Here is a 57,671-nt window from a genome sequence, read left to right as displayed (position 1 = left end):
AAAAAGAGGGCGCTTATCATATATAACATCTGCCAACCAATCATTGGTGGGAAAATGGGATCAATAATCCAAAATGCCCCCCTTTCAGACTCACAAATATATAATAAACCCCGTAAGGAAGGATAAATGGAAATAAATTTCTGCAGCAGCTGTGGCGGCACCATGGAGCAGGCTATCCCCGAAGATGATGAACACGTGAGGGCCATTTGTACACGATGCGGATTCATCCACTACCTTAATCCTAAGATGGTCGTGGGATGCATTCCCCAGTGGGGTGAGCAGGTACTCATGTGCAGACGTAATATTGAACCGGGAAAGGGCAAATGGACCCTGCCCGCCGGTTATCTCGAAAATGGTGAAACCGTGGAGGAAGGTGCTGCCAGGGAAACCCTGGAAGAAACCCGGGCACGGGTGAACATCACCGGTCCATGTCGACTATTCAATATTCCCCATGTCAACCAAATGTATCTGATGTTCAGGGCAGAGCTCCTCTCAAAGGAATTTGGTCCCACATCGGAAAGCACCCATGTGGCCCTGTTTTCAAAGGAAAACATTCCCTGGGATAACATTGCCTTTTCAGTCATCCGCAAAACCCTTGAAGACTTTTTTGAAGACAGAAGCCAACCGCCCGGATCATTTAAAATAAAAACAATTCTTCCAGTTTGAGGATGGAATGACAGGCCGGGTAGGTTCTAAAATCGGCCAACCTGGCCATGGATAGCCCCTTGACATCACGGATACTTTTTGTTTAATATTATAGGTTTGGCAGACGTAATATGCAAAAATTATTATTTTTACAAACGTCATGTCCTGATGGACACAATAAATAATGAACAAGCCATTGGTATTAATGGCACAGCACCCAGCAACTGCTTTTTCAGATAAAAAAATAAAGGATGATACCATGCTCAAGATTGGTGAAAAAGGCGCTGTACCCCAGCGAGACAAAAAAACCTACGCCATTGCCCCCCACCTGCCCTGTGGGGTAGTCACCCCCGAACAACTCAGAACCATTGCAGACGTTGCCGACAAATACAAGGCAGCGGCAGTCAAAGTAACCAGTGCTTCACGCATTGCCATTGTGGGGCTACAGGAATCAGACATTGACAATGCCTGGAATGATCTGTCGTTGAACCTTGGCCACGCCGTTGGCCTGTGTGTAAGAAGCATCAAAGCCTGCCCCGGCACCACCTTTTGCAAACTGGGACAGCAGGACAGCCTTGGCATGGGCATGAAACTCGATGAAATTTACCATGGCATGGAACTGCCCAGCAAAACAAAAATGGGCGTCAGCGGCTGCACCAATCAATGTGCCGAAAACTGCATCAAAGATATTTCACTCATGGGAAAAAAATCCGGCTGGACCCTCATGGTGGGGGGAAACGGGGCTTCCCGTCCCCGGCTTGCCGAGGTGTTTGCCGAAGGGCTGGACAGCCAGACGGCACTGAACCTCATTGAAAAAGTGGTGGCCTATTACAAGGAAAACGGTAAAAAAGGGGAACGAATCGGCAAAATGATTGACCGACTGGGCCTGGATGCCATGAAAACAGCCCTTCTGGCCGAATAATCTTTTTCACCCCAGTAGCCTGCATCTCAGACGCTGTTTCTCTGCATTCATTGTGAGGTCCCCCAGTGCCATCCACCGCCCGGGACCGACAGCAATCCGTTCCTTATGTTAAATAAAAATTAAAATCCAATCTTCCAGCCCCCGGGCATCTAACCCCGGGGGCCCTTTGACGGTTTTCAGTTCCATGGTACAGGAATCTCTAAGATGAAAAAAACTGCTGTCATCTCCCTATTTTTTTTATGGGCTCTTTTTCTGCCCGCATGCCAGCCGGAAAAACCAGCCCCTCCGCCCAAAACCATGCTCATTTTCTGTGGTATCACCATGATCAAGCCCATGATGGACATTGCCGAAATCATTGAGTCCCGGGAGAACATCAAGATCATCATCACCAAGGGAGGTTCCGGCAACCTGCTCAAATCCATTGTTTTCAACAGCAAGGGAGATCTCTATCTGCCAGGATCAGAACGCTATTACCAGACCATAGAAAAAGAGCATCCCGGACTGATTCTGGACCAGGTTTTGGTGGGGCAGAACCGGGCCGCCATCATGGTTCAAAAAGGGAATCCCAAACAGATCTCTTCAGACCTTGAAAACTTTACCCGACTGGAATATGCTGTGGTCATTGGCAATGCTGGCAGTGGCAGCATTGGCAGGGAAACCCGGAAAATTTTTACCCAGAAGGGAATTTACGATCAGGTCCTGGCCAATACCATGCATCTGACCACCGATTCCAAGGATCTGGCCCGGGCACTGAGGGAAAAAAAAGCCGATCTGGTCATAAACTGGTATGCCGTGGCCACCTGGGATGAAAACAGACCATTCATGGATACCATTGGTATTGATCCCCGTTATGCAGCACCCAAATCATTAATTCTGGGTCTTTTAAAATTCTCTGAAAACCAGGAAATTGCCCGCAAATTCATGGCACTGGCCGCATCGGAACAGGGTCGGGCTATTTTCAAAAAATATGGATTAAATTTTTAAGCGAAAAATACCGTTTTTTGATCAGGGCCATGCTGGCGTTCAGGGTCTTTCAGACACTCTTAGGATCCATGGCATCTGCCTTTGTCCAACCGTTTTTCAACACCGGATATGCTGATATGCAACGCTATGCCCCCCGTGTTAAAACTTTTTTTTCAGAACCCATTGCCCGACTGCTCATCTATTTTGTGGTCATTTTGGTCCTGGGCTCCACTGCCCAGATTCTGGTGGAAAATATTCTTTTAAACAAACTGGAACACCAGAATCAGATTGTTGAAAACCAGCGAGCCAAGCAGCACATCGGGGCATTGATTCAGCAAAAATTGATATTTCTGGAGCTGAACTTCAGACAGATCCTGCTCTCAGACAACAGCCATTCCCGCAGAAATCTTTCCAGCCAGTCAGCCACCTACATTACCTCATTGAAAAAATTACTTATACTCCTCCAGAAGGGGGGACAGTTCATTGAAACCATCCAGGTAAACCTGAACCGGACAGACCGGTTCCAGGAGGTCATTTCTTACACAAGGGAAGCACCGGAAGCAATTTCTGTTGAAGTCATTAATATCTCACCTAAACTCAACGAACTTGAAACCATTTTATCCACCATTTCATCCCTTTTGAATCACCCAAATCCGGTCCAGGGAGGGAGCACCGCCCTTGACCATCGCGTCAAAACCACTGCCCAGGAGGCAGAAACCCTGTTTCAGCGCTGTCGGGAAGATGCCAATAAAATACTGCATGACACCAACCGCACCCTGGCACAGCTCATAAAGGAAAGGAATATTCAAAAAAACGAATTCCAGAAGATCAGGAACCTGTTTTTCGTGATGATTCAGCTGTTTGTGGTGGCCATGATGGTTATGATCCTGTTCAAAATCACCCGGATTCTGCGCCAGCGGAAAATTGCCGAAGCCAAAAACAGACAATTGCTGTCCGCCATCAAGTTAAGCCCCCTTACCTTTATCATCACCGACAAAAACGCCACCATTGAGTATGTCAACCAGGCCTTTGAAAAGATTTCGGGGTATTCCGCCGCCGAGGCCATCGGTCAGTCCACCCGGATCATGAAATCAGGGCGGTATGACAACGCTTTTTATGAAAACATGTGGAACACCCTGCTTTATGGTAAAATATGGAACAATGAAATACAGAACCGCAGAAAAAACGGAGAACTGTTCTGGGAGAGTGCCACCATCATTCCCCTGGAGGATGAAGACGGAAGCATCAACCGGTTTCTGGCCATTAAAGAGGATATGACGGAAAAAACAAACCTTCTCAAATCCTATGAAGAGGCCAATGAAGTGTTCCAGGAAATATTTTCCAACCTGCCAGTGGGAGTAGTCATCGTTGACACCGAAAAACACATTCTCCAGGTCAATGCCGAGGCGGAACGCATACTGGGATATGCCCCCAACGAGGCGGAACGCCTGCTGAAAAACCGGGTATGCCACGACAACTACTGCACGGTGGTTTCCGGGGAATGCCCCATCTTTGAGGGACAGAAACCCAGGGTGATCCTGGAAGAAAAATATGCCATTAAAAAAGACGGCACCACCATACCTATTTTAAAAAGTGTGATTCCCATAAAGCTGAAAGGAGAGCGGGTGCTTCTGGAGGCGTTCATGGATCTTTCTGCCAGAAAACAGGCGGAACTCGCCATGATTGAGGCCAAGACCGCCGCAGAAAATGCCAATAAGGCCAAATCGGAATTTCTTGCCACCATGAGCCACGAAATTAGAACCCCCATGAACGCCATCATGGGATTCACCGATCTGCTGTTGACCGAAGAAACCCAGCAGAACAAAAAAGAGAAACTCCAAATCGTTTCCGAATCGGCCCACAATCTGCTGCAGCTTATAAACGACATCCTGGATTTTTCCAAAATAGAAGCCGGTAAAATAGAACTGGAACACCTGCCGTTGTCTATCAAGGCGCTCTTGAGCCAGGTACACAGCCTGTTTGTATTCAAGGCAAAGGAAAAATCCCTGGATCTTATTTTAAATGTGGAAGAAAACATGCCCGAATATGCCATGGGCGATGAACTCAGAATTCATCAGCTCATGATCAATCTTCTGGGAAACGCCATCAAGTTCACCCACAAGGGGTCCATACACATCCACGCCGCATATAAAGACAGCCATTTCATCCTGAAGGTGGAAGATACAGGTGTGGGCATTCCCAAAGACAGTATCAACCACATTTTTGAATCCTTTCGCCAGGCAGACAGCTCAACGATGAGACAATATGGCGGCACCGGTCTGGGGCTTGCCATCTCCTCCTCCCTGGTGAAATTAATGGACGGGTACATTGAGGTCACCAGTGAAGCAGATAAAGGATCATGTTTTGCCATTCATCTACCCCTGGAAGTGGTGAACCCGGTGGAGCTGGTCTCTTCCGAGCCTGTTGAACAGGTTACAAACAGTTTTATGCCCCAAAAAACAATCCGGATACTGGTGGTGGAGGACAATGCCTTTAATTTAAAAATCGTAACTGCCATGCTCAAACGCATGGGTATTGCCCATGACAGTGCTGAAAACGGTGAAATTGCCATGGAACGGCTAAAAACACAAGCCTATGACCTGGTGCTTCTGGACATGCACATGCCGGTCATGGACGGCATGGAAACCATTGCCGCCATTCGCAGTACCCCGGAGTTGAAAGACCTCATGGTCATTGCACTCACCGCCAATGCCATTGTGGGAGACAGGGAAAAATATATCCGTGCAGGGTGCAATGACTATCTGTCCAAACCCCTGAAACGGGAAATTCTCCAGGAAAAAATCTGCTCTGTCTTCCCCGAGGCCTTTTAAATACATCCCCGTGCTGATCGCAAGGGCGCCACGTCCGGCAGGGGGGCCAAGAGTGGGTACCCGGGTTCCCCTGGTGCTTAAAGCTTTTAAAGCTTCCCCGACACCCCGGCATCGTCAAAGGAGGCCATCTCGCACATGATCTTACAGGCAGCCTCGGCGGTGTCCATGGTCAGGGCCGCACCGGTTCCTTCACCAAGACGCATTTTAAAATCAATGACGGAGACAATATCCATATATTCCAGGGCCGATTTCTGGGCAGCCTCAACGGATTTATGACCGGAAATCAGGTAGCCACGAATATCCGGATTAATAACAAAGGCCACAAGCCCGGCGGCGGTGGAAATCACCCCGTCAAGGACCACAGCGCATCCCACGGATGCCGCAGCAAGCACGGCACCGGCAATTCCTGCAATTTCATATCCACCCACCTTTTCCAGCATTTCAAATCCGTTTCGGGGATCCGGCTTCTGGAACAAAAGGGCCTTTTCAATGACTTGGGTTTTATGACTCAATCCTTTGTTGTCCACACCGGTGCCCCGGCCGGTTGCCTGGGCCGGCGTAATGCCGCAGATGGTTGAAATAAGGGCCGATGCCGATGTGGTATTGCCGATGCCCATCTCCCCCAGGCCCACAATGTCCACGGGGGCGACCCTGTGACTGTCCAGGAACACCCCCATGCCGTAAGCCAGGGCCGTGAACATCTCCCGGCGGGTCATGGCCGGTTCCAGGACAAAATTGCGGGTCCCCCTTCGCACCTTTTTTATGATAAGATCGGGGTGGGGATCAAAATCACCGTCCACCCCCATGTCCACAATTTTCATGTCAATGTGATGATGGCGGCACAATACATTGATGGCAGCCCCGCCCTGGAGAAAATTTTTAACCATCTGCCCGGTCACCTCCCGGGGATAGGCGGATACCCCCTCTTCGGTGATGCCATGATCTGCTGCAAACACAAACAATGACTTGCGGCGAATGAGCGGATGGAGGGTCTTCTGGATCAGGCTCATCTGCACGGATAGCTGCTCCAGAGTACCCAAGGCACCCAGGGGTTTTGTCTTATTATCCATTTTTGCCTGGGCTGCGGCCAGAAAGGTCTGATCCACGGGCACGACACCTTCAATAACCTCCCGGCAGAAAGCTTCCCGCCCATGGATATCCCCGGCATCAGCAAGTGTTTTTTCCGTGGCCCTGCTGGCCCCTTCTCCATGGGTGACAGCACCCCACCCCACCCCGGAACATGTGGGGTCCGGAACTTGCGCCTTCAGCCCGTCATGGCTTTTTATGGTGTGATCGCCAGCAGCTTCAACCCCCATCCAGGCATCCTTGCTATGACAACCGGGGGTCGGGGTCAGGCAAGTGCCGGTAAAATCCATAATATATTTGAGATCCTCACCGGATATCACGTTTTCCATGACCCTGGGAATACATTCAGGGGACACACATCCTTCCACCAGCAGGGCCAGGCAGGACTGATATTTTTCCATGAAGGGCAGCCCGTCCACCATATTCTGCCGGGTCAGACCATAGGCCCCTGCCACCACAAGCTCTTTATAATGAAGGGCATTGATCAAATTGGTTTCAAGATGTTCATTCTTGGTAATACCGCTGAAAAAGCACATTCGCCCGGCCTTACCGGCCTTGACAATACCCAGGGCAAAGGCCATGAAATCGGCACAGGCATTGACCACCACATCAAACTCACTTTCCACGGTGTCCTTGAGGCAGGCGATACCGGTGGCAGACAGAAAAGGAGCGATCTTCAATCTTTTTTCTTCACTTTTTTCAATGACAAGGACCTGGGCTCCCACATCCATGAATGCCAGTGCAGCAACAAGCCCCATGGTGCCGCCCCCATAGATGATCACCCGTTCCCCGGCCACAGGCTTAACTTTATCCAGAAGGTTAAATACACACCCCACAGGTTCGGCAAAGCAGGCAATGGGATCTGAAATGCCATGGGGCAGGGGGACCAGACTTGACGGGGGCACCCTTATCTGTTCGGCAAAACCGCCATCGGTGTGAAATCCCATAATCTTCATGTCCTCACACAAATTTTCACGACCGGACACACAATAACGGCAATGGCCACAGCTCGTTCCCGGCCACACGGCAAAACGATTTCCCGCATCATCCTCAAGCACCATCTCATGGCCAGGTACCCGGGGAAGATGAAGGTCCCGGTGGCCCTGGCTCCACATTTTTGCATCGGTTCTGCACACAGCGCAGCACCGGACCTTGAAAACAGGCAGATCCGTTGAGATGTCATCTTCAAAAAGATCCATATATTCAAGACGTCTGAGTCCCCTGAGAATCAGTTTTCTCATATGTTTTTCTTCTGTCCTTATTTTATTATTTTTATATAAAACTCCGCCTAAATATCTGAAATCATAAGAGTTTCTTTTTTTGTTGTGGCTGATGTTTACAGCCATGTGGGTTTTATATGAAACTCCGTCCAAGATGCTGCAATGATGAGAGTTTCAACTTTCGTTGTGGCAGGTGTTTACTGCCATGTATGTTTATATGAAAAGGTCGCTTTCAAGTCTACCTCAGCTGAGCCCCTCCCCCGATGGGCAATAGGAACCGGACAATCGAGCTGTCTACAGTTCCGGTCCGGGACCATTGCCCGTCGGGGGAGGGGCGGCATAATGCCATTTACCATTTTCAATACTCGTTGTGTCCGCCAGAACATGCGGGTTATATGAAAATGCCGACAGCAGAGCCCCCGGCGGCATAATACCATTTGGCTCCGCGTCTACGACCCATTATTCGTTGTGACCGGCTGCCCAGTCATCTGCTTTTTATAAAGGTTCTTCCCTGAGGATCAGCCGGGAAATGGTGCCATGCCATCCCTGTTTTTTTTCCATGGTTGCCACATGGGCCTTGACAGTTTCAAGTTTTTCCATGGGAAAAACAGACGCTTTATCAAGTTTGCAGGTAATATAGACATCGTCTTTTACCCGAATATAGTCTATTTCGGTTTTAATGATCAACAACTGGGTTTCCATGCAATATCCCTGATTTAAAACACCATGCTGGGGCATAATGATATCCTTACAGAAGGGCTTCGAGCTTTTTCAGGCCCTGTTCCGGTTCATTGTTCTGGGATGCCACCCAGTTCTGCAAAGCCTCATAGGCTCCATTGCCATCCAATGCTCCGGCAGCAATCTCCAGGCCAGCCTCAATGGTATTGGCCTTGCCGGCCACGTAAAAAATCAATGCGGCATTCAAAATTGCGGCATCGTACCTTGCCCCCTTTTCCCGCCCCCGGATCAGGTTTACAAATCGGGCAGGTTCATTGTTGATATTTCCCTCGGGTGCCAGTTCTGCGGGATCATAGGTGTCCAGGGAAAACGCCCCGGGTGTCAAGGCATATTGGGAAATTCCCCCGGTTTCGGAAAGCTCTGCACACCAGGTGGTACCGCACACAGAGGCTTCATCCATGCCCCTGGCAGAGCCGTCAATGCCGCCGTAAATCACCATGGCCCGTTTAAATCCTATGGCCTGCATCACCTCAATCACCGGCAGAATCATCTCCTTTGCGTACACCCCCCGCACCGCGCGGTCCGGCATGGCCGGGTTTGCAAGGGAAGCGGCGATGTTCAGGGTGGAACCAAAGTAAATCTGGGAAAGAATTCTGCCAAGGGCCATGGGATGTATCTGGGAACTCATGCCATTAAAGAGACCTAACCCCGCTGTTTCAATACTGCGTGCCACCACATCCACATTGCACTCCACATCCACCCCCAGGGCTTCTGCCATATCCACGGTGCCGCACCGGGAGGTAATGGCCCGGGCACCATGACGTGCCATTCTAACACCGCCGGACGCAGCAATAATGGATGCAGCCGTGCTGATGTTAAAGGTCTTGAAGGTGTCCATGCCGGTACCGCTGTTTTCCACAACCGGTTGGCTTCCATTGAGTTCCACCTTGTTGGTATCCAGATCATAGATGGCCTGCCAGGAACCCGCAACCTCATCGGCGGTTTCTCCTTTGGCTGTAAGGGCTGCCAGAAAAGCGCCCTGCTGCATGGCAGTCACTTCATTATTCAACATATGATGAAAGGCATTTTTTGCCTCGTCTCTGTCAAGGGCTTCTCGACTGATAAGGCGCGTAATAAGCGCACCGAAATTTCTGTTTAATTCCAGGTCCTGCATATGAACTCCTGTGGAAGTCTAATCCTGTATAGTCTGTGCGTTGTGTTAAAAAAGCTGGGATAAAAGGTCCTACACTTATTTAGATTTTTGCCCTTTAGTCAAGCATTTTTTACAGACTTCCCCCGGATATTCTATTAAACCCCAAGCAGCCAAAAGCCCAAATAGCACCATCGGCGTCCAACAACATAAAGACGGACCCCGTTGATCCACCAAGCGTGACGACTAAAAGTCGTTTTATGATCATACCCGATGGCAATTTTCAAATCAAATATTATACAGGGGGCGCAGTGACGGGGCCTTCCACCGGCTCAATCAGCAGGCCTGGCCAGTGGAGCATGGCGGTGGTCCGGCGTTTCCGTTCTATATCCTTTAACACAAATCCGGCAACATCCTCGGTCACATGAATTAGTTTCGCCAGTTCATCTGCATAAATATCGTGATTATAAGCCCACAGGGCAAGATCCATTTTTTCAAAGGGAAGTCCATAATAAAACTCATCTTGCCCCTGGGACAGACTGAAAGTGTCTGTGGTGGGAGTGGTACTGCAAATCTCTTGAGGAAGCTCCAAATACCGGGCCAGCTCATACACCTGGGTTTTGTAAAGATGGGCAATGGGCTTAATATCTGAGGATCCATCTCCATTTTTAACAAAAAATCCCTGATCATACTCCATGCGGTTAGGCGTGCCCACCACCGCATAATTCAAACGATCGGCATGAAAATACTCAAGCGTTTTGCGGATGCGTTGTTTGAAATTGGTTGCCGCAACAATCTGAAGATATTGTTTCAACTCCATACGTTTTTTAGAGATGGTTCCATCGGGTGCCCTGACAATGAGATGAAAATAATTGATACCCCCATCCCCTCCCCCTGCAATGGTAATCTTACTTTTCCATCCATCACCATAATCGGGGAAAATCTCGCGAACAGCATCATCTCTCCACATATAACATCCAATGGCTTCAAGTGTCGCACTGATATTGATTTCAAGAGAATCAATCCCCAAGTGCTTGAGAAGCATGTTTCCCAGACGAGAGCTTTCCCCTGAGGAATCTCGCTCGGGAAGCAGCAGGCCCAGAACTTTTTCCGGACCAACCGCCATTGCGCTCAATGCTGCGGATACGGAACTGTCAATACCGCCGGAAACGGCCACCACAAGTCCACGGCGTTTCAGATTCTTTCGCAAATGCAAACGAATTCCATCTACTATTTTTTGTACCTCTTTACTCTTGTCAAATTGAAGCAACTCGTGCAGAACCTCAGTCTGTGTCATGTGCCTAATCCTCCAGCAAGTAGTGTATAAAAACTTTTAACATTGAATTGACCATAATACTTATGAATTAATAGATTTCTTATCCAAAAGCAACATGTTTCATTTAAAACGATAAGTATCAAAAAATTTGACTTGATCTTCTCTCAGGTTGATGCTACTTTTTTTAATTCAATGCATTTTTTTACGCCTCCCATGAACATGAACGCCAAGCAGTGGTCTATATGTGTGGACATGAAACAATGGGGCATGTAGCGATTCATTATTTCCAACCATGATAAATTAAGGAGACTGTTCGTGAAAAAGATTTTCAGTTCTTTATGTCTTGTGGCCATCATGTTTGCACTTGTACCCATGGTATCTGCGCAGAGCATTAAAATTGGTTTCAACATTCCCCTGACCGGAGAAATTCCCAAGGTCGGCGAAGAATCCAAGTATGCCGGAGAGATGCTTTTAAATGAAATCAATGCCCAGGGCGGCCTTGAAGTGGGCAGCGAAAAATACATGTTGGAATTTGTTTATGAAGACAACGAATCCAAGGCTGAATCTGCCGTAACCGCTGCATTAAAACTCATAGAAAGAGACAAGGTCCTTGCCATTGTGGGACCCAACTCCAGCAAACAGGCCGTACCGGCAGGTCAAGTATGCAATGACAACCGTACTCCCATGATCTCTCCCTGGTCCACCAACCCCGACACCACCAAAGATCGTCCCTGGGTATTCCGGGCCGCCTTTCTTGACCCCTTCCAGGGTCCCGTGGCCACGGATTTTGCAATCAAGACCTTTAAAGCCCAAAAAGCGGCGGTTCTGTATGCCTTGGCCAATGATTACAGCAAAAACCTTGCTGAAATCTTCCAGGCCGATTTTAATAAAAAAAAGGGCGAAGGAGCCGTTGTAGCCTTTGAAAGTTATGGAGACAAAGACCAGGATTTCAGTGCCCAGCTCACCAAGATCCTTTCGGCAAAACCCGATTTTATCTTTCTGCCCAACAACTACAACGAAGTGGCTCTCATCATCAAACAGGCCCATGACCTTGGCTGGACAGGACCTTTCATGGGTGCCGATGCCTGGGGGAACTCAGAGCTGATGAACCTTTGCGGAGACGACTGCAAAGGTCACTACTTCTCCACCCATTACGCCGCAGCCGGTGCCACCGGTGCCACAAAAGATTTTATAGACAAATACACCGCCCTTTATGGATATCAGCCCGCAGATGTGGCTGCCCTGACCTGGGATGCCATTCATGTGGTGCTGGCAGGTATTCAGAATGCCGGTAAAATCACCGGCAACCTCAGAAAAGACCGACAGAATCTCCGGGACGGCATTGCCGCCATCAAGGAGGTAAAAGGGATCACCGGTAATATGAAGTTTGACGCCCAAGGAGATCCCATTAAATGTGCCGTGGTGGTTAAAATCAGTGACGCCGGTGAATTTGAATTCACCGAATCCGTTTGCCCATAACCCCATCCATGATGGAACATTCAAACAATTTTCCCAGGTGAACGTTTAATGCCTGCACCTTAACGCTGCAGGCGTTTTCCGGCCGGACATGTAAAACATCTGGTACTGCCCGGCAGTGCCCTTATGCCAATACCCGTCCCAGTCAAACTTAACCGAACGACTTTAAAAAAGTGCCATCGCGTTACATCAAACGGGGACCGTCGCCCCCGGAAAATTGCGTCCATAACCCGTGTGCCGGCTGATATCATCTTAGAATGCCATCAACCGGCACATGCTGTATATTGAGGATATTCTCGTGTTTGACAGTATTTTTCAAAACCTATTTAATGCATTGCAATGGGGCAGTTTTTATTCCCTCATCGCCCTTGGCTACACCCTTGTCTACGGGGTATTGCGCCTAATCAACTTTGCCCATGGGGATATATTCATGGTAGGGGCCTACATTGCGTTTTTCCTTTCGGTTTTCTTTTTTAAAGGAGATCTTGCCCTTTCCGGGGGTACCACCCTTGCCCTTGTCATCCCACTTACCATGGTTCTGACGTCCATCTGCGGGGTGACCCTGGAGCGCATCGCCTACCGCCCCCTGAGACGAAAGGGGGCCAACCGGCTTTATGTTGTCATCACTGCCCTGATGTGCGGATTGATCCTTGAAAACGGCAACCTGGCCTTCCTTGGTGCCAGCCGCAAAAGCTTTCCCGAACTCATCGATAAGGTAATCTATAAATTTGGTCCGGTGAGCATGACCAACCTGAAAATCGGGGTGGTCCTGTCATCCATCATTGTTTTTTTTATTCTCAATGCCTTTATCACCAAAACCAAAATTGGCATGGCCATGCGGGCCATCTCCTACGACAAATTTGCAATTCCCCTCATGGGAATTCCCATAGATACCATCATCGTGGTGACCTTTGTTCTGGGCTCATCCCTGGCCGGTCTTGCCGGTATTCTCTTTGCCATGTCCTATCCGGTGCTGGACCCGTTCATGGGGGCGCTCATCGGATGGAAAGCCTTTATTGCAGCGGTGGTGGGGGGAATAGGTGACATCAAAGGTGCCTTTGTGGGTGGGTTCCTCCTTGGCATTGTGGAAATTTTGGCCGTGGCGGTGTTTCCATCCACTTTCCGGGATCTCATTGCTTTTTCCATACTGCTCATGATCCTGGTGGTCAAACCCACTGGTCTTTTCGGCATTGCAAAATCAACCAAAATATAGGGTTTTCACATGAAAAAGTTGTCCATACCTCTCCTGCTGCTCCTCCTTGCCGTGGGAACTGTGCTGGCGGCACATTTTGAGCTGCTGGATCTTTACATACAGACGGTGATCATGTTCATCGGGGTCAATATTATACTCTCCTCAAGCTTTAACATCATCAACGGCTACATGGGGGAATTTGCCTGCGGTCATGCCGGATTCATGGCCGTGGGTGCCTATGTCACATCTGTTTTAAACATCATGTTGTTCACCAAAAGTAAAACCTTTGGTGCACCTCTTCTATCACCGGATCTTACACTGTATTTTTTTCCGGTGACCCTCATACTGGGGGGGATTGCTGCTGCCTTCACCGGACTCATCGTGGCTGTGCCCTCGTTTAAAACAAGGGATGATTACCTGGCCATCATCACCCTTGCCGCCAATTTCATCATCGTGAGTCTCTTTATCAACATGGATGTCATCGGCGGTGCCAGGGGACTCATGGGCATGAAACAGATCGTGTTTGCCATGGAGGATGTTGCCTTTATTCCCTGGATGCTCATCTGGGTATTTACGTTCACCTATCTCACCGTTTTCATCATCCGTCGATTTGTCACTTCCACCTATGGCAAGGGCATCATCGCCATCCATCAGGATGAGATTGCCGCTGAGATCATGAGCGTCAACACCAACAAGATGAAGCTTGTGGCCTTTATGCTCTCCTCGGGTCTTGCTGGCATTGCCGGGGGCCTTTTTGCCCATATTCTGGGATACATCAACCCCAACTCCTTTGGTATTTTAAAATCCACGGAATGTCTGGTCATGGTGTACATGGGGGGGATGGGATCTCTGAGCGGATCCATCATCGCCGCCATCCTCTTTACCCTGCTCATTGAAGGCCTGCGCTTCATAATCCCAGCGGCCGATACCCTTATTCACTATCTGCCCCTTATTCCGGATACCTTTCATTTGAGCCAGGTATTAAAATGGGTAATTATTCCCCTGATTCTGGTTATTCTCATGCAGTTCAGACCCGAAGGGATCATGGGTAATCGTGAATTATCCGACTTTTTCCCAAAACTCAAACGATTCTATGTCTTTAAATAAAGAGCATGCATCCAGAAAGTAAATATTCGGTCAGCACCCCATCTTCACCTATTTTGGTCTGTTCACATAGCATTAGTATGCTACGCAGCCCCCAATAGGCGAATATGGGGCACTGCCCAAACATTTACAGTACCAAGCCGAATATTTACTCCAAAAAAGACATCACAACGGAGAAATGATTTATGTCTTTGCTTAAAATAGATGGTCTGACCCAGAAGTTCGGAGGGTTAACCGCTGTATCCGATTTTTCAACAAACTTTGAGGGAAATGAACTCATGGGGCTCATCGGCCCAAATGGTGCCGGTAAAACCACAGTTTTCAATATTGTATCCGGTTTTTACACCCCCACCCAGGGTGATCTCAGTTTTAAAGGCAACACCATCAATGGCTTAAAGCCCCACGTGGTGACGGGCATGGGCATTGCCAGGACTTTTCAGAACATCCGCCTGTGGCATGACATGTCTCTGCTTGACAATATTCTCATATCCCAACACCACAATCTGGGCTACACCCTGTTTGATTCCTTTGTACGCAACCGACGTTACATGGAAAATGAACAGCGCATGAGAACAATTGCCATGGACCTTCTTGAACAGCTAAATCTGGTTCAATTCAAGGACGAAAGGCCGGGAAACCTGCCCTATGGCATCCAACGCAAAATTGAAATTGCCAGGGCACTGTCCGTGAAACCGGACCTGCTGCTGCTCGATGAGCCCGCCGCCGGTCTCAACTCATCGGACGTCCAGGATCTTATTAAACTCATTGCCTGGATTCACAAGGAATTTGATATTGCCATCTGGATGATCGAACATCAGATGGCCGTTGTCATGTCCCTTTGCTCATGGATACAGGTCATTGATTTCGGCCAAACCATTGCCCAGGGAACGCCGGAAGAAATACAGAATAACCCAGCGGTAATCAAAGCATATCTGGGGGATGATAATATCTGATGTTACTTGAAATCAAAGATCTATATGTTAAATACGGCAATATCGAAGCCCTGCACGGCATCTCCTTCACCGTTGACAGAGGCGAAATTGTGACCCTCATCGGCTCCAATGGTGCCGGTAAAACCACCACCCTGCATGCCATCACCCGGGTACCGCCCCCCGAGGGCTCCAAGGTATCCGGCGGGGAGATTTTATATAACGGACAAAGCATCCTCAATATCCCAGCCCACACCATTGTGTCCGATTATCACATTGCCCTTGCCCCCGAAGGCCGCCATATTTTCGGCAATCTCACCGTGGAGGAAAATTTAAAACTTGCCACCTACTCCCGAAAGGATGACGCCTCCAGAAAAAAAGACTATGACCGGGTCTACGATCTGTTTCCCAAAATGGCGGAACGGCGCTACCAGCGGAGTGAAACCTTAAGCGGCGGCGAGCAGCAGATGCTTTCCGTGAGCCGGGCCATCATGACAGCCTGTGATTTCATTCTGCTGGATGAACCCTCCATGGGATTGTCTCCGCTTCTCATGTATGATATGTTCAGGGTTTTAAAGACCCTCAATGAAGAGGGAATGACCATCCTTCTCATTGAACAGAACGCCAACCTGGCTTTAAAGTTTGCCCACCGGGGATATGTCCTTGACACCGGAGAAATTGTGGCAAGTGGGTCTGCAACGGATCTGTTGGACAACCCCGATGTAAAAAAAGCATACCTGGGCGGATAATATTCATGAAATTCAGACCATGCATAGATCTTAAAAACGGCAAAGTGGTGCAAATTGTTGGAGGAACCCTTGACGACAATCAGGGCAATGCCCCGGTCACCAATTTTGAGACACACAAAACCCCGGTGGCATTTGCCGCCAGATACAAGAAAGACCAGTTGTTCGGAGGGCATGTCATCTCTTTGGGGCCGGGCAATGAGGCGGCGGCCCTGTCGGCACTGAAAGCCTTTCCCGGCGGCCTCCAGGTGGGGGGTGGCATCACTTCGGAAAATGCCCGGACCTATCTTGATGCCGGAGCCAGCCATGTCATTGTCACCTCCCATGTGTTTTCCAAGGGTGCCATTGACATGGATAAGCTGAAAAACCTGGTGAAAGCCGTGGGGGGAAAGCGATTGGTGCTGGACTTGAGCTGCCGTAAAAAAGGCAAAGACTTTTTCATCGTCACTGACCGCTGGCAGACCTTCACCCAGGTGGCCGTCACCGAAGAAACCCTTGTTTTTCTGTCAGCATATTGCGATGAATTTCTGATCCACGGAGTGGATGTGGAGGGCAAAATGGCGGGCATCCAGACAGAACTTGTTGAGATACTGGGAAACCATTCGCCCATTCCAGCCACCTATGCGGGGGGGGCCAGCAGTTTTTCCGATCTTGATCTTGTTAAAAAACTGGGAAAAAATCGGGTGGACCTCACCATCGGCAGTGCCCTGGATATTTTCGGCGGCACCATTTCCTATGATGCCGTGGTGGCATGGCACCATGCCTGCAAGGCAGTTACATAACAAAGAATGGGGCTTGGTCATAATATGGGCCATCCGTCACAATTGATAGGCCAACGGGGTCAGGTTATGTTGTGAGCAAGCCCAAAGAATGAAAATGGCAATATGCCGCCCGGACCGGAACTGTAGACAGCTCGATTGTCCGGTTCCTATTGCCCATCGGGGGAGGGGCTCTGCTGAGGTAGACTTGAAGGCTACCTTTTCATATAACATACATGGCAGTAAACACCTGCCACAACGAAAGTTGAAACTCTAATCATTGCAGCACCTTGGACGGAGTTTTATATAAAAAAAATGGAAAACAAAGAGGCCATGGAAGAACTGAGCAAGACAAAACAGAAAAAAAATGCCGAGGCCCTTCAGGAAATCGGGGTACGGCTTGTGGACCTGCCGGAAAAAGAACTCAAGACTCTGGACATCCCGGACATACTGAAAGATGCCGTGCTTGAGGCACAGTCCATGACCCGGCATGGAGCCAGAAGACGACAGCTTCAGTACATAGGCTCTCTCATGCGTGACCTTGACCCGGAACCCATCCAGGCCGCCGTGGAGCATATTTCCCTGAACCGGGCCCAGGCTGCACATAAATTCCAACAGATGGAAGCCTGGCGGGACCACCTGATATCCCCGGATACGGCTGATGACACCCGGACTCTGGATGTTTTTATGGACACGTTTCCCCACACCGACCGCCAGCGACTGGGTCAGCTCATTCGCAATGCCGTCAATGCAAAGGACGCAAAAAAGAAAACCAGGGCAGCCCGGGGACTGTTTCAGTACATCCGTGAAATCATGGAAACTCCCACCGGGGAACCCACCCTCTGATGTTTCTGCCCACCACAAAAAAAGAATGCCTGGAACGGGGATGGCAGAGCCTTGACGTCATCCTTATTACCGGCGACAGTTACATTGATTCGCCCTTCATCGGGGCTGCCGTCATTGGCAAAACCCTGGAAAAACAAGGATTTCGTGTGGGGATCATTGCCCAACCGGACATGGAATCCCCCGGGGATATCACACGCCTGGGGGAACCGCGCCTTTTCTGGGGCATCACCGCCGGGGCCGTGGATTCCATGGTATCCAACTACACGGCCACCCGGAAGCGTAGGAAAAGTGACGACTACACCCCGGGGGGCATCAACAACCGTCGCCCCGACCGGGCCGTCATTGCCTATACCAACCTCGTAAAGCAATATTTCAAAGATACCTCTCCCATTGCGCTGGGAGGCATTGAAGCCAGTCTTCGAAGAGTGGCCCACTATGATTTCTGGAGTAACAAGATCAGACGTTCCATTCTCTTTGATGCCAAGGCAGATTACCTCATCTACGGCATGGGGGAAAAGACAGTTGTGGCCCTGGCAAGCCTTCTGTCCCAGCATGCAGCCTCCCCCTGCCCTGCCAGACTCCAAAAGGAAATATTATCCGTCCGGGGGCTTTGCCATATTTCAAAAACTCCGGTTAGCGGTTACACAGAACTGCCCCCCTTTGAAACGGTGAAAAAAGACAATACCGCTTTGGTTCAAAGCTTCCACGACTTTTACACCAACAATGATGCCGTCACGGCCAAGGGCCTGATCCAGAAACAGGATGCCCGCTACCTGATCCAGAATCCCCCGGCCCCGGTGCCGGACACAGCGGAAATGGACCGCATCCACGACCTTGAATACGAAAGAGATCTGCACCCCTATTACGCAAAAATGGGCCAGGTAAAGGCCCTTGATACCATCCGCTTTTCCATTGCCACCCACCGGGGGTGTTATGGCGAATGTAATTTTTGCGCCATTGCCGTCCACGAGGGCAGAACGGTTCGGTGGCGAAGCCAGGAGTCCATTGTGCGGGAAGTGAAAACGATGACAAACCACCCGGCATTTAAGGGGATCATCTCCGATGTGGGGGGACCCACGGCCAATATGTACGGCTTTGAGTGCAGCAAGAAAATAGAAAAAGGTCCCTGTCGGGACAAACGCTGCCTCTTCCCTTCTACCTGCAAAACCCTGATGCCCGACCACTCCCCCCAGATGGCCCTTTTAAAACGCATATCTGCTGTCAAGGGAGTAAAAAAGGTGTTTGTTGCTTCGGGCATCCGGTATGATCTTATCTTGGCAGACAAAAAGCATGGGCAGCAATACCTGGATCAGATTGTCCAGGACCATGTGTCCGGCCAGATGAAAATCGCCCCTGAACACACGGAAATGGATGTGCTTTCAGCCATGGGCAAACCCGGGAACACCGACGAACTGCTGGATTTTAAAAAAAGATTTGACCACCTGTCCAAAAAGGCCGGAAAAAAACAATTTCTCACCTATTATCTCATGGCGGCCCATCCGGGCTGTACACGGAATCATATGGAGCAGCTCCAGCAGTTCATACGCCGGGAACTTGGTATCCGTCCCGAACAGGTGCAGATTTTCACGCCCACCCCGTCCACCTATGCCACCTTGATGTATGCCACGGGGATCCATCCCTTTTCCCGGCAGAAAATATTTGTGGAAAAAAGTCCCCTGGAAAAGGAAAGACAAAAAAAAATGATCACCGGTTTTGCCGGAACATCCCGGCAAAAGAAGTTTCATGGATATCCCTCCCCGGGAACGGTTTCCAAAGGGATCTTTCCCATGCCCCACCACCGACCACAGAAAAAGAAACAGCCCAAAAATCATCGGACAAGAGAACCCCATGGCCATAAGCCGGTATAAAAACATCCTCACCATCAGCCTTTCTCTGGTCCTGAGCATGGGTGCCACCACGGTGATGGAATTCACTGACCGGGTATTTCTGGGCAACTATGATCTAAATAGCCTGGCCGCCGCCACCCCGGCTGGCATCACCTCCTTTTTATTCACCGCTTTTTTCCTGGGCGTGGCCGGGTATGTCACTGTTTTCATTGCCCAGTACACCGGTGGTCTCAAAGGGGCCGGGGACTCTCAATATATCATGTGGCCCATGGTAATTACGGGCAGCCTGTTTCTGTTTCTGCCAGTGTGGGCAGGCATCACATACTGGCACCTGAGGCTATATTTTATCTGGTGCTGTATCACCATTTATCTTGTGGGTCTATTCTTTCTGGTCATGCTGCGCTATCGTCAGGGGAAATGGCAAACCCTGTCCACCATTGAAAAACCACTGACCCCGGCATCACCCGGAATACAGACATCCTGACACATTCAGAGAGTGCTATTTTGTGTTTTGTATTTGCAACAGCAAATGATCCATGTATAGTATGCAAAAAAATAACAGCCCTTTGCGGACACGTTTCAACTAAAGGGAACTCCCCCATGGACCAGGCATAAAGCATGAATTTTTTTAACTCCATTCGCACCCGGCTGGCCCTTTCGGCCTTTTTAATTGTATCTCTCTCCATTGGAATAATCACAGGTATTGCCACCTGGAAAATCCGTGAAACAACTCTGGCAAACACCCGGCAGGAAACCCTGCTGTTTTTAAAAAAGAACAGCCAGGAGATCCATGAAAAACTCCAGGACGCCATCCAACTCAGTGAAATTCTGGCCCAGTACATAGCCTCCACCCACCATGACTGGCAAAAAACCGTTTTCCTGAATAATCTCTTAAAACACAACCGCATCGCCGGAATCAGAAGCCTCTTTACCATCCCCCCGAAAAAAGAAAAAAGCCGACGTCTCAATGACGAACTCATCCAGTTCTGGCAGACCACCCCCACCGGAGAAACCAGCAGCACCTTTTTCGATCCTTCACAAATCAGCCAAATCATGAAAACGGCAAAGCTGGCAGAAAAAACCGGTAAAACGGTTATTTCAAATCCTTACACCGACCCATCAGAGAAAACAGATACCCTTTTATGTTCAGTTGTTACACCGGTTATCCGTTATGGACGGTTCCAGGGCAGCACCTGTGTGGAACTCTCCACGGAAGAAATCTGTCAACCCATCACTGATAACCTGAACAGTTTTTCCATGGCTGGCCAGATATCCCAGATGAGCCTATTCACAGCCGGGGGGGCCATGATATGGGTGTTAAAAAACAAATCTCTCCAGGGCAGTACCATGGACAAGATGGCCAATGGGCAAACCAGCCCCCTGCATGGCCTTCAGGGCATGACTAAACCCCAGTCCTTGATCATAAGCATTGGTGGAAAAAAACAGATTGACAGCCGCATTCCCGTTTATTTCAGCAATTCTGATACCGTTTGGTCCATCGGACTTCGCATTCCCCTTGAGGCTGCCACAAAAAGTGCAGACGAACAGATGCGCATGCAGTTCCTCATGGGCTTGCTCATCTCCCTTGTCACCCTTCTGCTGGTGTTGATTCTGTCCAGAAGAATCACAGAACCGCTGCTGGATCTTTCAGAAGCGGCAGCCCGGATCTCCCGGGGCAATTATGACCACCCCGTCACCCCCAGGGGAACCGGGGAAATCCGGGAACTGTGCCGGGCATTCAGGGATATGGTCACCCAAGTTCAACAAGGTCGACAGCATCTTCAAAACTCCATTGATGCCCTTGAAATCATCATTGAAAAGGTGCCCTTCGGCATGGTACTCATTGATTCACAGCATAAGATCACAAGGGTCAATCGGGAGGCATTGGCCATCTGTGGCAAAACCGAAGCCGAAACCCTGAACCAGCCCTGTTATCTTCACTTCTGCATGGATACTTCTCCCATATGTCCCATTGAAAAGTCCGGAAACCATCCTGAAAAACAGGAAATGACCCTGAGAAAGAAAAATGGATCCCTGGTTCCGGTGCTCACCACCGTGATTCCCTCCAGAATATATGGCAAAAAAATGCTCATCAAATCCATCATCGACATTTCTGAAATCAAGGAAAAGGAACTGGAACTGGAACGGGCAAAAACCGCAGCCGAGCAGGCGTCCCGGGCCAGAAGTGAGTTTCTGGCCAACATGAGCCATGAAATACGCACTCCCATGAACGGCATCATCGGCATGGGGGAACTTTTATGTGACACCGAGCTGACCCCGGAACAGAAGGAATACGCCCACGCCATCGGCACCAGTGCCGATGCCCTTTTAGTCATTCTCAATGACATCCTTGATTTTTCCAAAATAGAGGCTGGAAAAATTGACATTGAAGAAATCGACACCAGCCTGTCCAGCATCATTGAAGGGGTTGCCGATATTCTGTCCCACAAAAGCAATGAAAAAGGCATTGAATTCATCTGCATGATCGACAACGATATCCCGGATTTTGTCAAAGGAGACCCAGGACGACTGCGCCAGATATTAATGAATCTGGGGGGCAATGCATTGAAATTCACAGAAAAAGGAGAGGTGGTGATCCAGGCCACGGTGGAAGCGGTTTCTTCAACGGCCACCACAATTAAATTCACCGTCAAAGATACCGGCATTGGTATTGCTGAAGATAAAATCGGCGGTTTGTTTGAAAAATTCACCCAGGCCGACGGCTCCACCACCCGAAAATATGGCGGCACCGGCCTGGGCCTTGCCATCTCCAGACAACTTACCACCCTCATGGGGGGAGAAATCGGTGCCATTTCAAAACCGGGAACCGGATCCACCTTCTGGTTCACCATTCCCTTCGGTAAAAGCACCGAAACCGCGGTCCCTGCCTCCCTGACATCCGTGGACAAAGCCCTTTCAAATAAAACCATCCTGGTCATTGATGACAATGCCACCAATCGCAGGGTAATCAGTCGCTATCTTACCCCCTTTAATTGCCAGATCATTGAAGCCGACTGTTCCCGGGCTGCACTTGATATTTTAAAGGCAAGTACGGCGTCCCCCCCCATTGATCTGGCCCTGGTGGATTTCATGATGCCCGGCATGAACGGCATTGACCTTGGCCGTCACATCCGTGAAGATCGCCAATTTCACAGCCTGCTACTTGTGATGCTCACCTCAGCTGCCATGCGCGGGGATGCTAAAAAGGCTGGAGATGCCGGATTTGATGCTTACCTCACAAAACCCATTAAAAAAAATGCTCTGCTCAAATGTCTGGCCACCGTCCTTGACACGGACAGGGATAGAAAATCGGGAGAACTCCTAACCAAATACAATTTTACCACCTCCAGCGCACCGGCGGAACGAAGGGAAAGCGCGACCCAGGCAGAAAATCTGACCATTCTCATCGCCGATGACAACCTCATGAATCTACGAGTGGTGGAAAAAATGGTAAAAAAAATGGGACACACCCCTATAAAAGCCATGAATGGAAAGGAGGTTGTAGCGGCCCACCTGACAGCGGCACCGGACATTATTTTAATGGACATCAACATGCCCGAAATGGATGGCCTTGAAGCCACAGCCCTCATCCGGGAAAATGAAGCCCGGGAAAAGCAGAAACCAACCCCCATTATTGCCCTGACCGCCAATGCGCTCAAGGGAGATCGGGAGCATTTCCTGGCCGCAGGCATGGATGATTACCTGGCAAAACCCATGAAGAAAAAAGACCTTGAAACCATGATCAACCGGTACAGAACGATCAAAGTCACCTCCCAAAGAAAGGGGCAAACTCACCAGAAGTCAGAAGAACCGCTCCGCCCATGATCCCTGCATTCGCCTTTACTGAAAAAAAATTTCGCAGCCTCTCCCCCACCGGGGGGCACCGGTGGCTTATCAAATGGCTGACGTCGGTATACCAGAGCCTGTCCACCAACCGCCTGCCCGGGTCCGACCTTGCTTTTTTTACCCGGGAATATACCCAGGCTCTTTCCTGGTTGCAGATGCCGCCCCCCCCATTCCCCGACACCCCGAGCACAAGGTTGTGGATGGAATGTGTCTCCGATGCCATACACCACCACCGTATCCAGACCGGCTATTTACCAAAGGACCAGGATCTTTTACCCAGGGTTGTCACTGGAGACAAACAAACTGCATCCCCCCTGCCCCTTCCCTTTGAGTACCACATGGCCTTGGACGGACTCAGAAGCCTTTTCAATGTGGGCAGCATTTTTCGCACCTGTGACGCCGGTGGTATTCAATCGGTGATACTTGGCAATATTCCCGGAGGAGATCACCCCGTCATTGCAAAAACCTCCATGGGCACCTCCGCCTGGATGCCCCAGCGCACCTGCCATGACCTTGCAGAGGATCTTTTGCACATGAAAGACAAGGGGTTTTCCATCATCGGCATTGAAACCACTCAAAACTCAATCCCCCACGCCCGATACCCCTGGCCCGACAAGGGTATCATCGTCCTTGGCAATGAAGAGTACGGCATTTCTTCCCATGTCATGCGGGTGTGTGACGACTTTGTGCACATTCCCATGCTGGGGAGGAAAAATTCCATCAATGTGGCCAATGCCGCATCGGTGATTGTGTTTCAGGTGGCGGCCTTTTTTATGGATACTGGCAACAGCCATTAGATAAATATTTAACTTTTTATTGCCTTTTTATATCTTTATCAGGTATATTGTATGGTTATTTTTTACCGCATTTTCGTAATGACCCCCTTCCGTCACAACGGCAATGACAAAAAAACACTAAGGAGAAATCCATGATAAAAACTATGCTATCCGGTCTTTTAACCCTTTTGATGGTCTGCTTGATCCCATTGACTGCACCGGCAGCAGATAACATATTGATCGGTATTTCAAAAATTGTGGCCCACCCGGCACTGGATGCCCTGGAGCAGGGAGTACAGGACGGAGTGCGGGAACAATTTCCCCAGGCCGCCTTTGATCTCCAGAATGCCAACGGCGAACTGTCCACCGCCGCATCCATTGCCCAGAAATTCAAGGCGGAAAATGTCACCCTGGCCGTGGGCATAGCCACCCCCACAGCCCAGGCCCTGGTGGGAGCCATCAAAGACAGGCCGGTACTGTTCTGTGCCGTCACTGATCCGGAGGGTGCAGGACTTGTGAAGTCTGTTTTAAAAGGCGAAGAGTTTGTCACCGGTACCTCGGACATGACACCGGTAAGAGAGCAGATTTCCCTGCTCAATCGCATTAAACCCCTTAAAACACTGGGGCATGTGTACTGCAGCAACGAGGCCAATGCCGTCACCCTTGCCGCCATTGCCAAAAAAGTATGCAAAGACATGGGCATCGGCTTCATTGAAACCACCGTCACCAACTCCGCTGAAGTCAAACAGGCGGTACAGACCCTTGTATCCCGGGTGGACGGTATTTATCTGAGCAATGACAACACCATCTTTTCCGCCCTGGGCGCCGTCACCAGCGTGGCCATGAAGCATGGTATCCCGGTGATGTCAGCTGATCCCAGCTCCGCCGTCAACAATGATGTCCTGGCTGCCTGGGGATTTGACTATTATAAAATGGGCAGAAAAACCGGCCGCATGGCCGCGGATATATTAAATGGCACAAGCCCCGGGGATATCCCCACGGTGTACATGACCGATCCCTCGGATGTGGATATTCTCTTAAACATGGATGTGGCGCAAAAACTGGGACTGAGCTTTCCCCAGGACATCAAAGCCATTGCCAACAAGATCATTGAAAACGGGACGCTGACAGAACGCGCCCTGAAATAGAGACCAAAGTCATACAAAAAAAATTAAGGGCACAAAGACCACCGGGACAGACACCGCGGTTCTTCGTGCCCTCCCTGTTAGAAAAAATGGAGTCTTACAAAACCAAATGATCGAAGGCATATTTGTTGAAGGGCTGATCTATTCCATCATGGCACTGGGGGTATTTTTCACCTTCAGAATCCTTGATTTTCCAGATCTCACCGTGGATGGTTCCTTTCCCATGGGGGCAGTGATCATGGCGGCCTGCCTCCATGGCGGCATTTCCCCCCTGGCCGGGCTTTTTCTGGCCTTTTTAGGTGGGGTCAGTGCCGGAGCCGTCACCGCAGCCATTCATAACAAGCTAAAGGTGCCCCATTTGCTGGCCGGGATTCTCACCATGACCATGCTTTATTCGGTGAACATCCGTATTCTTTCCAACCGGGCAAATCTGCCCCTGCTGCGGGTGGACACCCTGCTCACCCAGGTGCATGGGTACACACAAGGATTTCTTGCCCCGGAATATGCCTCTCTTTTGTTTTTCATCATCGTTGTTTTTATCATCAAGAAACTGATGGATATCTTTTTCATCACAGACATGGGGCTCATGTTCGGTGCCCTTGGCAACAACGAACAGATGGTAAGGGTCCAGGGCGTCAATCCAGCCACTCTGAAGCTCATCGGTGTGGGCCTTTCCAACGGGCTTGTGGCCCTATCCGGTGCCTTTGCCGCCCAGTACCAGGGATTTGCCGACATTAACCTTGGCCAGGGCATTGTGGTCACAGGTCTTGCCTCGGTGATGCTGGGGGAATTCATGCTGACCTCAAACAAAATTTCGGTGTTGACCCTGCGGGTGATCCTGGGGGCCATTTTGTTCAAGGGCATCATGTACCTGGGCCGGTATTACGGCTACTATATCAACATGACCCCCAATGACCTGAAACTCATTGCCGGTGTTTTGATCCTCATCTCCCTTGCGGCTGCCAATTTTAAAGACAAACGCAAGGAGGGCACCCCATGATTGACATTGAAAACCTGACCAAAACCTTTCACCCGGGCACACCCAGCGAAAAACAGGTGCTCAGATCCATAGATCTCCATGTGGAAAAAGGCGATTTTATCACGGTTATCGGCAGCAACGGGGCCGGTAAGACCACCCTTTTAAATCTCATATCCGGATCACTTTTTCCCAGTGCCGGTACCCTGATTATAAAAGGACAGGATGTAACCGCCATGCCCGAATACCTGCGGGCAAGGCATATCGGACGCATCTTCCAGGACCCCCTTGCTGGCACGGCCTCCAACATGACCCTGGAAGACAACATGATGATCACCTGCAAAAAAGGCTTTAAATGGCCGGTGATCAGCCTGAACAGAAAAATGCGGCAACGCTTCCATAAAGAGGTACGTCAACTGGACATGGGTCTGGAATCCCGGATGAAGGAGAATGTCAGCAGTCTCTCCGGGGGACAGCGCCAGGCACTAACCCTTCTGATGACCGTGCTGTCAAGCCCTGATATTTTACTTCTGGATGAGCACACAGCAGCCCTTGACCCCAGAAATGCCGCCATGGTCATGGACCTGACCCGGCGCTTTATTACCGAAAAAAAACTCACCTCTCTCATGATCACCCACAACATGGGCCATGCCATTGAATTTGGCAACCGTCTGATCATGATGGATGGTGGAGAAATTATCATTGATGTAAAAGGAGAAACCAAAAAAGCGTTGACCATCAAAAAGCTCATCGACATGTTTGGTTCCATCCGAAAAAAAACCTTTGAAAACGATGAGGTTCTCCTCACAAACTGAAGAATCCGGGTGCCCCCATGTGACCCGTTTTTCCATACTTGAACCATAAGGATTAAAAATAGAAATGACCCAGAAAGCAGATAACAACAAAATTCGAAATATTGCCATCATTGCCCATGTTGACCATGGAAAAACAACTCTGGTGGATGCCATGTTCAAACAAAGCGGGGTATTCAGACAGGGTAAAGAGGTGGACGATCGCATCATGGACTCCATGGATCTGGAACGGGAAAGGGGAATCACCATCTCCGCCAAGAACTGTGCAGTGATGATTGACGGCATAAAAGTCAATATTCTGGACACCCCGGGCCATGCTGATTTCAGTGCCGAGGTGGAACGGGCACTGTCCATGGTCAACGGTGCCATCCTGCTGGTGGATGCATCGGAAGGCCCCTTGCCCCAGACCCGGTTTGTGCTGAAAAAAGCTCTGGAAGCTGGCCTTCGCATCATTGTAGTCATCAACAAAATTGACCGGGCCGATGCCAGAACCATGGAGGTGCTGGACGAAATCTACGACCTTTTCATTGACCTGGATGCCACCGATGCCCAGATTGATTTCCCGGTGCTCTACGCTGTGGGCCGGGACGGCATTGCCAAAAATGAACTGGAAGACGACTCCCAGGATCTTCAACCCCTTTTCAAGGTGATTTTAAGTGAAATCCCGGCCCCCACCTTTGACCCGGCAGAGCCATTTCAGATGCTGGTGTCCGATCTGGGCCACTCCGATTACACCGGACGACTGGCCATTGGGAAAATTGCCAACGGCAGCGTAAGCTCCCGGGATGAGCTGGTTCTCATCGGCAAAGACAACCAACCCGTGAAGTTAAAAGTTTCAAGCCTTCAGATCTATGACGGTGCATCCCTTGGCCCGGCCGGGGTGGTGGAAGCAGGTGACATCGCCGTGGTGTCCGGCACAGACGCCTTTGAAATAGGAGATACCATCTGCACAAAGGAATTTCCCAAGGCCCTGCCCCGCATCACCGTTGACGAACCCACGGTGTCCATGATGTTCTCTGCATCGGATTCCCCCTTTTCAGGTATGGAAGGCAAACTGGTTCAATCCAGCCGTATCCGGGAACGGCTGGAAAAAGAGGCCCTGGCCAATGTGGCCATATCTGTCCAGGAAACGGCAGAAAAAGGATCTTTCACCGTCCAGGGACGGGGGGAATTTCAGATGGCCATTCTGGTGGAAACCATGCGCCGGGAAGGATTTGAGCTGTGTGTGGGACGTCCCCAGGTGATTTACCGCACCGATGCCGACGGCAGAAAAACAGAGCCTGTGGAAAAACTCTACGTGGATTGTGAAGAGACCTTCACCGGGGTGGTCACGGAAAAACTCTCCATTCGCAAGGGACGTCTGATAAACCTGTCCAACAAACGGGGACGGGCCAACATGGAATTTTCCATCCCCTCCCGGGCCCTCATCGGATACCGGGATGAATTTCTCACCGATACCAAGGGTACCGGCATCATGAATTCCATCTTTGACGGATATGAAGTGTATCGGGGGGATTTCCCCACCCGGCGCACCGGCTCCCTTGTCAGTGATCGAAAAGGAAAAGCTGTACCCTACGCCCTTTATAACCTGGAACCCCGGGGACGATTGATGATTACCCCCGGCACCCCGGTGTATGAAGGCATGGTGGTGGGAGAACACAGCAAGAGCAACGATCTGGATGTCAATCCCTGCAAGGAAAAAAAACTGACCAACATGCGCGCTTCGGGCAAGGATGACAGCACCACCTGCTCACCGGTGAAACCCCTTACCCTGGAGCAGGCGTTGAATTTTCTCAACGACGATGAGCTGGTGGAGGTAACGCCTTTAAGCATCCGGGTCCGGAAAAAAATTCTTTCCCGTCAAAGACGCTACACCAATCGATAATCTTTCTGAGTGGGTTTTATTGAAACGCGTGCCATTCCGGCGACCGGGGCAGGTATTACCCTCCTCTCATGTATGCATGCGCATCTCTACGAGCCTCGCAGCCCGTCCATGGGCTGCGCCGAGGAAAATGGCAAATTTTTCAGCGTCCATGCTAAAAGCTACCATTTAATCCGCTCCGGGCAATACCTGCCCCGGTCACCTCTGTTATCGGGTTTCATGCTTCGTTGTGTCCGCCAGGACATGCGAGTTTATATAGAAAGGTAGCCTTCAAGTTTACCTCAGCAGAGCCGCCCCCCGACGGGCAATAGGAACCGGCCAATTGGGCCGTCTACGGTTCCGGGCCGGACCCATTGCCCGTCGGGGGGCGGCGGCATATTGCCATTTTCATTATTCGTTGTGACAGGATAGTCTGTCATGTGGGTTATACGAAATCACCATCAAGCACATCCGGTAAAATTTCATAGTGATCAAAGGGGGGCATGACGCAGGCCCCCTGGAAGAATTCCCGGGCCACCGCCACCATATCCCGGGCATTGGCAACACCTTCGGCCACGGAATCACTGGCGCTGTGCATGCGTTTTCTCAAATCTTCTGGTACAGCAATCCCCGCCACCCTATCATGAAGGAAATCGGCATGTTTCGGAGTTCGCAGGGGCAAAATACCCATGATCACGGGAACATTCAAAGATTTCACCGCCCGGGCAATGGTCTGGGCCGTTTGCCTGTCATACACGGGCTGGGTCACGGCATACTGTGCCCCGGCAGCCACTTTTTTCTCCAGGCGTTGCACCTCCCGCTCCAGCCCATTCACCTCTGGGCGAAAATCCAGCACTGCCCCGGTGTAAAGCCCGGAATCCCTGGCCATGGTCACCAGATCAAACACATTCACATCCTTTACATCAGAAACCATTTTTCGATCTGCCATGGCCACGAAATCCCCGGTGGCCACCAGGACAGAAGAAATGCCCAGGGCCTTGGCTCCCCACATCAATGCCTGGAGACTGATACGATTATGATCCCGGGTGGTGCAATGAAGAACTGCGGGGCGCCCGGTGTGCTGCTGAATCAAGGCACAAAGGGCCATGGCGCACATGCGGGGCTTTGCCACGGGGTTGGTGGCCACACTGAATCCATCCACCGGCAGATCCTTGAGGGATGCCAGGTCTGCCTGGAGCTTTCCCGCATCATTTCCCACGGGTGGCACCACTTCAACGGTGATAATAAATTTTTTAAAATCAAAAGGCTTATCCGTTTTCAATTCATTGTGTACCAGTAAATCCTGTTCCATGGGCACCCTCCATTATTTAGCATTGAATTACAAGGCATTGTTTCAGAAAAAATGGCTTGGTCACACCAGCGGCCACCTTGGGGAGGGGTGGCCTGGCTTATGGACATTATTTTCTAAAAATCCCAGCTTGCACAGATCTGTTGGGCTTGGTCACAACTTGGGCCACCTGTCACAATTGGTGGGCCAACGGGGTCAGGCTATGTGGTATTAGAGCCTGAGTTTTTATCAGGCTCTATGTTTTTGACAAGTGCCTTTGCATAAAGAAGATTTTAAGCAAAAGCGTCAATAACGCAAGCCTGACCCCGCCCCAAAGTGGCCCATGCTGTGACCAAGCCCGATCTGTTCAAATAACACCCATAAGCCAAGCCTGCCCCATGCTACAGTTCTTCTACAATGCTATTCTGCCGGAACAACAGGAGCGTTCAGGCTGAAGTCCATTCGAACCGTGGCAGTGCGCTGGGCAAGTTCCTTGTCCAGCATCATCAGCCCCTGGGAATTGGCGCCGATCAATTTAAGCTGATCAATAATTTCATGATCATTTTCTTCTTCTTCCACCTGCTCGGTTACAAACCACTGGAGAAAAATTTTTGTGGCATGATCCTTTTCTTCCATGGCCGTTTCCATCAAATCATTAATGGAGGCCGTAATAAACTCTTCATGGGCAAGGGTCTTTTCAAACATGTCCATCACAGACTCAAAGGTGGACGCAGGCGCTTCAATGGCCTTCAATACCACTCGTCCCCCACGGCTGTGGATATAATCAAACAGCTTCATGGCATGGGACATCTCTTCATGATACTGCACCATGAACCAGTTGGAAAATCCTTTAAGCCCCATATCCCCTGCATGGATGGACATGGACATATAAAGGTAGGCTGAAAACATTTCCTTATTAACCTGCTCATTTAATGCGTCTTCCATTTTTTTACCAATCATGTGTTTTTCTCCTTAAATTAGGCATTAATGGTGGGTCGAACATGGGGAATATGATTATACACATTTATTTTAATTATGGATATAAAACATGTCAAATCCGCCTGCCCCGATGCAACACAAGACTTGCAAGTTGACAAAAAGCAGGCACTGCAGGGCAAACCGGGAAAATGGGAATGCGCCTAAATAAGCTGAGTTTACTCGCTCACAAAAGTAAACATTATTCTCTTGACAAGACCACAATACCTTCATAGTATCAAATTCATTAATTTCGCAAGGGGGATATTGTCATATTTCGGATATTTTCGCCTCTTTATAACTCTCAGCCATTCATCCTGTTTTCAAGCACCGGTGATGTATAATTGAGGTCTCACACGCCCCCAGGAAGATTTTTTTCCATACCATCAACAGCATCTCAGGGTCAGGGAGAACTTCCCATGGCCCTGCTCTGATAAGGGATGATTACAAATCAATCATCCGCGACACCAACCCCTTAGAAAAAGGAGTCATACCATGGGCGTAAAAACCATTGAAACCACCCCGTCAGCCTATGCCTATCCCCTTCTCATTAAAAACATCTTTAAAAACTCCCTCATCCGTTCCCCGGAACAGGAAATCGTTTACCGGGATCAAATGAGATATACCTACCGGGATCTTCATCGCCGGGTGGGACAGCTGGCCAATGCACTGTCCGAACTGGGGGTAAAGCAGGGAGATACAGTGGCCGTCATGGATTTTGACAGCCACCGCTATCTGGAATGCTATTTCGCCATTCCCATGATGGGTGCCATTCTTCACACCGTGCACATCCGCCTGTCACCGGAACAGATCCTTTATACCATCAACCACGCCGAAGATGATGTTCTGCTGGTGAACTCGGAACTGCTGCCCCTGCTTGAACCCATCAAAGATAAGATTGAAACAGTCAAGAAGATCATTCTCATACAGGAAACGAGCAAGGCTCCGGACACAACCATTTCCTTTGATGACACATATGAGAACATGGTCACCCAGGGTAAAGAAGGCTATGATTTTCCGGATTTTGACGAAAATGCCCGGGCCACCACCTTTTATACCTCTGGTACCACCGGCAATCCCAAGGGGGTTTATTTCAGCCACCGGCAGCTGGTACTCCATACCTTTGGACTGATGACGGGATTGTGTGCCATTGACTCCCAGGCGGTGATGACATCAAAGGATGTGTACATGCCGCTTACCCCCATGTTTCATGTCCATGCCTGGGGCATACCCTATCTTTTCACCATGCTTGGCAACAAGCAGATTTATCCCGGCCGGTACGAACCGGAGATGATTTTAAAGCTGGTGGTGGGTGAAAAGGTGACCTTTTCCCATTGTGTACCCACCATCATCCACATGCTGGTAAATTCCCCCGTAGCAGATAAGGTGGACCTGTCCCAATGGAAGGTGGTCATTGGCGGCTCTGCTCTGCCCCGGGGCCTTTGTGCTGCCGCACTGAAGCATAAAATCAATCTCTATTCCGCCTATGGCATGTCGGAAACCTGCCCACTTCTCACCGTGGCCCACATAAAACCCCACATGATGGACTGGGACGAAGAGGCCCTCATTGACATCCGGTGCAAAACCGGCATACCCATTCCCCTGGTGGATATTGAAATCATAGATCCCATGGGTACCCCCGTGGCCCACGACGGCGTCCAGACAGGAGAAGTGGTGACAAGGACTCCCTGGCTTACCCAGGGTTATCTCCACAATGAAAGCAAAAGTGAAGAATTGTGGGAGAATAGATGGCTTCATACCGGGGATGTGGGCCTAATTGATCCAGAAGGATATCTCAAGATCACCGACCGGTTAAAGGATGTGATCAAAACCGGAGGGGAATGGGTCTCATCCCTGACCCTGGAGGATATCATCAGCCAGCATCCTGCCATCAGCGAGGCCGCAGCCATTGGTGTCCCCGACGAAAAATGGGGAGAGCGTCCCATTGTGCTGGCCGTACTCAAAGCAAATGTCAAGCAGGACGGTCTTGAGGCAGAAATAAAAAAAACATTCATGGAGGCCCATGAAAAAGGGATAATACCCAAATACGGGGTCCCGGACAAAGTAATTTTTGTGGATGAAATTGCCAAGACCGGCGTGGGAAAGTTGGATAAAAAGGTACTGCGGGTTCAGTACGCAGGCTGAGCCACTCTTTATGCAGGGCTTGATTCCAGCTTTATATTTCTGAAGTCAGGGAGGGGTCAGGTTATGTGTTACTAGTGCAGCGTCAAAGCTTGATTTTAGGATTGTTGATTTCCAAAGATGCCGTGGTGCAACACTCTTCGGACCTGATCATCCCAAATCTTCGCTTTGACCATGCACTAGAGTGTGAGTTTTTGAATAACAATCATCTCAGGCTGCCGACACAACGAACAGTGAGAATGGCAATATACCGCCCCCAACGGGCACCCGTCCGGAGCCGGACGGGTGCCCGTTGGGGGCCCTGCTGTCGACAGTTTCATATAAAGGCTCTATATTTTTCTCACCGATCTGTGTTTCAAGTCAAATTCTAACAAAACCCCAATACCCCCAGGCCAACCCCAGCCCACTGCCCCCACCTCTTTTAATAAGGTCCCAAGTTTTAATGTCCGATATCCCCACCCTGATGTCAAATTGAATTTGCCGCTTTTCCGGCTTACCATTGACAAAAAAAGCCTGCTCATATATTTAATTTTACCGGTATAACTTAAATTTTATGATAACACTGGATTATCGGACTCTTTTTTTTGGAGTCACACAATGTAATACACAGGCATACCAGAAATGGGGCAATTAATCATATAATAATACATGGCAGTTAGTACCTGCACCAACGGAAAAAACGCTAATCATTACAGACATTCCAACGGAGTTTTATATAAAAATATAAGTGGTTGACAGACCACATGTAATATACTGTCTAAAAAAAAAGGTTTTAACCCAGAAATTTAATTTTAACAAAGGGAGATACTTATTCATGTTAACAAAAATTTTTCCGTTTCTGCTCTGGTTCAAGGACTATGATGGGGACAAAATGAAACTGGACGTGGTGGCGGGTATCACCGTGGCCATGGTCCTGATTCCCCAGTCCATGGCCTATGCCCAGCTGGCAGGACTGCCTGCATATTATGGCCTTTACGCTGCATTTTTGCCGCCCATGGTGGCGGCCCTGTTCGGCTCCAGCCGTCAACTGGCCACAGGTCCCGTTGCAGTGGTTTCTCTTATGTCAGCGGCATCCCTTGAACCTCTTGCCACTGCCGGAAGCGCTCAGTTCATCGCCTATTCCATTATCCTGGCTTTTACTGTGGGATCATTCCAGCTATTTTTAGGGATCTTCCGGCTGGGCCTGGTGGTAAATCTTCTGTCTCACCCTGTGGTAAACGGATTCACCAATGCGGCTGCCATCGTCATCGCCTCTTCACAGTTTTCCAAACTGTTCGGGGTGTATGTGGACAAGGCCGGACATCATTACCAGACCATCATCAATGTCTGCAAATCGGCCATGCATTATACCCATTTCCCCACTCTTGGCATGGGGGTTCTGGCCATTGTTATCATGGTCTTTTTAAGACGCTACAACCCAAAAATTCCCAATGTACTGGTGGCGGTGGCAATAACCACTGTGCTGTCCTATTTCATTCAGTTCAACCATGACATCCTTGTCCCCATTACCCAGATTAAAAACCCTGAAATCGTAAAGGTCCTCACCGAGTTCAACCACGAAATTTCAGAAATTGAACAACTGGGGGCACAGCGTGCCAATCTGAACAACGAAATGAAAGCCGCCAAAGAGGCCTCCAAAGCCAGTGGTGCCCATATCACCTCCGACAGGCAAATTGATCTTGAACATCAACTGGCTGTGATTCAGTCAAAGATAGATCATGCCAGTGCCAAGGCCCATGACAAAAGAGAAATGCTGAGGCTGGTCCATTTTTCCGTGGCCAAGGACAGTGGTGAAACCCCCATGTTTTATGTGGGACCCGCCCTTCCGGACAATTCAGAAACCGATGGCCGGAAATGGCGCATCAAAATCGGCAACAAGGCATTGAATTTTGAACAACTGAACATGATCGGCGGCGGTGCCGTTGTGGGCAATATTCCCAAGGGGCTGAAGGTGGGGATTCCCAAGGCACCGGAAAACACCTCCTATGTAGCTGCATTTTTTCAACTCTTACCCTTTGCTGTGATCATTTCCCTGCTGGGATTCATGGAAGCCATTGCCATTGCCAAATCCATGGCCGCAAAAACCGGCCAGAAACTTGACCCCAACCAAGAGCTCATCGGTCAGGGCCTTGCAAATATCATCGGCTCATTCGGGCAGAGCTATGCCGTATCCGGCTCCTTTTCCAGATCTGCCGTGAACCTCCAGGCCAATGCCGTCACCGGCGTATCCTCGGTGGTCACAAGTATCATGGTGGCATTGACCCTTCTTTTCTTTACTCCGCTTCTTTACCATCTGCCCCAGGCAGTTCTGGCCGCCGTTATTATGATGGCCGTCATCGGACTGATCAACACCAAGGGATTTGTCCACTCATGGAAAGCCAAGCGATCCGACGGTATCATCTCCGTTATTTCATTTGTGTGCACCCTTTATTTTGCTCCCCATCTTGAAGAAGGCATCATGGTGGGCGTGGGCTTGACCTTCGCTCTTTTCATTTACAAAAACCTTCGTCCCAAGGTGGCGCTATTATCCAGGTCCAGTGATAACACCTTGAAAAGCGCCATCAAATGCGGTCTTAAATCCTGCGATCACATTGCCGTGGTGCGCTTTGACGGGCCATTGATCTTCACCAATGCCACGTATCTGGAAGACAAGGTGCTTGAATACATATCACTTAAACCGGATCTGCTCCATGTGCTCATTGAATCCAGCGGCATCAACGACATTGATGCATCCGGAGAAGATGCGCTGTCCATCCTCATTGATACCGTGCGGGGAAGTGGAAGGGAAATTTCATTCTGCGGAATTAAGGAAAGAGTGCTTGATGTTATCACCCGGACCAATCTCATCGAAAAAATAGGAGAAAACAACATTTATGCGGAGTCAGGGATTGCTCTGTTTAATATCCACAGGTCCATACATGACAAGGGAGACTGCGTGTCGTGCCCACTGAAGATATGTAAACCCCTGGAGGAAATGTCGGTTTCCTGATCCAATCCCATATGAAACGCCACGGGCGGACCCATTCTGATCCGGTTCCGCCCACAACCAAGCGTGAACATGGTATAATGCCGCCCCCCGAGGGCCCGGAACCGTAGATGGCTCAATTGACCGGTTCCTATTGCCCATCGGGGCGGCTCTGCAGAGGTTGCCCGGAAGTTTTATTTTCTAATAAATGGACATCAAAGAATGAAAATGGGATGATCAAACGCTAAAACAAAAAGGCCTTTTCCGGAAGCATCTGGAAAAGGCCTTTTTTTACGGATTGCTCCCGACCGATGCAGGGTTGGCCGGGTTTGGGTCAGTGATTATTGTTGCAGGCTATGGTTTGATCACAATGGTGGGATACAGGCCCTTCTTTGGACCTTCAGGATAAGGCTGCAGGGTATTAAAGGAAATATACTGATTTTTCTGGGCATGGCCTTTTTTATCCCCTCCGTTGAAAAAGGCACCGTTGGCTTCCAGGATGTGATGAATTCGTTCTTTAAAACCACCGATAAAGCTTGCTCCATCCCCTTCAAAGAACATGTTGCCCATGGAGAAGCCCCCCTCAATCTTGGTGAAATCATCAATGGAAATGGAGTGCTTTTTCAAATCTTTTTCAGATTTAATCATCCCCCACACAAGATGGCCTTCGGGTATTTCAAGGGGTTCTTTAATGTCTATGATGGTATGGGGCATGACAATGCAGTCCTTTCCAATGTTAAGGCGACTGTCCGGCCCCCCTTTAAGGAAACTGTTAAATCCCACAAATACATTGGTACCCATATCTGCTTCAATGATCTTTGCACCATGGGCTGTGACATTATATCCCTCCAGGCGAGAATTAATGATATAGCAGTTTTCCTGGGCATTGGCTCCTTTGCCCAACCAGGCATTCTGTAAAAAAGCCCGTTGGGAAACCAGTACATTCTCTCCGATGTGGATAGGCGGTTTACTCACCGCATATCGATCCAGGGAAGCGGAATTGGGCACCGGAATGGAATGCTCAATATTCACGACATCAAACACCCGCTGGAAAGCTTCTTTGCGGTCTTCCACAAAATCTATGAGTTGGCCTTGCGGAGCAATGCCCGCCGTAAAATAAATATAGTGTTTCAGCTCATCCTGTGGATGGGTATACATAAAATTAAATTCACCAGGAACCCGGACCCACACCGTTCCCGGGGCAATATCAAGGTGACTGATCTCACCTGCCTGCACATAGGCAAAATTACCAATGACGCTGTCACGCATGGTGGTCAGATCCACGGTGGCAAAGGATCCTAAAAAACATCCATCTGAGGGTGCACCATGGATATTGGCGTAATTCATGGAGATGGTATCTTTGATGAAAAATTCTTCCAGGGTTTCGGGATCATGGGAGAAATTATGCACCAGGGTTTTGATGAGCAGGCTGTCTTTGATGTCAATTTCTTCATCCCGGCTCACGGGAATTTCAAACCCCTGATATTGAAAAAGATCTCCTTCTTTTTTTAGTTCATCACCCCGGATATCGCTTTTGTATAAAAGTGAATTGGTGATTTTGCACTGACCTAGAAAATAACTACCGGCAAGGTTGGACTGCTTAAATTGAAAATTAAGGCGATGGTGGGGAGATATCCCGAAAAAAGCATAAAACTTAATCATTTGCTCAAATGGGATAAAGTTCTGAACATAGGGATTAACGTCAAACTCCAGCTCTCTCAAATTGATATTGGCACGCTGAACAATCCGGTCATACAATTTTTGAATCGATTTCATGATGTATCCTCAATCTTTATCATCCGGTCGTTGATTTAATGGCATGAATAACTGCGGTAAAAACGTCTGACAGCTTTAAAATGCCTATCACCTCTTTTTCCCGGGTGACCAGCATGGAAAGTCTTTTTCGCACGGACATCTGATGGGCCGCCGTGGCAAGGGAAGTATTCTCATCAATGAAATCATTATCGGCAAGCTCTTTCATAAAATCTTCCACCTTCATCTGCAGTATCTCAGAACTGGTGTACATACTTTCAATGGAAGTATCATCCAGGCGAAGGTTTTCCCGTAACTGGGTAATAAAATGTGCACCAAATCCAAATCTGCTCAACCTATCAATATTTTTAACATCTTCCGTTGTGGGCTCCAGTGCCCTCAGCATATTAATCTGACTCAACTTCCCCACTACTTTTTCATTGCTGTCAAGCACCAGCACTATCCAATGGGGATGAATGCGCGCCCCCAGATCCACGTTAGGGGTTTCCAATGCCAAAAGCGCATCCAGAAAGGTGGACCCTTCTGAAATAGTGGCATAATCGGAAATTGGAACCATTAGATCCTTTACAATATAATTCATCACAAAATACTCCGATTGCAGGTTAATCAAATAAAACCGTTTCATTGTAATTGTTGCATGAACATAGCAACCGGGAAGTTACACAGCAGCCACATGACAGGCAAGGGTCAGGCTTATGTTACGACAATTTTCTGGTTTGCTCAGGGGATTTGCCACAGGCACCGCCAACCTCAAAACTGTCGTAACATAAGCCTGACCCCCATGCGCCATGAACAGTCCAGGGCAACGGTACTGCCAGATATCCCGGTGTTTTCTCCGGAAACGGATTTTCCAACGTCAACCGTTAAGCAAAGTGCCAGGCCCAGCCTGCAGACATGGAAAGCCAGGTTTTCAAGAGAAACCAAAATTTTTTACCATGTATGAAATATTATGGCAAGATATTGAATTTTTGATTCCTGAGAAATTGATTGGTTGCCACCGGGCCGGAAAATGACTATAACCGGATCATGACTCCTGACACTGACAAAAATGAGCTCAAATCACAAAGCCCTTCATTTTTTTTTATTCCCCACAAGGGTATTTTCTTCACCCTGTTTTTCACCCTTTTTGCAACCATAACCGGGGTGGGAATTGTGGTGCCCTTGCTGCCGGTGTACGCAGGAAACCTGGGTGCCGCCGGTATCGAAGTGGGGCTTATTTTCGGATCTTTTTCTCTTTCAAGGACGTTGCTTCTACCCTGGTTTGGCAAACTGTCGGACAAAAAGGGCCGAAAACCCTTTATTCTCGCAGGGCTTGCCGGATATGCGCTTATTTCCCTTGCCTTCATTGCAGGCAACAGCGTTGCCGCCCTCATCGCCACCCGATTTTTACAGGGCATTGCCTCGGCCATGGTAATGCCGGTGGTCCAGGCCTATGTGGGAGAAATAACCCCTGGGGGAAAAGAGGGATACACCATGGGGCTTTTTAACATGTCCATGTTTGCCAGCCTGAGCATCGGTCCCATCATGGGAGGGGTCATCACCGATGTCTGGTCCATGGATGCCGCATTTATCTGCATGGGTTTACTGGCCGCCCTGGGATTAATGCTCAGCGCGTTTCTGCTTCCCCCTACGTCACAGGAACCCGTTAGCCCAAGGGATAGAGTCGCCATTTCCTGGAAACCGCTTTTTAAAACCCCATCTTTCACCGGCCTCTTTATTTACCGGTTCAGTTATACGGCCTGCATCTCCATTATCTGGTGCTTTATCCCGCTGTTTGCCCAAAATCGGTTCAACCTTTCCGGATCTTCCACGGGTATTCTGATAACCCTTGGGGTTTTCATAAGCGGCATCCTGCAGATTCCCATGGGTGCCCTGGCTGATACCGTCAACAAACGATGGATGGTCATCACAGGAGGCCTGTTATGCGGTGCATCATTCATGCTGATTTTTACGGCACATACCCACGCCGACCTTCTTCTGGCGGTATCTGTATTTGGCGTGGGCGGTGGTATCTCCATGCCGGCCATCATGGCCATGGGAGTTATTCTGGGACATCAGAAAAAATCCATGGCATCGGTGATGTCTATGCTCACAGTGGCCCACAGTGCAGGAATGATGGTGGGTGCCATGGGAGCCGGAGGGGTCATGGACTATTTTTCACTTGAATATGCCTTTCCCTGTGGTACTCTTCTAATGGGAATCGGAGTAACCGTTTTTTTCATCTCCACCCGTTCCCTGGCAATGCTTCCAAAAGAGCCCTCCCCGATACCTCCAGGCGAGCATGACATATGCTGATCACCAATGACATAAAAACAGTGTTGCTCATAAAAACACATACAGGGCCAGAAAACTCAGTTCTTTAACTATGTTCCGGATGTGCCCAAAGTCTAATATTTTTTAAAAGGGAAATTAGGTTGACCATGTTAATAATAGGCAGTTACAACGATCTTGTGGTGGAGCGGGAAGTCTCCTTTGGTTTTTATCTCAACCCCAAGGAGGATGAGGTGTTGCTGCCCGGCAAGTATGCACCCAAGGGCCTGAAACCTGGGGATACCATCCGGGTATTTGTTTATACCGATTCCGAGGACCGCCTGGTTGCCACCACCCTTACCCCCCGGGCAGTGGTGGGGGACTTTGCCTGCATGACCGTGGTGGACACCACAAGTTTCGGGGCATTTCTGGACTGGGGTCTTGAAAAACACCTGCTGGTACCCGCAGATGAGATGTCCCCCCGATTGAGAACGGGAGAAAGCCATGTGGTGAAGGTATGCCTGGACCCCGAGACACAACGGGTATATGCCACGGCCCGGCTGGAATGGCAATTCAGTAAATACATGGCAGGTATATCCGAAGGAGACGAGGTGGATCTGCTGATTTACCGCATCACCGATCTTGGGTATCAGGCCGTCATCAACAACAGCCACAACGGCATGCTCTACAAAAATGACACCCCGGTACACCTTGCCATCGGAGAAAAGACAAAGGGCTTTGTCCATAAAATCCGGGAAGATGGGAAAATAGACCTGGTCCTGAAACAACCCGGATACGCATCTGTGCCGGGATCCAGTAAGACGGTACTTGATATTCTGGAAAAGGCCGGAGGATTTTTACCCTGCCATGATAAAACTCCCCCCGAGGTTATCAGAAAAACCTTTGCCATGAGCAAAAAAGAATTCAAACGCTCCATTTCCAGGCTTTACCGGGAACGGAAAATAGACATCTCATCCACCGGCATCACCCGGACTGATATCGACGAACCCCGAAATTCCTGATCTCCCGAATTTATGTACAGTCCTTATGGGGCCATTCTCATTTTTCCGGTCGCAAGCTTCATAGCGATATGGGGGCAGGCCCCTAACGATCTACCCCCTGATGTTCGGGGCGAAGCAAATCATTCACCGTTTTTACCGGGTTAAACGTGGAAAGGGGTACCTCCACAAACACCGTGGTCCAGAAGGCCATGGACCCATTCCACAACCCCGGCAGTTCCATGGCCTTCAGTTCTTTTCCATGGCTTGATTTAATGGTGATGAACCCGCTGTCATAATCGGCAAATTTTGTCAGATCAAAAGATTTTCCCTGGAAATCCCTTAATCCACACACCAGATCCACCGGATTGAAATGAGTGGAGGAGCGAAGTATCTGTGCCTGAACGGGATCTTCTTGATCCACCTGGGAGGATTCCACAATCTGAAGTGAACAGCCATATTTTCTATCCGTTGCCCAGAAAGGCCCTCCGCCAGCTTCGCCCAGATTTTTCACCATGCCGCACACCCGGATGGGCCGGTTAAACACAGATAACAGGTATGCCTGCTGATCCATGGTACCCATGTCATTAAAATCATCGGGCAGATTCAAATGAAGGGTGTCCTTTGCAAAGCGCCCCATATCGGCCAGGACATCCGCAGAAACGCCCTTATCATCCGTTAGAAGCCCCATGTAATAGAACACCTGGCTCTGCAGGGTAATCAGGTACCCGCACAGCAAAGACTTAAAGGTGATGGTTTCCGCCCTGTGATCGTCGGGCACCACATTATCGATGTTCTTGATAAATACGATGTCCGCACCAAGATCATTTAAATTTTCCAGAAGTGCCCCATGGCCTCCAGGCCTGAAGATGAGGCTGTTCTCAAGGGATCGAAAGGCTTTGTTTTTCATATCCACAGCAATTGTGTTGGTGGACTGTTTCTGGGTGGAAAAACTCACCCCAAGGGGGTGGCCATTCTGCTCATATTTATGTGCCACCGATGCAATATGGAGGGTAATGGCCTGTTCATGGGCTTTTGATACTGTATAATGGAGGGGAATATTCCCGGTCCCCCTGCAGGACTGGGCCTGGGCTTCGGCAAGGTGCTCTTCAAATGCCGTTCTGGCGTGATCGGGATAACCATGAAAGATAATCAAACCCTTGGGTTTGTCGGCATAACCCAGTCCCCGGGATTCTAAAAGGGCCGCCATCACTTTTCTGTAATGCCCTTTTTTACGCAGGGCAACCATATCATCCCCCCCGTCGGCCAAGCATTTTGAAAGCTCCTTGTAAAAGGCAAACCGCTCAATGGATTGCACAAAATCAAGGCAGGACTTAAAATCAGCGTCATGGGCTGCGGCTTCTGTTATGCTTTCCAGGGTAAGGGGATCATCTGAATTAAATACCGACAGCAGAGATTTAAACATTCGGGTGGCCGCACCGGATGCCGGCACAAATTTTAAAACACGTCCCGCTTCAAGAGCCTGGGTGTAAGCCTTTAAGTAAGTTTCAGACTGATCCTTGGCAATGCGGTCAATGCCATCCCCGGGGCTACACGGCCGCACAAGGCGAGTAAAGGAAAACCCCTTATCAAAAATTTCCATCTGGGAAATAATTTTATCTTCGGGAATACCGCTTGTGATCAACTGTTCAATGTTGTGCTCTATGTCGCGAATTTTTTCTTGAAATGTTTTCATGGAAAAGGCGCTTCTCCTGATTGAATTCAAGCGTTCAGATTGCTGGCCATATAAAATTTAAAGAAATAATCAGGGATTGATCACAACACCGGCCACTTAAAGAAAAAAAACCGGGATTGTGAATTTATCATGTTTTTTCCATCCCCGGGGAAAAAACATCCCTGAATTATACAACCACAATAAAAATAAAGGCTCATGTATCCGGTGGGGGTCAGGCTTGCGTTATTTGAATTATCATTGGGAGCCGGGGCCTTGGTTTGTATAAACAGACGGCGATAGCGCCAATAACACAAGCCTGACCCCATTGCAAAAATGATTTTAATAAAAGACCCTGAAACACAACATGAGCCAAAATAAAATGAATGAACAACACTGTTTTCAACCAGGGACGCCGTGGCCCGTTTACGACGCCTTTCTTATGCTGACAAAATGCTCCTGCATGGCAACTGCTCCCCCGGCATGATCCCATTTGTCAAGGCCACCTGTCATCAACTCATGGTCTGCCACCCCCTTGCCAAAAGCCCTGGACTCCACCGGCAACTTATGCCCGAACCCGTGAATCATGAAAATACAATCCCTGTGAATCACATCCGTGATATTGGCACCGGTGACAGCAGAATAACCGGGACCACTTACCTCCACGGGATCACCATGGCGAATGCCCATGTCTGCGGCCACGTCCTTGTGTATCCAGATCGTATTGGTGGGCATCATCTCATGGAGAAGGGGATTATTAACCGTATGTCCCTGGGTGTGAAGGGCACATCTTCCAAAAATCACCCGAAACCGTTTTTCCGAACCTGGGTCCTGATCCGCTTCGGGATCTACATAGATGGGCAGAGAGTCCAGTCCGGCCTTGCTAAGCTTTTCACTAATGACTTCAAGCTTTCCCGAGGGGGTTTTCCAGGTGAATTTATCCATGTCATGATAAATGGGGTCCTTGGCAAGGGACACCTGGGCACCCTTCTCAAAATCGTCAATGGTCAGGCCGGTACCTTCCAGCTGATAGTTCCAGATATCTTCAATGGTTTTAAAGGCAGCCAGTTTGTCCATGCCAAGCTTTCTGGCAAGACCGGTGAAAATTTCCCAGTCGGCCAGGGAATCATACCGGGGGGCCAGTGCTCTTTTTCTCATGAAGAATTTGGGTTTTAATCCACCCTTATGGGCAATGATACTCTCTCTCTCCAGATAGGTGGATAAAGGCAGCACCACATCAGAATGCCAGGCCGTATCACTCCAGGAAAAGGTGATGGATACCAGCAGGTCCAGATTTTCAAAAATTTTCTTCTGGGCCTCTGGATCGGGAAAGGCCATCAGGGGATCATGGCGAAAGGCGATGTATGCCTTCACCGGATAGGGATCTGCCGTTTCAATGGCTTTAAATGCCAGATGAAGAAGTCCCGGACCGGCATCAAAATGATTGTATTTCCACCCCACCCCATCGGCCCGTTTTTCATCGGGTTTGGGATACAGATCGGCCAATGCTTTTAAACCCTTCTGATTGCAGTCTTTGGCCTTATTAGTGATGGCAAGGCCACCCTTGGCCCCCAGCGAACCCAGAAGCCCGTTGATGATATATGCGGTGCGGCTCACGTAAAATGAATTTTTAAACCGGGCCGTATTCCAGCCGGGATGCCAGAGCACCCGGGGAGCTGCTTTGGCAAGCTGTCGGCAGAAATCCACCAGCTGGTCCGGATCAATGTCGCATACGCCAGCGGCCCAGTCGGGAGTATAAGGTTCTACAAAGGCCGTCAACTTCTCGAAATCCTTGAAATGTCGAGCCACATAGGCGGCATCATAAAGCTTTTCGGCAATCAGGGTATGAATAACCGCCAGGTTAAAGGCATAGTCTGTTCCCGGACGTACCAGAAAAAAATTATGGGCCTTGGAGGCTGTCACCGTGGAACGAATGTCAATGACCGACAGACGGCAGCCGTTTTCCATGGCCGCCAGTAACTGGTTGACTTCCCCCACATTTACGGCTTCAAAGATATTGCGGCTCTGGAGCACCACATGCTTTGCGTTTTTAAGGTCATAGCTGACCCCTTTTCGCCCCAGTCCCATCACCGACTGCGCTGCATGGTGAACATTGCGGGCACAGGACGCATCATGGTTACAGTAGTTGGGAGATCCAAGTCCCCGCATGAAGGCCTTGTGAAGGTCAGGAAACGGCCCACCACGATCTGACAGCAGTACACTTTTGCTGCCGTGTTCATCCATGATGGCTTTAAGTTTATCCGCCACATGGGTAAAGGCCTCTTCCCAGGACACTTCGCGCCATTTACCTTCCCCCCTCTCTCCCACCCGGATGAGGGGTTTCTGGGGTTTTTCCGGATCATTTAAAAGCCCGATGCCCGCCGCCCCCCTGGGACACACCGATCCATCCAGGCCCCCGGGACGACTGCCTTCAATGTTGACCACCTGACCATTTTCGGTGAATACCTCTATGGGACATCGAACGGTACACATACCGCAAATACTGTGAACTTTCTCCATGCGTTTTTATAAACCTCCCGTGTGAACCACGCACGCCAGCTGCCGGGGCACCTTGAAACGTCGCCATTCAACACTGTTGTTATGTACTTTGCCAGATTTAAATACAAATGCTTGAATTTTTATAAGCAATTTTCATACCGTACAAACCCATATAGCAATAAACATCTTCCATAACGAGGATTGAAACGCTAATCAGTTAAAATATCTGAACGCAGTTTCATATAACATACATGGCTGTAACCCCAGCCACAACGAAAAATGAAACGCTAATAATTGCAGACTTTTAGGCGAAGCCCCATATAAAACCCACATGTCCTGGCGGACACAACGAATATTGAAAATGCAACCATACCGCCGCCCCCCGACGGGCAATGGGCCCGGCCCGCATGTCCTGGCGGGCACAACAACGCATGAAAAGGGTTTCATGCCGCACCACCACAAGAAGGTCGACGCAATAAAAAAAATGCAACGCAATAAAAAAAATGCGGAGCTGATTACAATCTCTGCAGCACCCAGGCAATGGAGATACTTGCATTATTATCCCATCCACCGGCTGTAAGAGAAGCCTTAGCGTGATATATTCCCCTGTATCATGCATGAATTCCCATATCAAGCATTCTTGCCGGAGGTGCAATAAAAAATTGCGCCTGTACCGCAAAGGAGAAAACCATATATAAAATCAAGAAAGACATTCTTCAATCTGATCAATGAACCGGCTTTTATTGGCATACTGCCCTTTTCTATAGCTGGCATGGGTCAGATATAAAAACCGTTCCGCCCGGGTCATGGCCACATACATGAGACGTCGCTCCTCCTGCACCGCCGCAGGTCCTGAATCAACAGAGCGCCAGTGGGGAAATAGTTTTTCCTCACACCCCACCACAAACACCGTATCAAATTCCAAACCTTTGGCAGAATGAATAGTCAATAGGGCCACACCTTTTTCCGGTTCATCCTCATCATTGGTATCCTCCCGGATGAGGGCTGCCTCTTCAAGATATTCCAGCAGATCGGCTTTTTCCCGGGCCGTGTAGCGCAGCTGTTCCAGATTTTCTTTTTTGGATATAAATTCAGCTTCTGTTTTAACTTTCTTTTTCAGATACTCATAATAACCGGTTTGTTCAATCACCCGGTCAATGGCGGCATCCGGGGTTAATTCCCGGATATCGTCCAGAAGTTCCAGAAGTTCGGAAAGCTGTTTATGAACCTTGGGGGTCAAGACGCGTTCTGTGACCATGGTGCGGGCGCAGGCCTGGAGCCCCATGCCCTTTTCTTTCAGAGTGCCGATCTTTTTGACCATGGCAGGCCCGATGCCCCTTTTGGGGGTATTGATAATTCTATCAAACGAGACATCATCATTGGGAAAAAATGCCGCACTGAGATAAGAATTAATGTCCAGGATTTCCATACGCTCAAAAAAACCCTGGGAACCCATGAGACGATAGGGAATTCTGAACATCCGAAATGTTTTTTCAAAGGCAAGGGAACAAAACTTTGTTCTGTACACCACGGCCATCTTTTCAAAGGGAATGCCATCCCCATGGGCATTGAGGGCTTTTGCCCGGGCCGTTACCCATTGGGCCTCCTCCGCATCGGTGAAAAAATCATGAATCTCCACCGTGCCCCCCCGTTTTTTTGAAAAACATTTTTTTTCCATCTTGTTGGCGTTGAAGTCAATGAGTCCGTTGGCCACCTGGACAATCTCATTGGCGGAACGGTAATTCTCTTCCAGCCGGAAAATCACCGCATTGTCATAACGTTTGGGAAAATCCAGGAAATGATTCACATTACTGCCCCGGAACCCGTACACCGCCTGCCAGTCATCCCCCACACAGAAAAGATTACCGTGGCTGCCCAGAAACAGCCGTGTCAATTCATCCTGAAGATTGTTGGTGTCCTGGTACTCATCCACCAGAATGTGGGTGAACAATTGTCGATAATACGCCTGGACATCGGGGTAATCTCTTAAAATATCCCGGGTTTTTACTAGAATATTATCAAAATCAACACTGTTGGCATCAAAGAGTTTTTTTTCATATTTTTCAAAGATATCCACCAGACGGATACCCGCCACCCGGGGTTTTTCATCAAAATAACGTTCCGGCTTCCCGCTGTTTTTGGCCCGGGAAATGGCGGAAATAAAGTTTGATGCGTGTTTTTTATCAAAATTGCTTTCCACCAGGGCCTCGGTGACCAGTTTCTTCTGCTGGTACACCGAACAGATCTGTATGGGTTCCCCATAGCCCAGAAGATGGCAATGTTTTTTAAAAATCAACAGACAGGCTGAGTGGTAAGTTCGAACCCAGGGAAATTTTGAATATCCCATGCCTGTCAGCTTGTACAGCCGATTTTTCATCTCCTCCGCGGCTTTGTTGGTGAAGGTGATGGCAAGGATTCCGGCGGGATTCACCCCTGTCTCTATCAGGTGAAGGATTTTGGCTGTAAGGGTTCGGGTCTTGCCGGACCCGGCACCGGCCACCACCAGGGCCGGCGAACCGGAATGATTAACCGCATTTTGTTGCTGTTGTGATAATTCCATGGGCTCCAATTTAAAAACAGTGCCTGGACAGCCAGGCACTGCTTTATATTTTTTTTATATGAAACTCGTCCAAGGTGCTGCAATGATGAGAGTTTCAACTTTCGTTGTGGCAGGTGTTTACTGCCATGTGGGTTATATGAAAAGGTCGCTTTCAAGTCTACCTCAGCAGAGCCCCTCCCCCGATGGGCAATAGGAACCGGACAATCGAGCTGTCTACAGTTCCGGTCCGGGACCATTGTCCGTCGGGGGAGGGGCGGCATAATGCCATTTGACTCCGCGTCTACGACCCATTATTCGTTGATCATTATATTAGAAAGTGTTTACCGGATTCTGAACACCTCTTTTTCCTTTACGGCAGATAGCTTTTACGCTGCAATGATTTTTTTAAGTTCGGTTTCCACTTTGTTTCGGATTTCATCCAGACGTTCCTGGGCATCTGCTTCAAATCGAAGCACCAGGGCAGGCTGGGTATTGGAGGCCCGCACAAGGCCCCAGCCCCCCTCAAAAAGCGCCCGCATACCGTCAATATCAATGACCTCATGGTCTTTTTTAAACAGATCGGTGATGCGTTTAACCACATCAAACTTGATGGCATCGGCGCACTCCACGCGGATTTCCGGAGTGGTGAAGGTTTTGGGCAGATCAGAAATGAGCTGGGAAACCGTTTTACCAGAGTTCACCAGGATCTCCAGAAGCCGCAGGGTGGCATAAAGGGCATCATCAAACCCCAGGAACCGGTCACTGAAAAATATATGCCCGCTCATCTCCCCTGCCAGGGCTGCATTTTCTTCTTTCATTTTTTTCTTGATCAAGGAATGGCCCGTACGCCACATGATGGCCCGCCCACCATTTTTTTCTATGTCATTGTACATGGTCATGGAGCACTTCACTTCAGAAATAAAGGTGGCACCGGGTTTACGGGAGAGAATTTCCCGGGCAAAAATCACCATAAGCTGATCGCCGTATATGATCTCACCGTTCTCATCCACCACGCCGATGCGGTCTGCATCACCATCATATCCCACGCCCAGATCCAGTTTTTTATCTTTGACCAGATCAATGAGCTCCAGCATATTTTTCTTCACCGTGGGATCTGCTTCATGGTTGGGAAAGGTGCCGTCCATGTCACAATAAAGTTCGTGCACCTCGCACCCCAGGGCCTTTAACACAGGAAGGGCCGTCACCCCGCCGGTGCCGTTACCCGCATCAATGCCGATGCGTACTTTTTTATCAATGGAAACATTGTCCTGTAGATAAGCTTTGTAGGGGGTCAGTACATCCATTTCCTCAAGGGTTCCCTGGCCTTCCACAAATTTTCCGGTGTCAATAATAATTCGAATATCCTGAAGCCCCTGGCTGTGGATGGAATCAAACCCACTCATCAACTTAAAACCATTATACTCCGGGGGATTATGGCTGGCAGTGATCATTGCCCCCCCCTGGGTTTTACAATGATGGATGGAAAAATAAAGCACCGGCGTGGGGCAGACACCAATGTCAATGACGTCACATCCCGTGGAAAGAATACCTTTTATGAACAACCGGCAGTAGTCATCGCTGGTGACCCGGCAATCCCTGCCCACGGTTACTTTTTTATTGCCTTGCTGATTCAGAAGGGTTCCATAGGCCCTTCCGATTTGAACGACATCTTCATCGTTGAAGTCTTTACCAGCAACGCCTCTTATATCATACTCCCTGAAAATTCCCGGGTTCATCTGCCCTCCTTACGCATTTAAATTTTTTGATCTTTACTTTTTCATTCACCGCTATGGCTTCTTTCAGAATACTCCGATGATGATGGCCAGGGTACCAAGGCTCCAGCAATAGGGCGCAAACAGATGCAGTCGCCCTTTTTTTACAATGCGCAGCAGAAATACCAGCGCGCCATACCCCACCGCAAAGGCGATAAGGGTGCCGCACAGTGTGGCGGTGATATTAATGGCAGAGCCATATTCAATGAAATCTTTAAGGCTCAGAATCATAGCACCCACAATGGCCGGTATGGAGAGTAAAAAGGAAAACCGGGCGGCTGTTTCCCGATCAATACCGGAAAAAAGCGCTGCAGAGATGGTGGCACCTGATCGGGAAATACCTGGTATGACCGCCATCCCCTGGCACAGACCCACCAGAAGTGCCCGTTTGACACCAAATCCCATGATACCATCACCCGGACTGGAGACGGTGCGGGTCATCCATAAAAAGGTACCGGTTATCAGCAACATACATCCCACAAAGGAAATCGAAGAAAAAAGCGTATCAACATATGGCTTTAACCCAAGCCCCATAAATGCCGTGGGAATAGAACCAACAATGATGAAAAGTGCAAATCGAATCTCTTCATTGTTTTTTATCATCGAGCCAGTATCCTGGCCGGAAAACAGCTGTTTGAACAACGCAACCAGAGCCAGAATCATCCCCTTGATATCCTTAAAAAACACCACGATAACGGCCAGCAATGTTCCCATGTGAAGGCTGACATCAAAAAACAGTGTCGGTTCGGTAATGCCGAAAAATGACTGGCCCAATGCCAGATGCCCGGAGCTGCTCACCGGAAGAAACTCGGTGAGCCCCTGCAGAATGCCAAGAATAATTCCCTGATAGATTTCCATTGTTTTTCCTGGTTCACATTTTTTATTTTGTTGTAAAAATCATCTTCCTCATCCCGCATGGGCAAAAAAAAGAGGGGCGAAGGTCATGACCAACCCCATTATTTCTATAATTATACGTAAAAAAAATCAAGGAAAAGCATACAGGTATGCTTTCCCATTCCCACAAACGAATTATGGATCATCGCTTGTCATTCCCAGGCATCGCTTAATGCTCCTGGGATGAAGATGCATTACATTCATTATACCAAATATACTTGCCATTTGTGGGTAAATGATCTATATATACAAAATAACATACCATCCGATTTAATCACACGATCGACGATTCTTTCAGACCCTCAAATGCAAAGTAAAATATCAAGCCTGCTCATCACATCGTCCAGGCGCCATAGTTGAAATAGACCCGCCCTGGGGCCCCTCTAAAGGGATACTCCCGCTCGCAAGCCCGGAATATCCATGGGAGTTGTGAAAAAAAAATTTAAATTGATCCAGATCAAGTCTTTTTTTCCATTACCGGTTTATTCTGGTTCCGGAATCAAGAACATAGTCGGACATGACCAGAACTGAAGAAGACCTCTGATTCTTTTCTGGTAAAACAAAATGAAAGATAAAAATCCCCGTCACAATAATCCATCAAAAGGAGGCATACCATGTTTTGTTTTCAATGTCAGGAAACTGCAAAGAATACCGGATGTACCGTTAAAGGCATGTGTGGCAAGGAAGATGCTACCGCTAATTTTCAGGATCTGCTGATCTTTAATCTCAAAGGGATTGCCGTCATTGCGGAAGCACTCAAGGCCAGTGGCCAGAAAGTGGGCAGGGAAGTAGGTCTTTTTGTGTCGAAGGCACTCTTCACCACCATCACCAATGCCAACTTTGACGATGACAGCCTTGTGTCATGGGTGGACCAGGCCCAGGCATGCAAAAAAGAACTCTCTGCAAAGCTTGATGATGCCACTCGAAAATCCCTGCATGAATCCGCCACCTGGTTCTGTGACAATGTCGCAGATTACCAGGCGAAGGCCAAAACCGTGGGTGTTCTGGCCACGGAAAATGAAGATGTCAGATCCCTGCGGGAGCTTTTGATCATTGGCATTAAAGGCATTGCCGCCTATGCCGACCATGCCGCCGTGCTGGGTGTGGAAAAGGATGAAATCTATGATTTTATCCTCAGTGCACTGGCTTCCACCACAAAGGATCTTTCCGTGGATGAAATGGTGGCCCTGGTGATGAAGGCCGGGGAATGTTCTGTTACCACCATGGCGACCCTGGACGAAGCCAACACCACCGCCTATGGCAACCCGGAGATTTCCGAAGTCAACATCGGCGTGGGCAAAAACCCCGGCATTCTCATCAGCGGGCATGATTTAAAAGATATGGAAGAACTGCTCAAACAAACTGAAGGAACTGGGGTGGATGTATACACCCATGGGGAAATGCTGCCGGCCAACTATTATCCAGCTTTTAAGAAATATGATCATCTCAAGGGCAACTACGGCAGCTCCTGGTGGAAACAGAACGAGGATTTTGAAACCTTTAACGGTGCCATCCTCATGACCACCAACTGCATTATCCCCATCAAAAAGAAAAACACCTACCAGGATCGTATTTTCACCACCGGTGTGGTGGGTTACCCCGGTTTGACCCATGTGGCAGATCGTGCAGACGGCAAGACCAAGGATTTTTCAGCGGTCATTGAGGTCGCTAAAAAATGTGCCGCCCCCACAGAAATAGAAACGGGGACCATCGTGGGCGGATTTGCCCACAACCAGGTACTGGCCTTGGCCGACAAGGTCGTGGAGGCCGTTAAATCCGGCGCCATCAAGCGTTTCATTGTCATGGCCGGTTGCGACGGTCGCCAGAAGGGACGGGCCTATTTTACGGAAGTGGCGGAAAAACTGCCCAAAGACACCATCATTCTCACCGCTGGATGCGCCAAATACCGTTACAACAAACTCAATCTGGGGGACATCGGTGGTATTCCCAGAGTACTGGATGCCGGGCAGTGCAACGACTCTTACTCCCTGGCCGTCATTGCCCTGAAACTTAAGGAGGTGTTCGGTCTTGAAGATATCAACGAACTGCCCATCTCCTTTGACATCGGCTGGTACGAGCAGAAGGCCGTGGCCGTACTTCTGGCCCTGCTTTTTCTCGGCGTCAAGGGCATTCGCCTTGGGCCAACACTTCCCGCCTTTGTTTCCCCCACCGTTCTCAATGTACTGGTGGAAAATTTTGACATCAAGGCCATTGGGGATGCAGACGAAGACATTGCAGCCATGATGCTGGGAAAATAAATTCCCCTTATTTCCCCAAAAACAGTTAATCCACGCCACCGGGCGGGGTGCCCGGGACTTAAAAGCCTGGATCACACCCGCCCATTGGTGGTTTGGCGAGGCAAAGACGCTTAGATACCGGGGAGGGAAAAACGAAGATGTCCAACTATGAGTTCCGACTGATTGTGGTGATGGCCACCATTATTGTGGCAACGGGTATCGCCTTTGTGGTAAAAGCCCAGCTTATCCCCGATTCCTTTGGAAAATACGGCCATTATCGGGCCGATGCCATCGATGAAGAGGTTCTGCGGCCCATCCGCCATGGTACCAACACTTCCTGCCTCAAATGCCACCCCTATGAAGCGGCCATTCATCTCAAGGGGCGACACAAAACCATCTCCTGCGAATTCTGCCACGGCACCTATGCCGATCATATCAATAACGGTAAAAAAATCGGCACCCTGCCGGTGAAAAAAAATACTGAAATCACCACCCTGTGCCTTCGCTGTCACAACACCGAAATCAAGGCCCGGTCCCAGGCGGTAATCAAAACAGTGGCCATGCCGGAACATCTTGCATCCCAAAAGGTGAAAGTCACCCACACCTGCAACCAGTGCCACCATGTACATGCCCCCCTTAAATATATCAACCGGGCAAAACAGATAACAGGATTAATGGAGGCGGAATCATGAAAATTGAACAGGCACCGCCCAAACTGGATCGCAGGACCTTCATCAAAAAGGTACTCACGGGCAGTATAACAGGATCATTGCTTCTGATCTATCCCATGGGGGGCGGGAATGCCCTTGACGTGCTGCAACCAGAAACAATCCCCGACATCCCCGAACAGATTCCCGGTATCCGGGGCGAAACATACGACATCCATGAACGTAAATTCGCCTTTATCGTGGACATCACCCGGTGCATAGGCTGCGGCTCCTGCTGTGTGGCGGACAAAAGAGAATACAACGTACCCGATGGCTACTACCGAACCTGGGTGGAACGCTATATAAAAGACTTTAACGATCAGGTGTATGTGGACTGCCCCAACGGAGGGCTTGATGGCTATCAGACCCCGAGAACGGACATCGAGGTCCAGGTCCGGGATACTTTTTTTGTGCCAAAGCTTTGCAACATGTGCAAGGAAACCCCCTGCACCCAGGTATGTCCGGTGGGGGCCACCTTCACCAGCCCGGACGGATTTGTGCTCATGGACAGTGACCGGTGTGTGGGCTGTGGTTACTGCATTCAGGCCTGTCCATACTCCTCCCGGTTCCTTAACCCCATCACCCACACCGCAGAAAAATGTACCTGGTGTTATCACCGGGTGAGAAAGGGGCTTTTACCCGCCTGTGTGGAGGTGTGTCCCACCGGGGCCAGAAAATTCGGCAGCCTAAGGGATGAAACATCTGAAGTTTATAAAATTCTCAAGGGTCCCGGGGTGCTCACCGTATTAAAGGAATCCATGGGGACCTGGCCTGCGCTTTACTACCTTGGCGCACGACTGGAGGTGATTTAAATGAGTGGATTCCATGAAGGAGCAGCCATGCTGCTGTCCAATTTTGTTCTGCCCAATGATCTCCATGTGCACTGGAGCATGATGATTGTTCTTTACCCCTATATTACCGGGCTTGTGGACGGAGCCTTTATCATTGCAGCGCTCTACTATCTTTTTGACATCAAAAGCCTGAAACCCGTGGCCCGATTTTCACTTCTCTTTGCCCTTGCCTTTCTGTGCTGCGCCACCATCCCCCTGCTGCTGCATCTGGGTCGACCGGAACGCAATTTTAACATGCTCCTAACCCCCAACCCCAGCTCGGCCATGGCCGGATTCGGTTATATTTATGCCGTGTCCATGGGGGTATTGGGGTTCATTGTGATCTTCGTTTACCGGGCAGATCTGGTAATACTCAAACAGCGCTCCCGGGGCATGATAAAACTTATTTACCGGGTTCTGACCTTTGACTGCGATGATCTTTCTCCCCGGGCCATGGCTCTTGATGACCGGATCATTAAAATACTGGTGGGACTTGGCATCCCGGTGGCAGCTGTACTACACGGGTATGTGGGGTTCATCTTTGGCGGAGTCAAAGCAAATCCCACCTGGTCCACCCCACTGATGCCGGTGATTTTTCTTTTTTCCGCCTGCGTATCGGGTATTTCCGCCATTGTCCTTGCATACATTGTCATACGAAAACTCACCGGAAGCTCCATTGACGGCCCATGCATCATCACCTGCATTAAAACCCTCACAGGTTTTTTCATACTGGCATTTTCCTTTGAAATGCTGGAGGTATTTTCCCACTCCTATCTCAAATCGGGGTATCACCACATGGTGGAAGGATTGTTAAATGGTCCCCTTGCCGCCTCCTTCTGGCTGTGGCAGGTAAAAATCTGCTCTGGCATTCCCCTTGTTATACTTGGGTTAATGGCTTTTATCAGACTGCCGCAGCCCAGGTACAACCTTCTGGCAGCCGGAGTCTCCGCCATTTTGCTCCTTCAGGTGTTCATCATGAGATGGAACGTTGTCATCGGAGGACAGCTCATGTCCAAGAGTGCCAGGGGATACACGGTGTTTCATCCACCATGGATTGATAAAGAAGGCATTTTAACGGTAATTGTGGTGATGATCATCCCCTTTGTCATACTTTTTATCCTGGGTAAAATTTTTCCTTTCTGGATTGAAAATCCCAGGCTGGATTAAAACTATCACTGGAGGATTCAACCAAGATAAATCATACCTGTCCGGCATGATATCCATGACAGACGGGAAGCATTGTAATACTCGCTGATCCATTTTTTTGTCCCCGGTTTTCCCCACAGCAGGCTTAAAATCGGAGCAGCGAGTAACAAAATCTAAATCTTTAAAAAAGGGAGGAGATGAGATGACCTTATTGAGGGGTTTCACCGTGATGACGCTGCTGGGATTTTTCTGTGCCGGATCTGCACTGGCACTGACCCAGGAATCTTTTGATGTAAAAAATCCCAAAGTACAGGAGATGAACAAAAAATGTATCACCTGCCATTTAAAAGAGAACAAATCTCTGGTACTGCAATGGGAAGCCTCTGCCCATGCAGCAGCCAAAGAGGGACAGATTGGGTGCTACAACTGCCACGCCGCCGACAAGGGAGATGAACTGGGTTACCAGCACGAAGGTGCATTTATAAAGGCCATCCTTTCCCCCAACGACTGTGCCAAATGCCATGAGCCCGAAGCAAGGGAGATGGCCATCTCCCACCACGCCACCGCCGGTGAAATCATGGCATCCCTTGACAACATGCTGGCAGAGGTGGTGGGTGGCATGCCCAACAATCCCGGCAACATGGTCAGCGGTTGCTGGCAGTGCCATGGATCCATTGTGGCCCCCAAACGGGATGCCGACGGCAAGCTGCTTCGCTCCAAAACCGATGCCCCCCAGATGGATCATAACACCTGGCCCAACTCCGGCATCGGACGCATTAACCCTGACGGCACCAAGGGTGCATGCAACGCCTGCCACTCCAAGCACTCCTTCAGTGCCAGCCGGGCCAGACAGCCGGAGAACTGCGGTAAATGTCATCTGGGACCGGACCATCCCCAGAAAGAAATCTACGAAGAATCCAAGCACGGCATTGCCTATTTCACCGCCCCCAAGGGCTCAGGTCCTGACGGCATGAACATTTTAAAGGACGGTGCCTGGGTGCTGGGCGATGACTATTATACTGCTCCCACCTGTTCCACTTGCCACATGGGATCCTTTGTCAAGCTAAACGGCGCAGTTGCCAAAAACAGCCACAACGTTGGGGATCGCCTTTCGTGGAATCTAAGGGCTGTGGTTTCCTCCAAGCTCAACCGGGTGACCTTCACCGACGATACCGTAACGGATATTCCCGGAGATATTGCCCCCCGTCCGGGTCAAAAAACCCAGACAAAATCCTATGTCCGGGAGGGTGATAAACTCAAAAAAGTCCTTGAGGAAAAAACCATCAAGAGCGTTGTATCATGGAAAGAGCGCCGCACCAGCATGCAGGAGGTTTGTAAATCCTGCCACGGGGTCAACCAGGTAAGGGATTTTTACAGTCAGCTGGACGACCTTGTCACTCTTTATAATGATAAATTTGCCAAACCCGGGGCTGAACTGGTGGCCATGATGAAAAAGGACGGCATCTGGGAAAACAGTGGATTCCAGCACAAGATCGGATACACCTGGTTTGAAATCTGGCACCATGAAGGCAGAAGAGCCCGCATGGCAGCGGCCATGTTTGCACCGGATTACACCCACTGGCACGGACTCTATGAGGTGTCACGCAATTTTTACCACGAATTCCTTCCCGAAATTCAGGAACTGGCCGACCATGCCGGTCTTGGAGACAAGTATAAGGAGCATATCCAGACATTGCTTGCCAAACCTGAGCACCTCTGGATCAGAACCGGCGGCAGTGCTGAAACCATGAAGCTCATCGAAGAAGAGCGAAAACTGAGATATAACCAGTAACCTTTTCATAATTTTCCCATGGGTTGTGCTACTTGCATGGCCCATGGGATTTTTTTATAACGGCCATGTCCTGACGGACACAACGAATATTGGGTCGTAAACGCGGG

41 protein-coding genes are annotated in these 57,671 nt (G+C 49.4%); 28 read left to right on the top strand and 13 right to left on the bottom strand.

Annotated elements, in window-relative coordinates; translation table 11 throughout:
• Window positions 1-126 precede the first annotated feature (126 nt).
• The 4 genes from ACYQ2M_RS18975 (at window position 127) to ACYQ2M_RS18960 (ending at window position 5,361) form a co-directional block, all read left to right on the top strand.
• On the top strand, window positions 127-666 hold the full coding sequence (locus ACYQ2M_RS18975) for an NUDIX hydrolase (protein WP_459917954.1): 540 nt from the start codon (window positions 127-129) through the stop codon (window positions 664-666).
• A 163-nt stretch (window positions 667-829) separates the two neighbouring features.
• Window positions 830-1,567, top strand: a complete 738-nt coding sequence (locus tag ACYQ2M_RS18970) for a nitrite/sulfite reductase domain-containing protein (RefSeq protein WP_459917953.1) — start codon at window positions 830-832, stop codon at window positions 1,565-1,567.
• 204 nt (window positions 1,568-1,771) lie between these two features.
• Entirely contained in the window at window positions 1,772-2,551 is a 780-nt protein-coding gene (locus ACYQ2M_RS18965) for a substrate-binding domain-containing protein (protein WP_459917952.1), read from the top strand.
• Between the two features lie 29 nt (window positions 2,552-2,580).
• A complete protein-coding gene (locus tag ACYQ2M_RS18960; RefSeq protein WP_459917951.1) occupies window positions 2,581-5,361 on the top strand; it encodes a PAS domain S-box protein in 2,781 nt (926 codons plus the stop codon).
• 86 nt (window positions 5,362-5,447) lie between these two features.
• On the opposite strand, the gene cobT is transcribed toward ACYQ2M_RS18960, so the two are convergent.
• The 4 genes from cobT to nadE all read right to left on the bottom strand — a co-directional run bounded on the left by cobT (window position 5,448) and on the right by nadE (window position 10,792).
• Entirely contained in the window at window positions 5,448-7,688 is a 2,241-nt protein-coding gene (cobT, locus tag ACYQ2M_RS18955) for a nicotinate-nucleotide--dimethylbenzimidazole phosphoribosyltransferase (RefSeq protein ID WP_459917950.1), read from the bottom strand.
• A gap of 474 nt (window positions 7,689-8,162) precedes the next feature.
• Complete coding sequence (locus tag ACYQ2M_RS18950) at window positions 8,163-8,405, bottom strand: hypothetical protein (RefSeq protein ID WP_459917949.1); 243 nt, start codon at window positions 8,403-8,405, stop codon at window positions 8,163-8,165.
• A gap of 10 nt (window positions 8,406-8,415) precedes the next feature.
• A complete protein-coding gene (gene trpD, locus ACYQ2M_RS18945) occupies window positions 8,416-9,519 on the bottom strand; it encodes an anthranilate phosphoribosyltransferase (RefSeq protein WP_459917948.1) in 1,104 nt (367 codons plus the stop codon).
• A 271-nt stretch (window positions 9,520-9,790) separates the two neighbouring features.
• Window positions 9,791-10,792 carry an NAD(+) synthase gene (gene nadE / locus ACYQ2M_RS18940; protein ID WP_459917947.1) on the bottom strand — a complete coding sequence of 334 codons (1,002 nt, stop codon included), beginning with the start codon at window positions 10,790-10,792 and terminating at the stop codon, window positions 9,791-9,793.
• Between the two features lie 294 nt (window positions 10,793-11,086).
• Between nadE and ACYQ2M_RS18935 the strand changes: the two genes are divergently transcribed.
• The 15 genes from ACYQ2M_RS18935 (at window position 11,087) to typA (ending at window position 29,109) form a co-directional block, all read left to right on the top strand.
• Window positions 11,087-12,250: an ABC transporter substrate-binding protein gene (locus ACYQ2M_RS18935; RefSeq protein ID WP_459917946.1), complete on the top strand. Its 1,164-nt coding sequence runs from the start codon at window positions 11,087-11,089 to the stop codon at window positions 12,248-12,250.
• A gap of 295 nt (window positions 12,251-12,545) precedes the next feature.
• Window positions 12,546-13,460 (top strand): branched-chain amino acid ABC transporter permease, encoded by a 915-nt coding sequence (locus tag ACYQ2M_RS18930; RefSeq protein ID WP_459917945.1) that lies wholly within the window; start codon window positions 12,546-12,548, stop codon window positions 13,458-13,460.
• 9 nt (window positions 13,461-13,469) lie between these two features.
• Window positions 13,470-14,546: a branched-chain amino acid ABC transporter permease gene (locus ACYQ2M_RS18925; RefSeq protein ID WP_459917944.1), complete on the top strand. Its 1,077-nt coding sequence runs from the start codon at window positions 13,470-13,472 to the stop codon at window positions 14,544-14,546.
• A 182-nt stretch (window positions 14,547-14,728) separates the two neighbouring features.
• Entirely contained in the window at window positions 14,729-15,496 is a 768-nt protein-coding gene (locus ACYQ2M_RS18920) for an ABC transporter ATP-binding protein (protein WP_459917943.1), read from the top strand.
• The gene (locus ACYQ2M_RS18915; RefSeq protein ID WP_459917942.1) at window positions 15,496-16,221 is read left to right on the top strand and encodes an ABC transporter ATP-binding protein; all 726 of its coding nucleotides are present in this window, start codon (window positions 15,496-15,498) and stop codon (window positions 16,219-16,221) included. The genes ACYQ2M_RS18920 and ACYQ2M_RS18915 overlap by 1 nt, the downstream gene beginning before the upstream one ends.
• Before the next feature lie 5 nt (window positions 16,222-16,226).
• Window positions 16,227-17,000 carry a phosphoribosylformimino-5-aminoimidazole carboxamide ribotide isomerase gene (gene hisA / locus ACYQ2M_RS18910; protein ID WP_459917941.1) on the top strand — a complete coding sequence of 258 codons (774 nt, stop codon included), beginning with the start codon at window positions 16,227-16,229 and terminating at the stop codon, window positions 16,998-17,000.
• 291 nt (window positions 17,001-17,291) lie between these two features.
• The gene (gene yjgA, locus ACYQ2M_RS18905; RefSeq protein WP_459917940.1) at window positions 17,292-17,822 is read left to right on the top strand and encodes a ribosome biogenesis factor YjgA; all 531 of its coding nucleotides are present in this window, start codon (window positions 17,292-17,294) and stop codon (window positions 17,820-17,822) included.
• Complete coding sequence (locus tag ACYQ2M_RS18900) at window positions 17,822-19,690, top strand: YgiQ family radical SAM protein (RefSeq protein WP_459917939.1); 1,869 nt, start codon at window positions 17,822-17,824, stop codon at window positions 19,688-19,690. The genes yjgA and ACYQ2M_RS18900 overlap by 1 nt, the downstream gene beginning before the upstream one ends.
• Complete coding sequence (locus ACYQ2M_RS18895) at window positions 19,671-20,153, top strand: hypothetical protein (RefSeq protein WP_459917938.1); 483 nt, start codon at window positions 19,671-19,673, stop codon at window positions 20,151-20,153. The genes ACYQ2M_RS18900 and ACYQ2M_RS18895 overlap by 20 nt, the downstream gene beginning before the upstream one ends.
• 134 nt (window positions 20,154-20,287) lie before the next feature.
• Window positions 20,288-23,494 carry a response regulator gene (locus ACYQ2M_RS18890; RefSeq protein ID WP_459917937.1) on the top strand — a complete coding sequence of 1,069 codons (3,207 nt, stop codon included), beginning with the start codon at window positions 20,288-20,290 and terminating at the stop codon, window positions 23,492-23,494.
• The gene (locus ACYQ2M_RS18885; protein ID WP_459917936.1) at window positions 23,491-24,312 is read left to right on the top strand and encodes a TrmH family RNA methyltransferase; all 822 of its coding nucleotides are present in this window, start codon (window positions 23,491-23,493) and stop codon (window positions 24,310-24,312) included. The genes ACYQ2M_RS18890 and ACYQ2M_RS18885 overlap by 4 nt, the downstream gene beginning before the upstream one ends.
• A 131-nt stretch (window positions 24,313-24,443) precedes the next feature.
• The gene (locus ACYQ2M_RS18880) at window positions 24,444-25,439 is read left to right on the top strand and encodes an ABC transporter substrate-binding protein (RefSeq protein ID WP_459917935.1); all 996 of its coding nucleotides are present in this window, start codon (window positions 24,444-24,446) and stop codon (window positions 25,437-25,439) included.
• A gap of 106 nt (window positions 25,440-25,545) precedes the next feature.
• Window positions 25,546-26,436, top strand: coding sequence for an ABC transporter permease (locus ACYQ2M_RS18875; protein WP_459917934.1), 891 nt, complete (start codon window positions 25,546-25,548; stop codon window positions 26,434-26,436).
• The gene (locus ACYQ2M_RS18870; protein ID WP_459917933.1) at window positions 26,433-27,227 is read left to right on the top strand and encodes an ABC transporter ATP-binding protein; all 795 of its coding nucleotides are present in this window, start codon (window positions 26,433-26,435) and stop codon (window positions 27,225-27,227) included. Before ACYQ2M_RS18875 ends, ACYQ2M_RS18870 begins: the two co-directional genes overlap by 4 nt.
• A gap of 64 nt (window positions 27,228-27,291) precedes the next feature.
• Window positions 27,292-29,109: a translational GTPase TypA gene (gene typA, locus ACYQ2M_RS18865; protein WP_459917932.1), complete on the top strand. Its 1,818-nt coding sequence runs from the start codon at window positions 27,292-27,294 to the stop codon at window positions 29,107-29,109.
• Window positions 29,110-29,530: 421 nt separating this feature from the next.
• Here the strand turns inward: typA and ACYQ2M_RS18860 are convergent, their stop codons facing one another.
• Together ACYQ2M_RS18860 and ACYQ2M_RS18855 are read right to left on the bottom strand one after the other, a co-directional pair.
• A complete protein-coding gene (locus tag ACYQ2M_RS18860) occupies window positions 29,531-30,397 on the bottom strand; it encodes a methylenetetrahydrofolate reductase (protein ID WP_459917931.1) in 867 nt (288 codons plus the stop codon).
• 396 nt (window positions 30,398-30,793) lie between these two features.
• Window positions 30,794-31,333 (bottom strand): ferritin, encoded by a 540-nt coding sequence (locus tag ACYQ2M_RS18855; protein WP_459917930.1) that lies wholly within the window; start codon window positions 31,331-31,333, stop codon window positions 30,794-30,796.
• Between the two features lie 510 nt (window positions 31,334-31,843).
• Here ACYQ2M_RS18855 and ACYQ2M_RS18850 point away from each other — a divergent pair.
• Both ACYQ2M_RS18850 and ACYQ2M_RS18845 read left to right on the top strand, forming a co-directional pair.
• The gene (locus tag ACYQ2M_RS18850; protein ID WP_459917929.1) at window positions 31,844-33,493 is read left to right on the top strand and encodes a fatty acid--CoA ligase; all 1,650 of its coding nucleotides are present in this window, start codon (window positions 31,844-31,846) and stop codon (window positions 33,491-33,493) included.
• Between the two features lie 811 nt (window positions 33,494-34,304).
• On the top strand, window positions 34,305-36,479 hold the full coding sequence (locus ACYQ2M_RS18845; RefSeq protein ID WP_459917928.1) for a SulP family inorganic anion transporter: 2,175 nt from the start codon (window positions 34,305-34,307) through the stop codon (window positions 36,477-36,479).
• A 330-nt stretch (window positions 36,480-36,809) separates the two neighbouring features.
• Here the strand turns inward: ACYQ2M_RS18845 and ACYQ2M_RS18840 are convergent, their stop codons facing one another.
• Window positions 36,810-38,231 (bottom strand): transferase, encoded by a 1,422-nt coding sequence (locus ACYQ2M_RS18840; RefSeq protein WP_459917927.1) that lies wholly within the window; start codon window positions 38,229-38,231, stop codon window positions 36,810-36,812.
• A 19-nt stretch (window positions 38,232-38,250) separates the two neighbouring features.
• Window positions 38,251-38,808 carry a CBS domain-containing protein gene (locus ACYQ2M_RS18835; RefSeq protein WP_459917926.1) on the bottom strand — a complete coding sequence of 186 codons (558 nt, stop codon included), beginning with the start codon at window positions 38,806-38,808 and terminating at the stop codon, window positions 38,251-38,253.
• A gap of 407 nt (window positions 38,809-39,215) precedes the next feature.
• Here ACYQ2M_RS18835 and ACYQ2M_RS18830 point away from each other — a divergent pair, with 407 nt between their 5' ends.
• Complete coding sequence (locus ACYQ2M_RS18830; protein ID WP_459917925.1) at window positions 39,216-40,523, top strand: MFS transporter; 1,308 nt, start codon at window positions 39,216-39,218, stop codon at window positions 40,521-40,523.
• A 125-nt stretch (window positions 40,524-40,648) separates the two neighbouring features.
• Window positions 40,649-41,500: a CvfB family protein gene (locus ACYQ2M_RS18825; RefSeq protein WP_459917924.1), complete on the top strand. Its 852-nt coding sequence runs from the start codon at window positions 40,649-40,651 to the stop codon at window positions 41,498-41,500.
• Window positions 41,501-41,582: 82 nt separating this feature from the next.
• Here the strand turns inward: ACYQ2M_RS18825 and ACYQ2M_RS18820 are convergent, their stop codons facing one another.
• From ACYQ2M_RS18820 to ACYQ2M_RS18800, 5 genes are all read right to left on the bottom strand, one after another.
• On the bottom strand, window positions 41,583-43,172 hold the full coding sequence (locus ACYQ2M_RS18820; RefSeq protein WP_459917923.1) for a DUF4301 family protein: 1,590 nt from the start codon (window positions 43,170-43,172) through the stop codon (window positions 41,583-41,585).
• A 402-nt stretch (window positions 43,173-43,574) separates the two neighbouring features.
• On the bottom strand, window positions 43,575-45,668 hold the full coding sequence (locus ACYQ2M_RS18815; RefSeq protein ID WP_459917922.1) for a molybdopterin-dependent oxidoreductase: 2,094 nt from the start codon (window positions 45,666-45,668) through the stop codon (window positions 43,575-43,577).
• A 679-nt stretch (window positions 45,669-46,347) separates the two neighbouring features.
• Window positions 46,348-48,207, bottom strand: coding sequence for an ATP-dependent helicase (locus ACYQ2M_RS18810; protein WP_459917921.1), 1,860 nt, complete (start codon window positions 48,205-48,207; stop codon window positions 46,348-46,350).
• 365 nt (window positions 48,208-48,572) lie between these two features.
• Entirely contained in the window at window positions 48,573-49,922 is a 1,350-nt protein-coding gene (locus ACYQ2M_RS18805; RefSeq protein ID WP_459917920.1) for a phosphomannomutase/phosphoglucomutase, read from the bottom strand.
• Between the two features lie 63 nt (window positions 49,923-49,985).
• Window positions 49,986-50,816, bottom strand: coding sequence for an undecaprenyl-diphosphate phosphatase (locus ACYQ2M_RS18800; RefSeq protein ID WP_459917919.1), 831 nt, complete (start codon window positions 50,814-50,816; stop codon window positions 49,986-49,988).
• Window positions 50,817-51,466: 650 nt separating this feature from the next.
• On the opposite strand from ACYQ2M_RS18800, the gene hcp reads away from it, so the two are divergent.
• From hcp to ACYQ2M_RS18775, 5 genes are all read left to right on the top strand, one after another.
• Window positions 51,467-53,110 (top strand): hydroxylamine reductase, encoded by a 1,644-nt coding sequence (gene hcp, locus ACYQ2M_RS18795; protein ID WP_459917918.1) that lies wholly within the window; start codon window positions 51,467-51,469, stop codon window positions 53,108-53,110.
• Window positions 53,111-53,247: 137 nt separating this feature from the next.
• The gene (locus tag ACYQ2M_RS18790; protein ID WP_459917917.1) at window positions 53,248-53,781 is read left to right on the top strand and encodes a hypothetical protein; all 534 of its coding nucleotides are present in this window, start codon (window positions 53,248-53,250) and stop codon (window positions 53,779-53,781) included.
• Window positions 53,778-54,608, top strand: a complete 831-nt coding sequence (locus tag ACYQ2M_RS18785) for a 4Fe-4S dicluster domain-containing protein (protein WP_459917916.1) — start codon at window positions 53,778-53,780, stop codon at window positions 54,606-54,608. Before ACYQ2M_RS18790 ends, ACYQ2M_RS18785 begins: the two co-directional genes overlap by 4 nt.
• Window positions 54,609-55,793, top strand: a complete 1,185-nt coding sequence (gene nrfD / locus ACYQ2M_RS18780; protein WP_459917915.1) for an NrfD/PsrC family molybdoenzyme membrane anchor subunit — start codon at window positions 54,609-54,611, stop codon at window positions 55,791-55,793.
• A gap of 181 nt (window positions 55,794-55,974) precedes the next feature.
• The gene (locus ACYQ2M_RS18775) at window positions 55,975-57,564 is read left to right on the top strand and encodes a multiheme c-type cytochrome (protein WP_459917914.1); all 1,590 of its coding nucleotides are present in this window, start codon (window positions 55,975-55,977) and stop codon (window positions 57,562-57,564) included.
• The last annotated feature ends 107 nt before the right edge of the window (window positions 57,565-57,671 follow it).

This window comes from Desulfocicer niacini (genome assembly GCF_054657595.1).
The sequence above is the reverse complement of the archived record's forward strand: the minus strand, read 5'-3'. Positions and strand labels throughout refer to the sequence as shown.

What these genes read in the sequence shown, in the direction of transcription:
- ACYQ2M_RS18900 (WP_459917939.1), top strand. Translation starts at nt 17,822, where the DNA reads ATGTTTCTGCCCACCACAAAAAAAGAATGCCTGGAACGGGGATGGCAG.
- ACYQ2M_RS18965 (WP_459917952.1), top strand. Translation starts at nt 1,772, where the DNA reads ATGAAAAAAACTGCTGTCATCTCCCTATTTTTTTTATGGGCTCTTTTT.
- trpD (WP_459917948.1), bottom strand. Translation starts at nt 9,519, where the DNA reads ATGCAGGACCTGGAATTAAACAGAAATTTCGGTGCGCTTATTACGCGC.
- ACYQ2M_RS18815 (WP_459917922.1), bottom strand. Translation starts at nt 45,668, where the DNA reads ATGGAGAAAGTTCACAGTATTTGCGGTATGTGTACCGTTCGATGTCCC.
- ACYQ2M_RS18825 (WP_459917924.1), top strand. Translation starts at nt 40,649, where the DNA reads ATGTTAATAATAGGCAGTTACAACGATCTTGTGGTGGAGCGGGAAGTC.
- ACYQ2M_RS18890 (WP_459917937.1), top strand. Translation starts at nt 20,288, where the DNA reads ATGAATTTTTTTAACTCCATTCGCACCCGGCTGGCCCTTTCGGCCTTT.
- nrfD (WP_459917915.1), top strand. Translation starts at nt 54,609, where the DNA reads ATGAGTGGATTCCATGAAGGAGCAGCCATGCTGCTGTCCAATTTTGTT.
- ACYQ2M_RS18835 (WP_459917926.1), bottom strand. Translation starts at nt 38,808, where the DNA reads ATGAATTATATTGTAAAGGATCTAATGGTTCCAATTTCCGATTATGCC.
- ACYQ2M_RS18820 (WP_459917923.1), bottom strand. Translation starts at nt 43,172, where the DNA reads ATGAAAACATTTCAAGAAAAAATTCGCGACATAGAGCACAACATTGAA.
- ACYQ2M_RS18915 (WP_459917942.1), top strand. Translation starts at nt 15,496, where the DNA reads ATGTTACTTGAAATCAAAGATCTATATGTTAAATACGGCAATATCGAA.
- ACYQ2M_RS18885 (WP_459917936.1), top strand. Translation starts at nt 23,491, where the DNA reads ATGATCCCTGCATTCGCCTTTACTGAAAAAAAATTTCGCAGCCTCTCC.
- ACYQ2M_RS18960 (WP_459917951.1), top strand. Translation starts at nt 2,581, where the DNA reads ATGCTGGCGTTCAGGGTCTTTCAGACACTCTTAGGATCCATGGCATCT.
- hisA (WP_459917941.1), top strand. Translation starts at nt 16,227, where the DNA reads ATGAAATTCAGACCATGCATAGATCTTAAAAACGGCAAAGTGGTGCAA.
- ACYQ2M_RS18925 (WP_459917944.1), top strand. Translation starts at nt 13,470, where the DNA reads ATGAAAAAGTTGTCCATACCTCTCCTGCTGCTCCTCCTTGCCGTGGGA.
- ACYQ2M_RS18875 (WP_459917934.1), top strand. Translation starts at nt 25,546, where the DNA reads ATGATCGAAGGCATATTTGTTGAAGGGCTGATCTATTCCATCATGGCA.
- ACYQ2M_RS18895 (WP_459917938.1), top strand. Translation starts at nt 19,671, where the DNA reads ATGGCCATAAGCCGGTATAAAAACATCCTCACCATCAGCCTTTCTCTG.
- typA (WP_459917932.1), top strand. Translation starts at nt 27,292, where the DNA reads ATGACCCAGAAAGCAGATAACAACAAAATTCGAAATATTGCCATCATT.
- ACYQ2M_RS18970 (WP_459917953.1), top strand. Translation starts at nt 830, where the DNA reads ATGAACAAGCCATTGGTATTAATGGCACAGCACCCAGCAACTGCTTTT.
- ACYQ2M_RS18790 (WP_459917917.1), top strand. Translation starts at nt 53,248, where the DNA reads ATGTCCAACTATGAGTTCCGACTGATTGTGGTGATGGCCACCATTATT.
- ACYQ2M_RS18975 (WP_459917954.1), top strand. Translation starts at nt 127, where the DNA reads ATGGAAATAAATTTCTGCAGCAGCTGTGGCGGCACCATGGAGCAGGCT.
- ACYQ2M_RS18800 (WP_459917919.1), bottom strand. Translation starts at nt 50,816, where the DNA reads ATGGAAATCTATCAGGGAATTATTCTTGGCATTCTGCAGGGGCTCACC.
- ACYQ2M_RS18950 (WP_459917949.1), bottom strand. Translation starts at nt 8,405, where the DNA reads ATGCCCCAGCATGGTGTTTTAAATCAGGGATATTGCATGGAAACCCAG.
- ACYQ2M_RS18870 (WP_459917933.1), top strand. Translation starts at nt 26,433, where the DNA reads ATGATTGACATTGAAAACCTGACCAAAACCTTTCACCCGGGCACACCC.
- ACYQ2M_RS18855 (WP_459917930.1), bottom strand. Translation starts at nt 31,333, where the DNA reads ATGATTGGTAAAAAAATGGAAGACGCATTAAATGAGCAGGTTAATAAG.
- hcp (WP_459917918.1), top strand. Translation starts at nt 51,467, where the DNA reads ATGTTTTGTTTTCAATGTCAGGAAACTGCAAAGAATACCGGATGTACC.
- cobT (WP_459917950.1), bottom strand. Translation starts at nt 7,688, where the DNA reads ATGAGAAAACTGATTCTCAGGGGACTCAGACGTCTTGAATATATGGAT.
- ACYQ2M_RS18860 (WP_459917931.1), bottom strand. Translation starts at nt 30,397, where the DNA reads ATGGAACAGGATTTACTGGTACACAATGAATTGAAAACGGATAAGCCT.
- nadE (WP_459917947.1), bottom strand. Translation starts at nt 10,792, where the DNA reads ATGACACAGACTGAGGTTCTGCACGAGTTGCTTCAATTTGACAAGAGT.
- ACYQ2M_RS18775 (WP_459917914.1), top strand. Translation starts at nt 55,975, where the DNA reads ATGACCTTATTGAGGGGTTTCACCGTGATGACGCTGCTGGGATTTTTC.
- ACYQ2M_RS18880 (WP_459917935.1), top strand. Translation starts at nt 24,444, where the DNA reads ATGATAAAAACTATGCTATCCGGTCTTTTAACCCTTTTGATGGTCTGC.
- yjgA (WP_459917940.1), top strand. Translation starts at nt 17,292, where the DNA reads ATGGAAAACAAAGAGGCCATGGAAGAACTGAGCAAGACAAAACAGAAA.
- ACYQ2M_RS18840 (WP_459917927.1), bottom strand. Translation starts at nt 38,231, where the DNA reads ATGAAATCGATTCAAAAATTGTATGACCGGATTGTTCAGCGTGCCAAT.
- ACYQ2M_RS18850 (WP_459917929.1), top strand. Translation starts at nt 31,844, where the DNA reads ATGGGCGTAAAAACCATTGAAACCACCCCGTCAGCCTATGCCTATCCC.
- ACYQ2M_RS18805 (WP_459917920.1), bottom strand. Translation starts at nt 49,922, where the DNA reads ATGAACCCGGGAATTTTCAGGGAGTATGATATAAGAGGCGTTGCTGGT.
- ACYQ2M_RS18785 (WP_459917916.1), top strand. Translation starts at nt 53,778, where the DNA reads ATGAAAATTGAACAGGCACCGCCCAAACTGGATCGCAGGACCTTCATC.
- ACYQ2M_RS18920 (WP_459917943.1), top strand. Translation starts at nt 14,729, where the DNA reads ATGTCTTTGCTTAAAATAGATGGTCTGACCCAGAAGTTCGGAGGGTTA.
- ACYQ2M_RS18810 (WP_459917921.1), bottom strand. Translation starts at nt 48,207, where the DNA reads ATGGAATTATCACAACAGCAACAAAATGCGGTTAATCATTCCGGTTCG.
- ACYQ2M_RS18845 (WP_459917928.1), top strand. Translation starts at nt 34,305, where the DNA reads ATGTTAACAAAAATTTTTCCGTTTCTGCTCTGGTTCAAGGACTATGAT.